Here is a 41,534-nt window from a genome sequence, read left to right as displayed (position 1 = left end):
AGCAGATTTGTTAAATTATACTCAAGAAGACCTATTAGAAATTAAAGACTTTGATAAAAAGTTAGTAGAAGAGGTAGTAGAAGTTTTACAGAGTCGTTTTGGGATTTCTCTACCGCAAGAAGGGTTGTATATTCCAGCTAGTTCAATAAAAGAAAAATTGAGGGATTTTCTACAGGAAGTTGATGAAACTTCAACTAAATCAATTGAAGAAAAAGACGACCTAACAGCCCAAACTCCAATTGAACTGTTACAACTTTCTGTGCGAGCTTATAATCGTCTTAAACAGATGCAGATTAACACATTAGCAGATTTGTTAAATTATACTCAAGAAGACCTATTAGAAATTAAAGACTTTGATAAAAAGTTAGTAGAAGAGGTAGCAGAAGCTTTACAGAGTCGCTTTGGGATTTCTCTACCGCAAGAAAGGTTATATATTCCAGCTAGTTCAATAAAAGGAAAATTGAGGGATTTTCTAAAAGAAGCTGATGAAACTTTAACTAAATCAATTAAAGAAAAAGACGCTCTAACAGCTCAAATTCCAATTGAAGAATTACAACTTTCTGTGCGAACTTATAACTGCCTTAAACGGGTACAAGTTAACTCAATAGCAGATTTGTTGGATTATACTCAAGAAGACCTGTTAGAAATAAGAAACTTTGGGAGGAAGTCAGTAGAAGATGTAGTTGAAGCCTTACAACGACGATTAGGCATTACCCTAACCCCAAAAAGGTCTTCTTAGCATCTTTAACTAAGTGTCAAACTAATTAAATTAAATTCAAATCTGAAGTATGGGGAGGTAAAAAATCAAGTTGTATATTTAGCATCTCTAATTTTATTATTTGAAGAGTTTCTTTCAATTTTTGGAAGAGATACACCAGTATAATTGGAGTTTAATCAAGTATAGAAACAGAGCTAATCATAATCGCGAAAAATTTTATTACAGAATTTGTACGTATCAGCACCTAAATTTTTCGCTCTTTTTTTATTTTTTCATCTCTAAGGCAGCGAAATACTCTAAAAGGAAATCATGAATAAAGCGGTACGAACCACCCACCCTTTGTAAAAACATTCGCTCAGGAGATTTGCTAGCTAAAGCGATTTTACAGCTAGTTAAGGGGTCTCGCTATTCAGACATGGCAATGGTTTATAGCGTGTTTAGACTGCCCAATTTAGCAAAGCGCATCGACTTTGCCGTGCAATCTCGCGCTATGGACGAGTGGATAGCCACCAGTTTTAATCAGTTCCTGAGTGCTAAGGAAGCAGAAAAGACAATTTCCGGTATTTTGACGACGGCGGCTGGAACATTTAGTAGTTTTATTCAGGCTGATTTGTTGAGGGCTTTTATCGGCAAGTCTCCCACAAAGATTGAAGGTCGGGAAATGATTGTCTTTAAGCTAGATGATGAGCGTCAAAGCGTAGTGGGACCACTGTTAGCAGCAGCAATTCATTTGATGGTTGTTTCTAACCTTAGTCGTCCACGAAAAGACCCTTTAATCATTTCCCTTGACGAGTTTCCTTCAATCCGATTGGATCGGATGCCTCAATGGATTAACGAATACCGTTCTAATGGCGCTTGTTTTATTCTGGGAATTCAAAGTTTGGAGCAGCTGTACGAGGGCTATGGTGAAAAATTAGGGGCTGCGATAAGCCGGGTACGGCTTGCGCCAAGGGCGAGCGCCAGTGCTTGTAGTACCCATGTTCTCTTCAACCCTGGCAACCCCGACACCGCCAAAAAATATTCCGAGCGGTATGGTGAAAAAGAAATTACACTCAAAAACAAGTCTACCACTCGCTCTAACGGAAACCAGTCGATTAGTTGGAACGAATCTCTTCAGAAAATGCCACTGTTTTCAGTGGATGAAATTTTGCGTTTTCCTCCAGGGAAGTGTGTCATCACCAATCCCGGTTACAGTTCTGGGGGAGAAGGCTCAATCCCTTACCCACTGACCATACCAATTCCCAAATCAGATTTAAAGCGCAAAGACGAAAGCGAGGAACTTTGGGACACGCAGGTGAGGAAGCGTTTGGAAAGTCGCGTCCAACTCGCCAGCCTTGACCAACTGACAGCAGCCCTTTACGAGCGGATTGAGGAAGCAGAAAGAATGTTACCGTTGCCAGATGAAGCTGGTAATGTTCCACCGACCAGTCCACCAAAGGGAGAAAGTGGCACTCTCGATGCTTTAGACTCCGTTGTTCCTAAGAGAAATAATGTGACTCGTCGCGTTTTTGCACCTCTGCAGATTGGCAGCCGTTGACCGCTGTATGCGCCACCAGAACGATACAAAGACCCCCGGATGATTACTAATGGCACACTAGCTTTGTGATTAGAAAAAGTTATCATTATATATACGGGAGAGCCAATCTTTCTAAAGATAAAGTTTTTCTAATCACCTAAACAAGTATAACTTTGATATTATTTATTACACTAAAACTAAAAGACTCTATAAATGCCAAGAAAAAAGCGACCAAGAGAGCATATAATAGCAGATTTAAGTGTTAACTATGTTGAACGATATGTGTTATTATGCGGTTACTCTGTAGAACGTGTTAAATATGATTATGGTTATGACCTACTAATCTTTACTTATAATGCTGAAGGTGAAATTGAAAATGGTCAAATCTATATACAATTAAAAGCTACAGATTCACTCTCTACGTTGGCAGACCAAAAAACTATTACTTTTACTCTTGTGCGTTCCGACTTGGAACTATGGTTATTTGAGCCTATGCCATGCATCTTAATTATATATGATGCAAGAGACAGTCAAGCTTATTGGCTATATTTACAAGCATACTTTGAAAGCTTAGAAAAATTTGATTTATCCAAGATTGGTGAAAGTGTAACTGTTCGCTTATCTAAAGACAATATATTAGATCGACAGGCCATCAAAAAATTTGCTACATTTAAAAATGATGTTCTCAACCAGCTAAAAGGAGTGATTCGTCATAATGGTTAGAGAAATTAAGTTTACTGAACTAGAGCAATTCCTATTAAGTATAGGATTTGTAACAATGCCAACATCAGGTAGGCAGAAAGTTTACCAGTACCCATCATCTGGTACATTAGTTGTTTTACCTGGTTATGAGCAACAAGCGTATGTACGAACAGTGCATTTAGTAGCTGTACGTCGAATATTGTCAGAAAATGGCTTGATGGATAGTGATAAATTCAACCGTTTTTTGAACCTGGTAGCTTCCTAACCGTAACAATAAATTAATCAGCGCCCATAAACTACGCACCATACACTCAAAAAGCATCCAAAATTCTAGGTAGGGTGTGTGATAGTAAAAATTAATCACAAACACAACCATAAAATATAATCCTATCACGCACCATCAATCTGAGCACAAAAACGGTAAAAGAATTATTTGTGGTACCTGGTTCCCTATCTATCTTAACGTAATCGCCTAGCGAGATGCAGTTCATTTAATTAGGTAATCTTCGAGCGGGATAGGAGTATTTAAATTGTTGGGTGCTGGACAGAACTCATATAAAGGGAATTCTGTTCAGGAGAATCTTCTTGATGTTCCCCTTATCTGATAATCAACGTCGTAGCCAATATCGACGACAAAAGAAAATCGACGAACAAAATCAAAGATTTGCTTAATCTCTTCCAGTGTTAAGTCTCTTAGAATTATTTTACTATTTACCTTAAGTCACAAATTCCTACCGCTCCACCTCAACACCAAGTGCTTTTAAGTAAATCGGTATTGTGTGATTGTCAGAAATATTACCAGTTTGTGCTGTAAAGTGAATTGGTATCCCGATATGCTGATAGTTACTAAATTTTCCAAGTAACCCTGTTGCAAGCGAGGCGGTTCCACTTTTACCTGGAACGCGACCAGAAACAAGTAGCAAGCTGGGTATGGGTATTTTGGGAACAACGTCTTCGCTATTGGCGATGCGGTAGCATTCAAGTGTTTCAAAATGTTTTGCAAAGGTTTGGTCACCAACACGCGGGCTGGCAAATGTGTATAGAATAGGGTTTTCAACCTGAATTGTTTGGCTTAGGTGAATATGAAACGCACATAGTGTTGCGATCGCGAAGCGCAAGCCGAAAGAGTGCTTATCGCACTCTAGGGCGCAGTGAAGCCAAGCGCACCCAAGAGAGTTGGACTCTCGCTCGCTACACCTCCATTGCTATTAAAAACCCAGCCGTCAGAAAAAGTCAGTTTCCGTCGGTATCCGTAATAAATAGTATTTAATTTATACAAATACCTTCCCAAATTACGTAATCGTCCGTGACAAGTTGAATCCTAAATCATGAGACAAACAACAAAGGGGATAAAACAATGGACGCTAACATGATTAAAGAACAATGCCAACTCATCAACAACCAATCCGAGAAAAAGCACATCACAATCTTAGGAGCAGGAATTGCTGGTTTGGTAGCAGCCTACGAACTAGAACGCTTGGGTCACACAGTTGAGATCTTAGAAGGTAGCCCCCGCATCGGCGGACGGGTATGGACGCACCGCTTTGGTAATGAACCCGATGCTCCTTACGCCGAACTTGGCGCTATGCGTATTCCTAGCAACCACTCTCTGACACTGCATTACGTTCAAGAAATGGGACTGAGTGATAAACTATGTAAGTTTATGACCGTGTTTGAGGAATTTATGCCAAAATGAACATTAACGGTCAAGTACTGAAGATGAAAGATGCACCCCGCACACTGCAACAAACAGAAGGCGGTTTGTTAACTGACACGCGCTACAGCGAACAAACTCGCAATTTTGCCGCTTGGCTCAAAACCATCATTAATACCATCGCACCAGGTAATCTCCGTTCTGATTTTGAGCGCGATTTACAATCTCACTTAATGGATGAGTTGGAGCGCTTGGATTTAGATCCTTATTTCAGTGAAGATGGCGAAACCATTGACTTGCACTCATTCCTGACTCAAAACCCCAGCTTCCGCGCCAAGTGTTCTCTTGGATTGGATATCTTCCTTGGCGACATCATGACCGAAACCAGCCACGACTTGTTGCAACTCAAAGGTGGAATGGATCAATTAATCCAACGCTTGGCAACTTCAATCATTGCTGATATCAAGTGTAATGCTGAAGTTGTTGCTTTGCGGGTAGAAAAAGATTATACCCAGATCGCTTGGAAGCAAAACGGTCAAATCCACATTAAGAAATGCGATTACGTACTATGCACCATTCCATTCTCCATACTCCGCAAAATGGAATTGAGCGGTTTTGACGAGCAGAAGTTAGACTCCATCCATAACACCGTTTACTGTCCCGGAACAAAAGTGGCGTTTCATACCAAGGAAGCTTTCTGGGCTAAAGAAGGTATCAAAGGCGGTGCTTCCTTCAGTGGTGAAGGCGTGCGTCAAACCTACTACCCAAGTGTGAAGTTCAATCCAGAGCATGGCAGCGTGATGTTGGCGAGCTACACTATCGGTGATGATGCCTTACGCATGGGCAAGATGTCCGAAATTGAACGCTTTGACTACGTGCAGAACACAGTGAGCAAACTTCACCCCGAACTGAATGCTCCAAACATGATTGTGGACAAAGCATCTATTGCTTGGGGTAACTACAAGTGGAGTGCAGGCGGATGCACCATTCATTGGGATGATAGCGAATCCAATTACTTGGCAGCACAAAGACCCCAAAACGCCCTGTTCTTTGCTGGCGAACACTGCTCTAGATTCCCTGCTTGGTTGCAAGGTTCTATCGAGTCTGCTCTTGATGCTGTTGGCGACATTGTGAAGCACAAGCCAGTGACAAAATCCACTGCAGCCAACACCATTTCTCGAACCAATCGTCAGTTGGTAACAGTTTAAGCAGTGACCAGTAACCACTCCCCACTCCCTACTCCCTACTCCCTACTCCCTATTTTCAAGATGGAGGTAAGCCGACACGAAAATTTAACACTTTGTCCGTATTTTATACCCTTTAGTTTGTACCCGCCACAAGCGGGTTTTTTAACATCAATATTTATGTTATGAACAAATCCATGATACAAAATTTTATAATTTTCTAACTGAAAATCAAAATCCTCCGTCATCTGTCTAAGGTTAGCATTAACTTCTATCTGGGGTTGAACTTTATTTTCCTGTAAATATTCTTTTGTAAAATTAGAGAAAATTATAATATTGGGCAAAAAGCTAACTACTCCAAAATCTAACATTGTTCGTCTTGCCAAAGTAATAATAGCTCTTTTCTAGTCAATTTATAAAGATATAAATTGTAAGTCCTACTGATTTAGAAATTTGGATTCGAGCTAAAATCTATATTAATACAATTTTCAAAAATTGAATTTCTCAAACAAATCTCATACTTGTTCTAACATTAAATAAACTTTTAGATAGAGGTCTCGCATGAAAGCAGCAGTTATCTACCAATACGGTTCTCCTGAAGTTTTGCGGTATGAAGAAGTAGAACTACCAAAGATTCAACCTAATGAAGTGCTCGTTAAAGTCCGCGCTTCTTGCGTCAATCCCGTTGATTGGAAAATCCGCAAGGGTATGTTGAAGTTTATCACAGGAAATAAATTCCCCATGATTTTGGGATTTGATTTGTCAGGAGATGTTGTAGAAGTTGGTTCCCAAGTTAAACTCTTTAAGCCGGGAGATGCAATTTACGGCAATGTTGGCTTGAAAGGAGGGGCTTACGCGGAATTTACAGTTGTTCCTGAAACAAGTGCTGCACTCAAACCTACCAAGATGACATATGAGGAAGCTGCTTCAGTACCTGTTGCGGGGCTGACAGCTTTGCAATCGTTAAGAGACTTGGGCAATATCCAAGCAAGGCAAACTGTTCTCATCAATGGTGCTTCTGGTGGTGTCGGAACTTATGCAGTACAAATTGCTAAAGCTTTAGGTGCAGAAGTTACAGGTGTTTGCAGTGCAAAAAATGTGGATTTGGTAAAGTCTTTGGGAGCAGACCGAGTTATTGACTATACACAACAGGATTTTACTCAGGAGATCGCGACACAGTACGATATTATTTTAGACGCGGTTGCTAAGCAGTCATTTTCTAGCTGTCAAAAAGTTCTCAAACCACATGGAACTTATGTCACCACGCTTCCTAGTTTTGAAAGTGTAGTACAGAATGTGTTGACTGCTATCTTTCCCGGTCAAAAAGCTAGGAATGTTTTGGCAATACCTAGAACTCAAGATTTAAATTACCTCAAAGAATTAAGCGAGGCGGGTAAATTAAAAACTGTTATTGACCGCACATATCCTTTACAAGAAATAGTCGCGGCTCATACATATAGTGAAAGCGATCGCGTTGTAGGCAAAATTGCCATCGCGATACGGCTTTAGCCGTTAGCGCTTACGCTATCGCATAGCACATTCTTACACTATGGTTAGTTGTCTTTTTACCAACAACTAACTATTATCTATTTGCTATAATACAAGTCCTAGTCTTATCATATGTTCATCCAACTACAATTTTTAGTCTTTCAAACCGTATCGGCACCTACAGACAAATCACTATTAAATAAATAGAGAGAGGCTTGTATTTTTTCATAGAAAAGAATACAATAAGAAAAAGTAATAAGGTATACAGATCTATATTTAATTGGACTCATCTCTCATCTGAGTACAACCAAGTTCCTATTAACTTATGCAAACTTATCTTGCCTCAAGGCAATGTGAGCCTACAGGTAAGAAGATTTATATCGAGTACAGAAATACTTATTCCCCCGCCCCATAAATACTAGTCCCCCTGCCCTAAAAATACTAGTCCCCCTACCCCAACAAAAATTTTTAGAGTGCATGGATAGGGCATTTGAAGTGGGTGAGTACAACCTTAATCAATCCAATAAATACAATCAGCATCGACGGGACAAGCTTTTTTAAAGTCATCTGGTATAAGCAGAAAACATAACCGCATACGGCTCTTTTCGCTAAACAGTACCGATGCAACAGTCCCTCGACCATATCCCAAATTCCAAATCTACAAAAATGCCAGTATTTGCCACCGTCAACTTATTGAGAGCAATACTGACTGGTGTTTTTTTTGAACCGCTTTCAACAGATTTTCGTATCATATTTGAGCGAGATCCGGCTGCACGTAATTGGTTAGAAGTGCTTTTTTGCTACCCAGGGTTCCATGCACTTTGCTTGCATCGCATTGCTCACTGGTTACATCGGCAGAAAGTGGCTTTTCTTCCCCGCTTTATTTCTTACTTGGGACGGTTTTTCACTGGAATTGAAATTCATCCGGCTGCAGAAATAGGCAAAGGTGTCTTTATCGACCATGGTATGGGAGTTGTTATTGGAGAAACCGCCATAGTCGGAGACTACAGTTTGATTTACCAAGGCGTCACCCTTGGTGGAACTGGTAAAGAAAGCGGTAAGCGCCATCCTACCTTGGGTAAAAACGTTGTTGTGGGTGCAGGCGCAAAAGTCTTAGGCAATATTCTCATCGAAGATTGCGTTCGTATAGGAGCGGGTTCGGTGGTTTTGAGAGATGTACCTTCAGATTCCACTGTAGTGGGCATTCCTGGACGGATTATTTCCCACAAGCAAGAGGAACGGCTTTCTCCCTTGGAACATGGAAAGCTACCCGATCCTGAAGCTCGTATGATTCGCTCTTTGGTGGAGCGTATCGAGCAACTCGAACAAAGGCTGGAAAGATTTCACTCGTCAGCAAAGGAAAAAGAATTGGTAACTAAGGAACATTAATTATGTTGCAACCCTGTAGAGAGCAAAATTCAAGCGAGCATATTCTTCAGATTCCTGTATGCGATCGCTGGCGAATATATCACCGCTTACAAGAATTGATGATTCCCTGTTGGTGTCTTCCCGATGGTTCTCTGCGGGTACAAATTGAGGGATGTCTAGCAGCATTTCTCGTTCGCAGTACTGTCTTGCAATTGAAAGCAACTCGCCAAGAATTGATTGATTGGTTAGAGCAATGCTGGCAAGCTTAAATGATGGGGTATACGTGTGTTGCTGATAACTAACAAGTGTGTGAGAGATTGATTTATGAATTATTACAGTAATACACAATTCATCAACTTTTTACAAAAGGAGCTTTCACTCACTGCTGGAGATATTGCGATCGCACTGAAAAAACATCAGTTACATAACGAACCATTAGCGATGCTGCTCTGGCAGTATGGATTAGTTGATATAGAACAGTTAGAACGTATTTTGGATTGGTTGGAGAATCACCTGACCAGTGACCAGTGACCAATGACAAATGACCAATGACAAATGACCAATGACCAATAAATGATTTCTCGTTGCAAATTGTAGTGAGAATAACTGCAAGTGAATCACCAAAACGATTAAAAAGAGAGAGGTACATCATGATTACGAGTTTAATTGCTGGATTAAGCTTATTAATTCTATCAGGAGTTGCTAATACCTATATTAGTTATTTGCTGTTTGGTGAAGAAAAAGTACCAACAGATAAAAAAAATGTGTAATTGATTATGCTTATACGTTACATATTTATGAAGGTTGTTAGTAGTTAGTAGTTAGTAATTAGTAGCTACTAACAACTGTAAGGGCGCGGCGATCTTGCACCCCTACTAACCACTAACCACCAACATTTATAGGTTTTCAACTCATGAATCAAATTCTAATTAATGACACTACATTACGAGATGGCGAACAAGCAGCCGGAGTCGCCTTTAACTTACACGAGAAAGTCGCGATCGCAAAATTTCTTGATGCCATTGGCGTTCACGAGATAGAAGTTGGCATTCCTGCAATGGGAGAGGAAGAAATACGAGCGATATCAGCAATTCGTAACTTAGATCTGCAAGCCAAACTGTTAGGTTGGAACCGCGCTGTTATATCAGATATTGAAGCATCCATAGCGTGTGGATTGAAGAGAGTGCATATTTCCGTACCTGTATCGGGAATTCATATTACTGCAAAATTTCAAGGTCAGTGGCGAGTTACACTACAACAACTTAGAGACAGCATTAACTTCGCCGTTGATAAAGGGCTTTGGGTAGCTGTTGGAGGAGAAGACTCTTCGAGATCTAATGAGAGTTTTCTTCTAGATGTAGCCAACTATGCCCAAGAATGGGGTGCATCGCGATTTCGGTTTTGTGACACTGTTGGCATTCTCGACCCCTTCACCACTTACTACAAAGTGAAGCGATTGGTGTCAGCATTATTCATTCCTGTAGAAATACACACCCACAATGACTTTGGGTTGGCAACCGCCAATGCTCTTGCAGGAATTAAAGCTGGAGCCACATCTGTCAACACAACAGTCAATGGACTTGGTGAAAGGGCTGGAAATGCCGCATTAGAAGAAGTTGTCATGTCTTTGAAACGCATTTACGGCGTTAATTTAGGTATTGACACTCCTCGTTTATTAGAACTATCCCGACTTGTTGCCCAAGCATCAGGTTCTACCGTACCGCCTTGGAAAGCAATTGTTGGTGAAAATACCTTTGCTCATGAAGCAGGTATCCATGCTCACGGCGTTTTGCAAAACCCCTTAACTTACGAGCCTTTTGCTCCAGAAGAGGTAGGGTGGGAACGGCGATTGGTTGTGGGTAAACATTCCGGCAGACACATAGTATCGAACGTATTGCAGCAACACGGTATCTTCTTAAACTCGGAAGAAACCAAATCTGTATTAGAAGCAGTGCGGCAAGAGTCGGTAGAGAAAAAACGCAGCTTAACCGTGCAAGAACTGTTGAATTTAGCAAAAGAGCAACAGAGGTACTCTCATGCAATTGGATGAACTAGAACTTGGTCTAGAACCAGTCTTTGATATAGGAGATAAAGTCCGACTTCGCAAATTAATCAAAAACGATGGCACTTTTCCCGGACTAGAAATAGGAACAATCCTCGCCAAGAAAGGAGATGTTGGCTATGTCGTCAGTGTAGGCACTTTTTTACAAAGATCCTACATTTACGCAGTTCATTTTCTTGAAACTACAGGATACGTCGTAGGTTGTCGCAAAGGTGAACTGGAACTTGTTGAGGAAAGCCAAGAAAACGCCTCTCCTGACGGGGAATGAGGACGATTTATCGTAGTACATCCATAATACCACTAGAAAGCGGGAAAATTTCATGAAAGTCATGCTGCGTCAAAATACTGCTGGAAATTTAGTTGTTTACGTTGCTAAGAAAGATTTAGAGGAAGAAGTTGTCAAGCAAACAGAAGGAGCAGACGGCAAGATTTTCACTCTCGCTAATGGTTGGGAACTTTCTTTTCCCAATTTGCCAGATCCATTAAAGTTACCTCAAACTGTTGAAGCTAAGCGGATCGCGTAAACTTTCATTTGTCATTTGTCATTTGTCATGACAAATGACCTAGAACAAGCTTTACGATAACAAGTTAAGTAGATATAGCAATTCTAAATCATTTATCATTTATAAACAATTTTAAGTACTGTAGTACTGTAGAGTGGGGATTGCCCACCACTGAAGCTTTTGTACGGCATAGCCCTACCTACGTGTATTTACAAATCAAATAAAATTGCTATAGATGGAAATAAACAAAACTTTATTACAAAATTTAACACCTCCCTGAAACTCTTCTGACAGGGCAAAAAAAGAGCTAGGATGCAGTTAAAATATGCGACCTAGCTCTTAGACTTTGTTAAAAATACTTCCATTTATTGGCTGAAGTTCGATCGCTTCGTCACGATTATGCTATGCCATTTACACACCTCTTCGTAAAGTTTTGTAATACGCTCTAGTTTTACTTTAGTTGCTAAAATAAACTCATAACGACTATGATTTAGTAAAAAGAGTAGCAAAAGCTAGCATCAACATTTTGTTGGTAGGACTTGAATATGGCTAGATTAGAAGGAAAATATGTCTTAATTACAGGAGCGTCACAGGGATTGGGACGGCAACTAGCGATCGCTTATGCTCAGCAGGGAGCCTCTGGGATAGCGATTGTGGCTCGAAGAGAAGAAGCTCTTAACGAGGTACGCGATCGTGTCTTAGAAGTTGCTCCGAAAACAAATAAAACAACTGTTGTGGTTGTCAGTGCAGATCTCACTCAACCAGGAGAAGTTGAGCGTGTGACAAATGAAGTACGCAAGCGCATTTTAGCTGAAGCTACCTCTCAAACAAAAGTCTTGACGATCGCAGCCGATCTAGCTCGACCCGAAGACATTGAGCGCGTGGTTGCCACAACTTTAAATGAATTTAACGGAAAACTCGACGTACTAGTCAACAATGCTTCAACAATTGGTCCAGCCCCAATGCCATTTCTATTGGATTATCCCTTAGAAAACTTCCACAGCGTCATCAACACCAATTTGATTGCTCCGTTTCTCTTAATTAAAAAAGCCTTACCAGCAATGATCGAAAGGGGTGGCTCGATTATTAACGTAACGAGTGATGCTGGAGTGAGAGGATATCCGGGCTGGGGAGCCTATGGAATCTCGAAGTTTGGTATAGAAGGGATGTCCGAAACCTGGGCTGCTGAATTAGAAGGTAGTGGCGTACGAGTGAATTGGGTCGATCCAGGAGACATGAATACTGCAATGCATCGTGCTGCAGAACCAGATGAAGATCCAACTCAGTGGACCGATCCAGCAGAAGTTACAGATGTGTTTGTTTACTTGGCTTCGGATGAATCTCAAGACGTAAACGGACGGAGATTTCAAGCTCAAGAAGAAAACTGGGGACAGAATAATTCATAATTCCTAATTTAAGAAGTAACAACTTATGGCAACTCCTTTTACCTTTACTCTTCCTATTGAACTCTTAGCCAAAGAGCCACCAGAACGGCGGGGGATTGGACGCGATCGCGTGCGGCTGATGGCAATCGATCGCACCATCAACAAGGTTGAACATACACGATTTGACCGGATCGGTGAATTCCTTCGTCCTGGCGATTTGCTTGTTTTTAATTCTAGTCGCACGCTTCCGGCTTGCCTTAATGGTTGTGAAGTGCCAAGAGGCGACTGTATGGAAATTCGTTTAGCACAGCATCTCCCAGATGATTCCTGGTTAGTACTACTGCTGTGCCAACAAGGCGATCCTTTTTCCTGTGGACTTCGCAGTGGGATGCAAATTGACTTTGAGCAAGGGTTAACAGGTACAGTTTACGATCGCGATGTTAATATTCCCAGACTTTGGAAACTCCGTTTCTCCAAATCAGGTACGGAGTTAATGGATTTACTTTATCGTTTGGGGCGTCCGGTTCGCTATGAGTATGTTTCTGCCCCTTGGGAGCTAGATTATTACCAGACAGTCTATGCTAAAGAACCAGGGAGTGCGGAAATGCCCTCAGCAGGTCGTGCTTTTACCTGGAAACTGCTTTTCGATCTCAAGCATCAGGGTGTCCAAACAGCTTATATTGTACTTCATACCGGGCTTTCTTCTTATATGGACGATGCTCTTGATGCTCAACACCCTGCCTCAGAAGAAGAATACTTTATTAGCGAGGTAGCAGCTCAAAAGATTAACCAAACACACCTCAATGGTGGACGAGTCATTGCCGTAGGAACTACAGTCGTAAGGGCGTTAGAATCAATAGCAGACGACACGGGAAAAGTGAAAGCCGAACACGGATACACGCGACTGCATATTACAGCCAATCACAGGCTGAAAACCGTGGATGGTTTGCTAACTGGAATGCACGAACCAGAGGCTAGCCATCTCGACTTGTTGACTGCTTTCTTAAGTGCCGAGAAAATTCGGGATTCATATGAAGAAGCGGTACAAAAACAGTATCTCTGGCATGAATTTGGAGATTTAAATCTGATCGTTTAATCCGAGTGCGGGAGTAAATTGGTTTATGGCAGGTTTAACCGCTTGCGAGCACCAAATCGAAACAGCTTATCGGGTAGTATTGCTTTGAGGCGAGGTAACCATTGCGCCTCATTGCCAACACGATATCGCAATTGCGGTGACTGGCTTTGTGCTACAGAGACAATGGTTTGTGCAACTTTTTCAGGATTGTCACCTTGTGCAATTGCCTTTTGGACTGATGAACGAATAACATCACGTACATTGTCGTAGTCAGCATAAGTCAAGGTGGGTTGCAACATGGCACTGTTGAAGTTGGTCTTGAAATAACCAGGCTCAATTAAAGAGACTTTGATATTGAACGGATCTAGTTCCACGCTAAGTGCTTCACTATAACCTTCGAGACTAAATTTACTGGCTGAATAAAAACCTTGACCGGGTGCGCCTATCAATCCTGCTACCGAACTCATATTGATAATATGCCCGCTACGCTGCTGTCTCATGATTGGCAAAACGGCATTAGTGACACGGACAACTCCCCAAAAGTTTGTTTCAAAAATCTCCTTGGCTTGTTCTAAAGAAGTTTCTTCAAGCATGCTGGCATGTATTTGTCCGGCATTATTAACAAGCAAATCAATACGGTTGGTCTGTGCGAGCAACTGTTTTATGCACGATTGTACTGAGGAGTCAGATTTAACATCCAATATCAGCATTTCTACTCCCGATATGGCTGAATGCTCTTTGCGACTGGTGCCGAAGACAAGATATCCCTTTTGAGCCAGTAATTGAGCACTTAACTGTCCAAACCCAGATGATGCTCCTGTAACTAGTGCAACCTTTTTGTTATTCATAAGATTTTACTTTGGAGTTTTATATTTTATTTAATTAAAAGTAGAGCGTGACATTCTCTCTATATTCATCTGCTTTTTAGGTGAGAAATTTGGGGTGGAATTGGAAGAGCGGTGCGGTGGGGGGGAAGCACTTTATGTCATCAGATATATGTAAGCGAACCGCAGTAGCGATTAACTTAAGCATTAGAAAAATGCGCTATTCGGTCTTGGAAAGTCTTAATATGGGAGATAGGGCTTTATGCTAGTTCACATCATTGCTGATTACGGTTTTGGCGACCTCGCTTTTGCAGAAGTCGTGCAGCGCCTCAAACTCTATCTACCGGATGCCGAACCGATACTCACACCGGTGCCAGCTTTTGCCACCCTAGCGGCAGGATTTTGTGTCGCCCAGTTGGGCTTGAATAAAGCCCCCGCTGGGACAATCATTTATCACAACGTAGCGCCTCGTGAAGATGATGAACAGGCGCGTGCTGGTAACGCGGGCGAACGTCTTGCTTTCGCCCGCTTATCAACGGGTGTGCGGGTTATAGGCGTCAATGCTGGTTATGCCTTTTCGTTCGTGCGCGATCTCGCAGTTGAGTTACGGTGGGCTGCGGTAGCCGCTTCTGGTTCGCAGTTTCGGTCTCGCGACCTGTTTCCAGAGGCGGCTGGAGCGATCGCACTGGGTCAACCCGATGCTCTAGGTGAGGAGATTTCTTTTTCTGATATACCGGAGATACCCCTCAACTGTATTGCTTATATTGACGGCTATGGCAACTTGAAAACCACGATTCAACATGATGCTACCAAGGGAAGCTCCGGTCAAAAGGTTCGTTTGCAAATTGGAGAGAAGGAACGGGAAGCGACGAAGAGCGATGGCAGCTTTGCGGTAGAATCCGGAGAGTTAGCTTTTGCCCCAGGTAGCAGTGGCTGGATCGATGCCCAAGGCGAACATACCCGTTGGATGGAAGTTTTTCTACGCGGTGGTAATGCTTGGGAATCATTTAATTGTCCATCAATCGGTACCCACATACAAATCAGTTAAAAGATTTACAGAGCAAGAAACATAGATCGAGTTATCATTTTTTTCGCAAATAAAGCAAAGCTTTGCCTAGTTTTATTGATTCACTACAACAATGTCTGAGCCATTAATTATTGTTGATATACAATCCGCTTTTATCAACGAATTCACTCATCACATCGGGCAACGAGTAGCCAGTTTAATCCAACGAGATGAGTATGCACCCGTTTTATTCACTCGGTTCATCAATACATCTGATGGACCGTACCAGAAATTCCTTGATTGGCACAGCTGTAGTCATGAACCAGAAATTGATATTGTCCCAGAATTACAACCCTGGGTTCAACCAGAACTCGTTTTTTCTAAGCTGGGTGTGTGCGGGATACCGGATGACCTGACAGACTACTTTCACAAGCAGTGTTTTGAGCGGGTTTTTATAGTCGGTATTGACACTGATATGTGTGTGTTGAAAATTGCAATGGATTTTTTCGACATTGGCATTGAACCAATCGTACTCACTGATTGTTGCGCTAGTACGGCTGGCTTACAGGCACATCTAGCAGGGTTAGCGGTACTCAGTCGAAATATCGGTGCTTTTCGTCTGCGTGAAGCTGGTCTTTCTGAAGGTATGCTAGCCGCGCCAGTAAAACACAATAAGGATAGGTGTTCCTAACTACAGCAAGGTACTCTCCCCTCCCCTACCTCCCCTACTTCCCCTACCTCCCCTGATTCAATAACAATTCTCAACCAGATTTTTTGAAACCTCTTAAGATTTGATACATTAAAGTGTTATTTCTACCGACTCAGCAGCTTGACAAATTAATTTCCAAGCTTGCTCCACATGAATTCTTTCAGTGGTTGCTTGCCCAATCGACATTCGTAAAGTAAGTTTTTGGTTAAGCTGAGTTGAAGTTAGGTAAAGTTGTCCGGAGGAATTAAGACTATTGAGGATTACCTCATTAACCCGAGCGCTACCTTTATGACGAAAACAGACTAGGTTGAGGGGAGGATTTACAACTAGCTCAAAGCTTGAGTGCGATTTTACCCATTCCGCAAATTCTTGTGCTAAAGCTATATGCTTGCGAACGTAATTTTGTAAACCTTCAATGCCGTAATATCGAATCACAAACCAAAGTTTGAGACTTCTAAATCTTCGCCCGAGAGGAATTTGCCAGTCCCGGTAGTCAATGACTTTGCCGGATTCGGTAGCCTGATTTTTTAGATAATCTGGCACGATTGAAAGAGCCTGAGTCAGTTTTGCTCTGTCTCGAACGTAAAAGCAAGTACAGTCAAAATTGGTCATCATCCATTTATGAGGGTTAAAACAGTAGCTGTCGGCTAGCTCCAACCCCTGATGAATCCATCGAAACTCAGGACATATAGCGGCTGTACCACTCATAGCTGCATCTATATGTAGCCAGATATTGTATTTCCGCGTAATTTCTCCTAACTCTGGAATGGGATCGATGGCATGAGATGAGGTAGTTCCTATAGTAGCTGCCAAATAACAAGGGGTTAAACCGGCATTTATATCTGCTTCAATGCACTGCTGTAGTAAATCTGTACGCATAGCATAGGTAGAATCAACTTCTATCAAGCGCAAGTTTTCCAGGCGCAGCCCTGCTATTTTAACCCCTTTTTCAATTGATGAGTGTGTCTGAGTAGAAATGTAAACAACCAATTTGCTAATATCTGCTTTTGCCTGTTCTCTGGCGGCTAGTAAAGCGACTAGAGAAGCGCTACTAGCTGAATCTTGGATAACTCCTCCCCCAGTCCCAGAAGATAGGAATTGTTTTGGTAGTTCCAGCATATCTACCAGCCAGTCTAAAACATGGGTCTCTAATTCAGTACAAGCAGGAGAAGTTGCCCATAACATTCCCTGTACTCCCAAACCAGCACTGATTAACTCTCCTAAAACTGAGGGTGCAGAAGTACCTGTGGGAAAGAAGGCGAAGAAGTTGGGAGATTGCCAATGAGTGAGACCGGGCAGAATAATTTCATTCAGGTCTTTTAATATTGCCTCGAAAGACTCGCCCTTTTGGGGTGCAGTTTCCTGTAGCTTACCTTTGATACCTCCAGGTTCAACTTGAGACATAACAGGTAGCTTCTCTACATTCTCCCAGTAATTAGTTATCCAATCAATAACTTGATATCCCCAATGGCGAAATTCTTCTGGAGACATATGGTAATTTTGTTGTGGTGCCATTAGAAGCCTCTAATACAGTAAAATTTTCTGTGAAATCTCTAACCTAAAATGGTAGTAACGTTCATCCTTTTTATCAACTTGCCTTAAACTTAAGTGATATCATGTCCGCTTATATATCTTGAATAAAACTCACGCAAAGACGAGGCAGCGCGTTGCAGTGAATCCATCCCTGTAGGTGGTGAGACCAGTGCTGATAGTGAAGCGTGGCACGAAAGTGCCATAGGAGGGTTTCCCGACCTAGGCAACTGGCGTATAGCTCAATACGGTTCAGTTAAGACTCGATCCTCATTGCAAAAATCAAAGCCCAAAAAACTGATTATTTTATAGGGTGGGCACTGCCCACCACCCCTTATTGAGAAGGTACAAGATGTCAGACAGCTTACTCATGAATACTGCCATCTGGCATGATAGCACCAGTAAATTTTGGATCGACGAGGTTAGCGCTAGTAAGATTAGCATCTTTCAAGTTGGCTTTTTCTAGGTTTGCGTTTTCCAAATTTGCACCCCGCAAGTCGGCTGACGAAAGGTTCGCCCCACTTAACTTTCCTAAACTTATATCTTGCACCTGGAAATTTGAATGTCAATTCCGTGACTAAGTGCAATCGGACGCATTCGTTCAAGGTCAAGTAAAAAGCAACACAGAAGTAATTGTGGAAATATTGTTTGAAATGCGATTCGTGCAGCTTCTCCCCAATCAGGTAGATCTGTAGTGGCGAGCGATAAATAAGCCCAATGCGCCAAAACATAAGAGATAAGCGACAGTACCAACCAACGATCAACTCATTCGAGTGTTCCTTGCCCAAAACGATGCAAGCCAAAACGGTGCTTTGCAGTTTTAAACCAACCAACTAGGCTGCCATCGTCGTTTACCCCACCCTTCGGGTTCGCCAGTCGCTACAACGGGGGGAACCCCCGCAACGCGCTGGCTCACCAGGAAATGGTGCTAGCTTTGAGGGCTTTTGTAGACACGAGAAATCGTTTTTCATACTTCCCATCATCACGTTTAAAATAGTACCAGGATACAGAGACAAGAAACTTTAAGCCCACCAGACGTAGTTGTTGTCCTCGCTTATGTAATTGAGAGACACAGCGTCCATCCGCCAACTTACGGGTACAAGCACTTGCGAGCAATTACGTGGTACTTCAGCTTTCGGACATCGTGTAGAAATTCTACACTGCCAAAGGCTGTATCCACAAGAACCATCACCTTAAAGTGTTTGGTTAGTTTTTTAGGCAAACATTTGACCAGCCTTAATCCCAACTGTGCTGGGGAAGGAGTTCCTTTTCCTCTCCATACACGGAAACTCCACAGCTGCCACCGACCAACAACCAAATACATCACAACCAGAGGCAAGCCTCGTTTTCCGTTGTAGACGCGAATTAAATTTTCAAATCCCTTAAATTTTCCGAATTTCACGCCTAGTTGTCAGGTCAATAATCACTTGTAGAAATGGTTGACGCCCCAATGGACGCTCGGACAACATCTCCTTGTTACACTTTTGCCTCTTTATTCGCCGCTCTGCGGGTTACCCTTACAGGTACAAGATATAAGCCTCTCACTAGCAGCTTTCAGCGCTAGTAACATATGAAAGAAACACATTTTACCTAAATTTCTAAAACCCTTGCTATATCTTGCTTTCAAAATGTGTTTCTTAGGAGGTAAGAAAAGGTAGGTGTTTGTACAACCCTATGTTTAACTTGCCCAAAAAGACGCCCATAGTAACAGCAGCGCACAATTAAATGCGTTGTACTACCTGACTCTAAGCAAAGATTTTTGTAGGTGAGCAGTTTCCACAGCTCTAAACACTGTAACCTTAACGATCGCATACGATTGAAATATCGAGCTTATGGGAATCCAATACGGCAATCTCAGTTTATACGGAGTACATAGGGATGAGTTGATTAACTACCTATCGGAAGTTAGTCGAGAGGCTTATGTATCAACAAATATCAATGATTTCATAACTATATACGATCGGGTTGTAGATGGGCCAAATAGGAAAGATGTAGCTAATTTAACCAAGCTAGATTCAAGAGCTAGAGCGATCGTAAATCAATACCGTTATGGGTCGTACTTCACTTTAGTTTGTTTAGCACGTCACTTGTCGAGAATATTTTCTTGTTCCGCTTTGGCTGTTCATGTTTATGATGGGAGCATTTTTTGGTATCACCTGAGTAAAGACGGGGAAATGTTGGATGAGTATACAACTTATGGAGATGAGAACTGGAGACCAGGAAAAGTTTCTAATAAACTTCCTACTCGCCCTCAAATTAAAGGAGGAAATCCAAATAAGTTGTGTATTGCTTTTGGCAAAGAAATAATGCTTGACCAAATAGAAATCATTCTTCGCAAACCTGATAAACTCAGTGATGAAACTTCGTTGGTTAACTTACCTCGCAATGAAGCTTTACTTAGAGTTGAAAGCTATTCGTCACCCATAATTCGACATGAAGCGTTAGCAAGATATCTAGGAATGTGTGCTGGTGAGTGTTGTAGGCATAAACTATCTTGCAATTGATACTGGAGAATTTCCAGAACTTTGGGAAGATTTTTGTTATTGGGAAGGTGATGATGTCCCTACACTTGAAGAAGTTGAACCACTGCTTATAAAAACAAGTTATTCAAATTTCTAAGTGCCAAACATATAGTAATCCTATCTGATTAAAAAAAAAATCTCAAGACTGTAGGTAGTTGCTCTGTCAAACAAAAGTATCATGTGGTGGGCAGTACCCACCCTACGTGCATTTCAAACATCAAATAGGAGTCCTAAACAGAAGTATCATGTGGTAGGCAGTGCTCACCCTACTACCGCGTCCACCTCAAAATGTTGGGTTGAGACTGCAGGGGAGCAGGGGCGCAGGGGGGAAAGAAAAGAAACTAATTAACCGATTAATTTCTACCCAACAAATTAACCTAGATGCGCTACTACGTGCATTTCAAACATCAAATAGGAGTCCTAAACAGAAGTATCATGTGGTAGGCAGTGCTCACCCTACGTGCATTTCAAAAATCAAATAGAAAGCAATGACTTCTAGGAGGCGGTGAGTGTCAATATCCGTCTCAAAACTTCCGCCAAAATACTCGGTTGGAACAATGCAGTTGGTGGCTTGAGCAAATGCAACACTTCTACAAGAACTTTGTACACGTTGGCACTCTGAGTTGCACTTAACATGACTCGATCGAGATACCAATGCATGAATCGGAACGTGAGGCTTGGTTGACCTCCCTCAGTTGTAGGCCAGCGGAAATCATCGCCAGTTGCCATTAACCACGGTACTGTGTTTACTTTGCTGAGTTGTTTTTGAAAACGCTTTTGTAAACCTGTGAGATTTCCATTGGAGGTTTGTAAATTTTGTTGCTTCAAGCACCAATCTAGAGTTAAAGCACCAAGTGTTGCTGCGGTCATGCCTTGACCGTAAACGGGATTAAAGGCGCAGACAGCATCACCCACTATCAAGAAGTTTTCTGGTAACCGTGACATTCGTTCGTAATGACGCAGGCGGTTTTCGGTACGCTGGTAACCATAGATGGGAGAGATTGGTTGGGCATTTTGAATAGCTTCAGAAATCTCTGGGCTTCGCAAACTCCGGGCAAAGTCGAAAAAACCAGCTTCATCAGTGGGGGGATAGTCTTTTCCTACACCAATGAGACTAACTATCCAGCGATTTCCTTCAACTTGATAAAGCACGCCTCCCCTTGTATTGTTTGGAGCGGAGGGTATTATATACAACACCTTATAATCCAATGGTTCTCCAGTTAGGGACTGATACCAGCGAGTCGAGTAGCCCAAAAAAGAGTCGATCGCTGTCTCAATTGGCAGATCGTACCCCAAAGCTTGCAACCACTTAGGCGCTTTGGAATTGCGTCCACTAGCATCTACAACTAACTGAGCAGATAACTCTGTTTCTGTACTGTTGCCATTTCTGATTCGCACGCCTGTCACTGCTGTTTTGCTAGGACTACTTAACAAGTTTGTTACAACAGTTGCTTCTAAAAATTCCACATGACTTTTAGAAGTTAAGCGCTTTCTGATAATAAGTTCGAGTAAATTTCGGGAGCAACTACGGGTAGTTATCTCAGAGGAAAAGCGAGGTGCCCAACCTCCCGGCAATAACCATCGGTAATCTGCTGTCCAATCTATGATGGGAGCTTCGTAAAAAGCCAGTTCATCTTTAAATCCCGGAAAAAGTTGCTCTAAAATCTGTAGTCCCTGAGCTAACAGTACGTGGAGTTGGTAAGACTGAGGAACGCCAGGGCGAGGCACTGGTTCAGAGGGAAAGCGATCGCGCTCAACAACGGTCACCCGGCCAAAGTAGTCTGCCAGCACCCGCGCTACTAACAATCCAGCAATACTGCCACCAATAACGACAGCTTGTCTACAGTCAGGCTTCTGTGGAACAGCGTTGGTAGCTATTTCGGAGTGCAACATTTAACTTTTCCTTTAAGATTAACCTAGAGTCAATATAGGCGATCGCAAATTAAGATTCCCACTGCCACCGGAAGTATCTGCCCGAATTTTACCCTGGTTGTTGAGAAAGATGCGATCGGCATCCACAAACAAATTGCCAGCACTGCCTGTGTCTGAACTACTGAGTGTCACTTGGCAGGCGGTGTGTTGAAAACCCCCCTAGCGGCGCACAATCGGGCTGTTTCATCGTTGGCTTTTAGCCCTGATGGAAAGCAGCTTGCTAGTGGTAGTGATGACGAAACAATTAAGGTGTGGAATCCGCAGGGGCAGTTGCAGCATATTCTAACCGGACATAATAATGCAGTTTGCTCTGTGGCTTTTAGCCCCAATGGGCAGCAACTCGCTAGTGGTAGTTACGATCGGACAATTAAATTGTGGAATCCCAAAACAGGGCAGTTGTTGGGCACTTTCACCGGACATAATAAAGCAGTTTGGTCTGTGGCTTTCAATCCGCAAGGTAATACCGTTGTTAGCGGCAGTGCAGATAAGACTATCAAGATTTGGCAGATCGCGAAAGCGCCTTTAAAGCCACTGTCGCATAAGCGATTTTAATTACTAGGGATCGCCTATCTCCCTGTTATCTTCAATGAGGTGATTTTAATGCAAGCTCAAATTATCAACCAGTTTGGTAGTCCTGATGTTTTTGAGGGAGCAGACATTCCAGTTCCTCAAGTTATACCCAAACACGTATTGATCCGGGTGATGGCAACCAGCGTGAATCCTGTAGACCTCAAAATTCGCCAGGGCGTACCCGCATACGCAAACGTTGCTCCCGATCTTCCTGCAGTGTTGCATGGAGATGTTGCTGGGGTGGTGGAAGCGATCGGCGACGGAGTGAGCACTTTTCGACCCGGAGATGAAGTGTATGCCTGTCCTGGTGGAGTCAAAGGATTTGGGGGTGCTTTGGCTGAATATATGTTGGTAGATGTAGACCTAGTGGCTCATAAGCCCAAGTCCCTCGCCATGACAGCCGCCGCCGCCCTGCCCCTAATCTCGATTACCGCATGGGAAGCAATCATCGAGCGTGCGAAAGTGCAACCGGGACAACGGGTGTTAGTTTACGGTGCAACGGGAGGCGTGGGGCATATCGGGTTGCAACTGGCAAAGTGGGCTGGGGCGAAGGTTTATGCCCTGGTATCGAGCGAGGAGAAGGAGGCGATCGCCCGTAAACTGGGAGCCGATTTCACGATTAACTACCGCCTGCAGACTGTCGAGGATTTTGTGGCAGAACACACAGATGGACAGGGGTTTGATGTGGTGTTTGACACGGTGGGAAATGACAATTTGCAAAATGCCTTTAAAGCAGCAAAGCTGAATGGAACCGTGGTTTCAATTGTTTCCACCTCTAAGCAAGATCTTACCCTACTTCATACCAAAGGACTCACCTTGCATCTGGTTTACAGGCTAATTCCCATAATATATGGTGTGGGTCGAGTGCGGCAGGGAGAGATCTTGACACAAGTGGCTCAACTGGTAGATGCAGGGCAAGTGCATCCCCTATTGGATACCAGAGTCTTCAATTTTTCTGAAGTAGCTCAGGCACACCAACGGGCTGAATCAGGTCAGGCATTAGGCAAAGTTGTACTCCAACAGGGATAAATGAACGCATCAAACCGAAGAATTGTTAGTTTGTAGAAGGATTAGTACTCAGGTTTGAATTTAAATTCCAACTTTAGCTGGAGCCAAGCTTCGATTTTGAGATGGACTCATTCATCAATCACTTTATTGAACAAAAGTTTCAACTCTAAGTGGACGACAAATTTAGAGTCAATTGTATATATTGAACTCATACAAATCTATTTACTGTTAGTGCTTGTGGGTGAAGCACGAATTGTTATGAGGCGACACACGATCGCGCAAGCAATTGCTGGTCCATTGTTGGGCATTGTTCTGACCGCAATTCAACTGCTGTTTTTCAAACTCGCATAAGTGAAAGGCAGGAAAATATAATGACTCAATATAATTATGTTGTCATTGGTGCTGGCTCGGCAGGATGTGTCGTTGCCATTAGTGAGCTGGAACGATCGCAATATTACGGTTGCTGATATCACTCAACTTTATACCCGTAAGAAGAACAATCCAGAATTACTTCACCAAACTGCTCAACTAGAAGCTCTACTGTGAAAGTTGGCGCGACTACTTCCAGAAGCAAAAAAGAGAGCAAGAGTATGTCTGGCAAACACCATAACAATTTCACCACCTATAAACTTACAAGGAGTAAAGTCATGACCACATATCGCACGATTAAGATCGATGGTTTAGATATCTTTTATCGAGAAGCTGGCTCTCGCGATAATCCGACGATTCTGCTGTTGCACGGCTTCCCGACTTCATCTCATATGTTTCGCAACCTAATTCCTGCCTTAGCCGATCGCTTCCATCTGGTTGCACCCGATTATCCTGGCTACGGCAATAGTTCTATGCCAACAGTGGATGAGTTTGACTACTCGTTCGATCGTCTGGCACAGATCGTAGAGAAATTTATTACCGCGATCGATCTCAAAAAATACAGCCTTTACGTAATGGATTATGGTGCCCCTGTTGGCTACCGCATTGCAGCTAAATATCCAGAGCGAGTGGAAGCCTTAATTGTGCAGAACGGGAATGCCTACGAAGAAGGTCTGCGTGAATTTTGGGACCCGCTCAAGGCATATTGGCATTCCCGTTCTCCTGAAAATGCGGACAAGCTCAAACACCTTTTCACTCTAGAAGCAACGAAGTGGCAATATACCAATGGTGTTCGTAATCTGGAAGCAATTAGTCCCGATACCTGGACGGTGGATCAACATTTCCTCGATCGTCCCGGAAACGAAGAGATTCAACTGGCGCTGTTTTATAGCTATGGCACCAACCCACCGTTATATCCACAATGGCAAGAGTATTTTCGTAACTATCAGCCACCGACCCTGATTGTTTGGGGCAAGAATGACGACATCTTCCCTGCTGACGGTGCTTATCCTTACCAGCGCGACCTGAAAGACGTTGAGTTTCATCTACTCGATACCGGACATTTTGCCCTGGAAGAAGACGGGGAGGCGATCGCAAACCACATCACGCAATTTCTCACGTCACGGCTGCAACCCATTCCTGTCTGACTGGCAAGTTAACTTGAAGGACAAGAGAACCACGAACATTAATAATTAAGAAAAACCATGAATATCAATAAAAATGATACTGCAGTAGTCGTCATCGATCCGCAAAACGATGTCTTGAGCGAAAAAGGTATTTCCTGGGACTTGGTGGGTGAAAGTGTTAAGGAGAACAAGACCGTCGAGAACATCGAGCGAATCTTCAAAGCCGCGAAGCAGAATGCATTTGAGGTTTTCATCTCCCCCCACTATTACTATCCCACCGACTATAGCTGGAAATTTGCTGGAACCCTAGAGCAGATGGTGCTTAAGTCCAAAGAATTTTTTCGCAGTGGTGCATTAAGCCTCGACGGTTTTTCTGATTCAGGTGCGGACTGGCTCGATCGCTTTAAACCTTTCATTGAGGATGGCAAGACGGTCGTAGTTAGTCCCCATAAGGTCTTCGGTCCACAGAACAACGACCTCGTTTTGCAAATACGTAGGCGCTCCATGAGCAAAGTCATTCTCCTTGGAATGCTGGCAAATCTCTGTGTCGAATCTCACCTGCGCGAATTGGTCGAGCAGGGATTCGAGGTCGTCGTCGTTAAAGATGCAACAGCTGCCCCTCGACACCCAGAGTTGGGAGATGGCTACAAGGCAGCACTAATCAACTATGGGTATATCGCTAACGCAGTTCTGTCTACGGATGAAGTTGTAAGCCTACTCCAGGCTGGGGACTGACTTCCGATCTAAAGAGCGCAAGATCCGGGTGAATGCCGTTAGTCCGGGAGTGATTCCGACTCCTAGTACCGAGCACTTGGGAGTGGGATTTGTGGACAGCCAAGTCAGCGCTATCCCACTCTTGAGAGTCGGCACACCCGATGAGATTGCCAAAGCCATCCCCATCGATCGCTATTGAAAACGAAGCACCAGCCAAGCTGATTGTCGATCCACCACTTCCCGAACCGCTGTCCCAGGGTCGCGTCTTTATCCAGTATCGAACCGAGAACCTGCGTATGTTGCCAGTGTTCGGCAAAGGTGCTCTTGACGTATCACCACGCCTTGGTCATGTCCATATCACTGTTGACGACGCATCGTGGCACTTTGTTGACACCAGTGGCGAAACGTCGCTCCTGGTCGGACTGGAACCAGGTTCACACAAGGTGTCGATCGAACTAGCCGATCCCATGCACAACGTAATCACCAGCGCAACAGTAATGTTCACGGTGCCATCAATCCGGCATTAATGTCGAAGTAATTCGATGTGAATATTTCAGTCTAATTAGTTTTACAATACTTTTGAAAACAATGAAAACACTACTGAAAAGATCCGCGTTACTTTTTGCTTTGTCAATCAGTGTCTTAGTTAATTTTTCCTTAAGAGCCTCTGCTGATTCTACTGCTAGCATCATCCTAAGTACAAAATGCCAGGGTGGTTACAACATAAATATTTGGCGGAATTACACTTCCGGTGAACTGCTCTATCGCGCAACCAGTCCCAATGGGAATTTGAGTTTAGCTGGAGGAACTAAGCAAGCGACAGAAGGTGTTAAAGTATACAAATTTCGGAATAGAAATTATGAATATTGGGTGTGGGATGGCACGTTGGATAACCCGCAGTCTGGAACTTTAGAGGTGTATAAAAACAACCGTATCCTATTGCACCAGGCTTGTACAAAAAGTTGAATCCTCCTAGAGAGAACGTCCGGTAATCTGCTTGTAGCTACGCCAATTCAGTTTCGTCGAATTAATTCTATCCCTGAAGCTTCGCCTATCTTGGGGCTTTTAGCTTTTGGCGTAGTAGGTCTTGGTTCGGTACACAGAAGGAAATTGAAAGGCTTGTTTGATAGGGAGTTGAACCTGCCGAGCGATTAGAAAAAATTAGGAGGAGCCGAGCGCATGATATGAAATTGATGGGAACGTTCGCTCCACATACTCGTATAATACCGCACAGATCTTTGTGAAGTTTTGTAATACGTCAAGCAAACTTAAAACGTGCAACTTAATCACTATCAACATCAACGTTTGCATGAATTCAATATAGGTAATCGGCTCGCGCTTGTCGTCCACTCAAAGTTGTCACTTTTATGTCATCGAGTGATGGATGAAGCAGTCCATCTCATGGTGGAAGACTGGCTCCAACTTTAGTTGGAATTTGGATTCCAACTTTAGTACACCCTACAAATTGACAAGTCCACGCTTAACGGCAACAATCACCGCTTGCGTGCGATCGCTCACGCCAAATTTGCTCAAAAGTCGATTCACATGAGATTTGACGGTACTTTCGCCAATTCTTAAAGCCGCCGCAATGTCTACATTACTTATCCCCTTGGCTGCCAAACGACCTCTTAAAGACATTGGCACTAGTACATGAAGGCAGAAGTACGTAGGCAGAGGGCAGAAGGCGCAAACGCTTATTCCCAAAGCTTTTACCTCAATCCTAATGGTATAGTTATTTCCGCCAACCCGTACTAGTCTATTGAGGTACAGATTTATCAGCGTCCATCTGCTACAGGCTGCGGTTAATTATTTCTTCTGTATCTGACGAGACTGGGAATTGATATATTAATGTTCGTAGTCAGGTTTGAATTTGGATTCCAACTAAAGTTGGAGATCGGCTTCGATTTTGAGATGGACTCATTCATCAATCGCTTTATTGAACAAAAGTTTCAACCCTAAGTGGACGACAAGTTGAGAGTGAATTGTATATGTTGAACTTATGCAAAAACTAATATAGCAATCCTAGAGCGTGAAAAATGAGTCAATGTTGATTCAAAAACTTAGTATGTGCGAAGAATTCATCGCCGGAGATGGCACACTTTTGCGAGAGCTTTTGCATCCCAATAAACAACCTTTGGAATTACGGTATAGTTTAGCTCATGCAGTAGTGCCAATTGGAAAAACGTCAATTTCCCACTCCTTGACCACTTCCGAAGTCTATTACATCCTCACTGGGAAAGGAGAGATGCATATAGATAATGAACTTCAGATAGTAGAACCAGGAGATGCGGTGTACATTCCACCAAATGCTAGGCAATTTATTCGTAATTCTGGGGAAGAGCCGTTGATATTTATTAGCATAGTCGATCCCGCATGGCGTAAGGAAGATGAGACGATATGGTCACGATAGATTCTATTGGTACTTATTTAATTAAAAGACTTTACGAGCATGGTGTTCACCATATCTTTGGTGTACCCGGTGATTATGTTCTAGGCTTCGACAAGTTGTTAGAAAATAGTCCAATCCAATTCATCAATACCTGTGATGAACAAGGAGAAATTAATGGCGACATCTGCAAAGCGGCTGAAACGTTTAGAACAACGCGAATGGTTGCTCTGGATTCTGACCGCAGCAACGTTCTTAATCTTTTTTCAAGCATACATGGTTGCGCCGCTCATCCCGCATCTTGCCTCTGTGTTTAAAGTTTCCAACCAAACGATTGGTTTGATTGTCCCGGCGTATATGATTCCTTACGGCGTCACTTCCCTCATCTTCGGGTTAGTTGCAGATCGGATTGGACGAAAGCCAGTAATGCTGACTTCGCTCTTTGCAATTATTTTCCTGCCAATGCTAACTGCAACTGCTCAATCCGCATGGCAACTGATCCTCTGGCGGTTCTTGACTGGACTGAGCGCTAGTGGGACAATTCCACAAGTATTGACCTTAATTGGAGAACTTTTCCCTTACGAGCAAAGAGGTCGTCCTTTGGGTTGGGTATTTGGTGCGATGGCTGGCGGTATGGCTTTTGGCTCTGTGTTTGGAGCATTACTCGAATCAACGATCGGTTGGCGTGGACTGTTTATTGCGATAGGGCTTTTGGCTGTTGTAGTATTTCGCCTACTGTGGGCACAACGACAACTGCTAGGAAGCGCTCGACCTTCATCCCCCTTTAATTTGAATGACCTGCTAGCTGGCTATAAGAGCTTGTTGGAATCTAATCGCGGACGGCGTACCTATGGATATGTTCTTTTCAATGGAATATTTCACTCAGGGGTTTATACCTGGCTGGGACTATACTTTACACAGCGCTACGGATTTGACGAAGTTCGGATTGGTCTTGCTTTGCTAGGATACGGCATTCCAGGTACTTTGCTCGGTCCAGTAATTGGACGAGCCGCAGACCGTTGGGGACGCAACTGGTTACTTCCTATTGGCTTTACGATAGCTGGGCTTGCCTCTGCTGCTTTGATTTTTGATATCCCTCCTATTGTTGCCACCATCGCAGCAACTAGTCTATCGCTCGGTTACGACATGACACAGCCTCTACTGGCTGGAATTGTCACCGACTTAGGTGCAGAGCGACGCGGTCAGGCAATGGGGTTGAATGTCTTTACTCTATTTATTGGCTTTGGGGTAGGTGGTTTCCTTTTTGGTGAAGCGTTGCGATTTAGTTTTACTACCGCATTAACCATCTTCACAATCTTTATGTTAGCTGCTAGCTTGATTGCGATTGCCCTGTTCCGTTCTGAAGGGAAAGGGCGCAAACTTCTGTCTAAGTCTCACTAAAGCTACAAACAGACACTTAAACTTACGACCAATCAACGAGTCTTAGACCTGTTTTCATCACCAAGAACAACGTCCATCCATTCATAGGTTATCTCCAGCCTGACTTTGAGGAAACCTTTCTCCCACTGATATTCCGGCTCGTACTCGACTGTTTCCTGAAATATTGATGTTCCGGGCATTCATTGCAATACTTCCACGATCGCTTTAGTGTTTATGATACCAATTCTTTATGAAACAGCGCTATAAAAGCATCGATCTGATTGACGACTTGTGCTGCAACGAGATTTGCTTCTTGCTCGTATTTATCTCCAGGCTGTCCAATCGTCAACTTAGTTTGAATTTGTTCTCTTTGTGTGCCAAACAAGCTTTTTCTAATAGTATTTTACGTTTAATTAGGTTGAGCTACTAAGCGCTCAAGTTCCAGTAAATTAAGGAGAATATTTTTGTTTTTGCTCTTCTATGAATGGCTGATACCTGCTTTCTAGTGGAACATCATTATTGAGCCTTCTTACTTCGATGTCCCCCTCATTGCTCAATATCTCTTCGAGGTGTAACCTATGCACATCACCTATTCCGGCAAGTAAATAGCCTTTTTGTTGAGCTTCTTTCATCTTTTTGTACATATAATACTCCCTCATACGTTCAAATTCTTTTGCATCCGGTTCTTGTGTGCTTCCTTGTAAGTCTTCTCTGTTTGTTTTAAATTGATTAAACTCCTCTCGATCTCCACTAGTCTGGATCTCGGATTTGGCTGCATCCTTAAACGAATCTATAAAATTATTGTATGTGAACTTCTTCTGATAGATGGCTTTTATGAATGCAGTGTTTGCCAGTTTTACCCCCTTCGTTAGTTCTTTAGCCGTTGTATTAAATACATCTTGGTGTTTTTGCCATAACTCTTGCACATTCGGTTGATATTTTGCTGACTTTGCTGCTATTAACATCGCTCGCAATAAATACTTTAATTGAGCTTGTTTTAAGTTATATCCTTCAGCAATCTGTCGCTCAGTTTGTTGTGTTGAACTTCCTACTTCTATCACTGCTTTTTCTACGTTTTCTCGCAGTCCATCAATGCTACGACAATCTTTGGCAGTATTTTTTCTGCAGTATGAGACGTGCGTTTATTATCATGTTGATATCCAAATTTTTCCTTCAAATCCTTGCTATCTTGGCTACTAACTTGCCGAACTCTTTTTGATTTTTTTAGTAGTGTTTCTGGAATTTATGTATATTGCTCGTATATGTATTTTTTAGTTCCAAGCGCTTTTACTACATCGACTAAAGTCGTGCCCGAATGCTTTTCACCAAGCACAAGCAACTTATCATTAGGGATACGTATCCAAGTATTTTCTTTTTTTAGATAGCCCATTGTTTCGGTTTTTCCACTAGCATAGTTGAACATTTCTTGTTCATTTTGGAAGAAAAAACCTTTATCCTCAGCTTGGATCATTGCCCCTATGTTCCGAACCCCGCTTCCCTTTTTAAAGTCGTTCTTCGTTAACAACTTCGAGTCTAATGGTTTCTTGTCGGCACCTATATAGACAGTCCGTTGTATGAGCCGATCCGCGCTCTTCTGCTGTACGTGTTTGTTAGTCGATATCGCTCCTTGTTGAAGCGTATGAGTCAGTTCATGAGCTATCAATTCTTGCCCCCCTGGGCTTGTGGGGTCATATGCCCCTTGGCGAAAGAAAATATCCTTCCCCGTGGTAAACGCTTTAGCCTGAATTAACTGATTCAACTGGTCAGACTGTGCATCTGCGTGTACTCTCACCCCACTAAAATCCGCTCCAAAAGACTGCTCCATCGGTACTCTTACGGTTTCAGCAAGAGGCTGTCCCCTACCCCTTGCCTGGTTGATAGACGCTTCCAAATCTGGTGTTGCTGCCATCCCACCATTAAGCTGACGCTGTGCTATTGCTTTCATCTGCAATTGCTCTTCTTCGGGCATTGCTTCACGCTGAATACTCTGGTTTTGGTCTGGCTGCGATGACATAGGAGCATTGATCTGATTGACGACTTGTGCTGCAACGAGATCTGCTTGTTGTTCGTATTTATCTCCAGGCTGTCCAATTGTCAGCTTAGTTTGAATTTGTTCTCCTTGTATGTCAAACAAGCTTTTTCTAATAGCATCTCTTTCTGCTCGGCTGGGAATACTAAATGTTGTTGCTTGAAGTAGTGGTGAATTGGTTTGTACGTGGCGATCGTCAATTGCAAATGGAGGCATTTGAGATTGTTTTCTCTGAAGCAACGAATACCCAACAGATTTTTTTAGTTTTTGGTAAGTCATAAAGAAAATTTTCAGGTGGATAACCTATTTATTATTTCATCTGCTATGACTGCTAATGATTAGACTAAAGTCCAATTTTTCAATGAAGTGCTACACCCCACACCCTTCTTGTTGACAAACCCTTCAACTTTATTAACACTAGCTTGAGCGTTCCTCAGATATCAAGCCATAAGCGTCTACACACTCAAGCTACGATTGTTGTGAGAGCTGAAGAATTGTCAGATTGTAGAAGGATTAGTACTTAGGTTTGAATTTGGATTCCAACTTTAGTTGGAGCCAAGCTTCGATTTTGAGATGGACTCATTCATCAATCACTTTATCGAACAAAAGTTTCAACTCTAAGTGGACGACAAGTTTAGAGTCAATTCTATATATTGACTTATACAAAAACTAATGTAGCAATTCTAAATCATCTATGAAAAGTTTGGAAATTTTCAAGCACTATTGCTTGTTGAAAAATTGTTCGTGACCATCAGAGTCACAGATGCTTTTAAAATGATGAATAAAATTAATGCACAAACTCGTTCTTGATTCAATTGGGAGAAATTCAGTTTCAAATTGATGGACAAACCCTTGTCGCAACGCCTGAAACCTTTATTTACTCTCCTAAAGGACAAACTCACTTGTTTATTAACGTCAGCGATCGACCTGCTTGGATGTTGTGCTGGGTAACGCCAGCCGGATTAGAACAGTTTTTCATGGAGATTGGTATTCCAGCCGACGATCCAACAGCACCGCCACCTCCTGTTACAGACGCAGATATCCAAAAGACGATGGCTCTGGCTCCCCAGTACGGCTTGACCATTCTTCCTCCAGAATCCGCTCATTAAATAATTTCGACAGTACAGATGGTGATACAAGCTCAGATGCCCTACACCGTCCTGCGAGATGGAGTTTTGACTCATCCCACGATGACCGAAGGTTAAATGCGCTATTCTCAAAGTTGTAGGAAGCAAAAGACAGTGTTGCAATATGTTATCATAGAAGACTAGATTTCAAAATAACGCGATACTATTGAAGGTCAACCAGGAAAGAAAACAGAAATTGTTGCGATTGTTAATCAAGGGTAAAAAGAATGATGAGTCAATCGACTACAATTCGGGTTTTGATAGCTGACGACCATGCCATAGTTAGGCAAGGATTGGCAACCATCATTAATCGTGACCCAGAAATGACAGTAATTGCTCAAGCAGAAGATGGACAACAGGCAATCGACCTATTCCGGGAACACCAACCAGATGTGACCTTGATGGATTTGCGAATGCCGCAAGTCGGAGGAGTTGAAGCCATTGCTGCTATTTGTACTGAATTTAAATTTGCCCGAATTATTGTACTAACAACCTACGATAGCGATGAAGATATCTATCGCGGATTGCACGCTGGGGCTAAAGGATATTTGCTTAAGGATGCTAAAACCAATGAGCTTCTCAATGCAATTCGCACAGTTTATTGCGATCGGCAGTATATTCCGCCAGACGTGGGGGCAAAACTGGTGCAGCGCATGAGCCATCAAGAACTGAGCGAGCGAGAGCTAGAGGTACTCCGTTTGATGACACGGGGAATGAGTAATCTAGACATTAGCACCGCTTTAAATATCAGTGAAAGTACTGTTAAATCTCACGTTAATCGAATTTTAAGTAAGTTAGGAGTCAACGATCGCACTCAAGCCGTGATTGTTGCTGTGAAACGCGGGATTGCGAGTTTGTAAGTCATACTTCAGTTGGAATTTGGATTCCAACTTAAGTTTGAGCCAGCCTTCGATTTTGAGATGGATTGAGTCATCGATCGCATAGCGTATCCGGAGGACAATCGCGTCACTTGTTTACAAAACAATTCAGAAACGACTTCAGAAGGAGAACAAACGGGCAAGCCAACATTACCAGTCGAAATGATGCTGGTCTGTGGCTATCCTGGAGTTGGCAAATCAGCACTAGTGCAGGAACTCTACAAGCCAATCACGGCAAAGCGTGGTTACTTTATCTCTGGTAAGTTTGACCAATTAGGGCGCAATATTCCCTACAGCGCTATTGTGGATGCCCTGCGAAAATTGGTGCAGCAATTGCTTGGTGAACCTGACGAACAGGTGCAGCAGTGGCGATCGCGCCTTCTAACGGCTTTGGGAAGCAACGGACAACTCATCATTGATGCGATCCCAGAAGTTGAGTTAATTATTGGTAAGCAACCGCCGGTACCGTCCGTTGAGGCAACCCAAGCTCAAAATCGCTTTAATCGAATCTTTCAGAATTTTGTGCGAGTATTTTGTTCTCCCGAACATCCCCTTACGATCTTCTTAGACGATCTACAGTGGATAGACTCAGCAACACTCAAGTTAATCGAGCTGATGCTGCTTGATGAGCAAACCCAATTCTTATTTTTGATTGGCGCGTATCGAGATAATGAAGTAACTCTCGGTATTCCAAAAATATCTTGCATTGCACTCTGCACCATTCGTTGACTGTGGCGGTACAGTTCGCTTAACACCGCGACTTGAGCTACTGATAGCGTTGAAGACATAGTATTTAAGCTTAAAAACATAATTCTCTAGTAATTTTAAACCATTCACAAGAATCAAGACCCCCGACTTCTTAAAGAAGTCGGGGGTCTGAGTAATTATGGTGAAATACGTCGGAAAGATGAAACATTGTTACTCAACTTTCCTAGTCTCGTAAATGTGTCACTTGAGACAGTAACAGAATCACCTTGGAAATTTGGTTTTGACCAAAACTTCCATGTTCCACTTTGGACACTAACAGATGTGGCTTTCTTACCAAATTTCCCCAAATTTGAGACATTATTATCACTGCAGAACACTTTATTTTGACGCCCGTCTTGTAATTCAATAGTTTTTACTATATTCGTGCATCCATCAGATTCAGTCGATGATGCCTTTGTCACAGTCAGTATAGTTCCAGCAATTGAAGTTACTGTAATAAGTGATAAAGCTGTGAGTTTTTGATTGAATTTCAACATGGTTTTCTCCTGAAAATATCTGTAAAGCAAACTCAACCCTTGCAACTAAATTGCTATCTATGTTTGCATGAATTCAATATATACAATTGACTTTAACTTGTCGTCCACTCAGAGTTGAAACTTTTGCCCAATAAAGCGATCGATCGATCAGTCCATCTCAAAATGGAAGGTTGCCTCAAACTAAAGTTGAAATTTGGATTCCAACTTTAATACAACTTACTTACAAATTGACAATCCCTCTTTTAACAGCAATAATCGTAGAAGCTATATACATGATTTGCTTTGGGCAAGTCAAAGGCGTTACCATACCAAAGGGGATATTTTAGCGCAAGCAGAATTCGTATCTCAAATTTTTGGAGTTGTTGCTTGAGCGAGTCTTAGTCAAGTCAATCGCTTGTCCTTAAGTAGTTTTTGCAACACAGCCCATGATATTCATCAGGAGAGAGTTCAATGATTGCCCTAGCCGGAGTTGCCATCCAAAGCAAAATCTATGAGAGTTCAGCATCTCTGGTGTATCGGGGTATCAGAGAGCAAGATCGGCAAGCGATCGTCGTAAAAATGCTCAAGCAAGATTATCCCTCACCTCAAGAGTTGACCCGCTATAGACAGGAATATGAAATTACCCGTTCTCTCAACCTCCAAGGAGTGGTCAAGGCATACAACCAGCAGGACTATCAACGCACTCTCGTCATTCTCTTAGAAGACTTTGGCGGCGAATCACTAAAGCGATGGATGCAGCAGCGACCAGAATCCTTCTGCCCCATGCCCATACCTGCTTTTTTGCAGCTTGCGCTCGACCTGACAGACATTCTGGGCAGAATCCATGCCGCCAATGTCATTCACAAGGATATTAACCCTGGAAACATCGTTTTCAATCCGGATACTGGCGTTGTTAAAATTATTGACTTCGGAATTGCCACCCAATTTAACCGCACGAATCCAACGTTCAAAAGCCCTCATGTTTTAGAAGGGACACTTGCCTACCTGTCTCCAGAGCAAACAGGGCGGATGAACCGTTCGCTTGATTACCGCACCGATTTTTACTCGCTCGGTGTGACGTTCTACGAACTTCTCACCGGACAGTTGCCATTTCCCACAACGGACATCCTTGAGCTAGTCCATAGTCATATTGCCAAACAACCAGTACCGCCGCATGAGGTGAATGCAACGATTCCCAAAGCAGTTTCAGATATGATTCTAAAACTGATGGCGAAGAATGCAGAGGATCGCTATCAAAATGCTTGGGGAATCAAAACGGATTTAGAAATCTGTGCTCAGCAATTAGATACCATCGGTCAGATTGATAGCATTCAACTGGGAATGCAAGACGTTTGTGACCAGTTTCAAATTCCTCAAAAGCTGTATGGACGGGATCGGGAAGTTGCCATGTTAGTGGCAGCGTTCGATCGCATAGCGTATCCGGAGGACAATCGCGTCGCTTGTTTACAAAACAATTCAGAAACGACTTCAGAAGGAGAACAAACGGGCAAGCCAACATTACCAGTCGAAATGATGCTGGTCTGTGGCTATCCTGGAGTTGGCAAATCAGCACTAGTGCAGGAACTCTACAAGCCAATCACGGCAAAGCGTGGTTACTTTATCTCTGGTAAGTTTGACCAATTAGGGCGTAATATTCCCTACAGCGCTATTGTGGACGCCCTGCGAAAATTGGTGCAGCAATTGCTTGGTGAACCTGACGAACAGGTGCAGCAGTGGCGATCGCGCCTTCTAACGGCTTTGGGAAGCAACGGACAACTCATCATTGATGCGATCCCAGAAGTTGAGTTAATTATTGGTAAGCAACCGCCAGTACCGTCCGTTGAGGCAACCCAAGCTCAAAATCGCTTTAATCGAACCTTTCAGAATTTTGTGCGGGTATTTTGTTCTCCCGAACATCCCCTTACGATCTTCTTAGACGATCTACAGTGGATAGACTCAGCAACACTCAAGTTAATCGAGCTGATGCTGCTTGATGAGCAAACCCAATTCTTATTTTTGATTGGCGCGTATCGAGATAATGAAGTAACTCCAACCCATCCACTAGTATTAATGCTGGAGGGATTGCGAAAAGGGGGGGCAGTGCTTGGGGAGATTGTCCTGGCACCCTTAACGCTCTTGCCATTGAGCCAGTTGATTGCCGAGACGCTGCATCGGGATATAGACACCGTTCGTTCCTTAGCCCAGTTAGTACTGTGTAAAACTGAGGGCAATCCTTTCTTTGTCAACGAATTTTTGCGAATGCTGCATAGCGAAAATCTATTGACATTTAATGCACAACACTATCGCTGGGAGTGGGACATTGCTCAGATTCAAGCGCAAGCTATCACCGATAATGTGGTAGAGTTGATGGTCCTCAAGTTAAAGAAACTGCCAGAGAACACACTGCAAATTCTCCGCTATGCTGCTTGTATTGGGGCTGAATTTGATTTAGATACGTTATCAATTGTTTGTGAGAAATCTCCTAAAACAGTTTCTTTAGATTTACTGGCAGCAATACAAGGTGGATTAATTCAACCCCTCTCTGAATTAGACGAGGATTTGTTAGTTCAACAGTATAAGTTTTTGCACGATCGCGTCCAGCAAGCAGCTTATGCCTTGATTGATGAGTCGCACAAACAAGTGATTCATTTGCAGATCGGACGCAATTTACTTCAAAAAACTTCGCCAGAGCAACTCGCAACCGGGCTGTTTGAAATCGTGGATCAGCTCGATCGGGGAATTGAGCTTCTCCGCGCTCAAGCAGAACGAACTGAAATTGCCAGATTGAATTTAATGGCAGGTCAGAAAGCCAAGGCAGCAACGGCTTATGGAGCAGCCCTTCAGTATTTCAAAATAGGGATTCAACTTCTCAACGCAGAGAATTGGCAGAATGAGTACGACCTCACCTTAGCACTGTACTCAGAAGCAGCAAGGGCAGCGTACCTTGAGGGTCGCTTTGATGAGATGGAACAATGCGTAGAAGTGGTACTGTCCCACGCGAAAACAGTGGTTGACAAAGTGCAAGTTTACAATAGCCGAATTCAAAGATACTTGTCGCAGGGCAACCTGAAAGAAGCACTTAAAATTGGACTGGAAGTGTTGGGGCTACTGGGAGTCATCTTAATTGAAACTCCAAGTCAGTTAGATGTTCAAAGAGGATTGGAAGAAACGACTACACTACTCGCTGGACGAGAAATTGAAGACTTAATTAATCTCCCAAAGATGACCACACCAGAAGTTTTGGCAGCAATGTATATCCTGGCGAGTATCGAAGTTGCTGCAAACATGGTGTCACCAACACTGATGATACTGATTGTGTGCAAAATGGTGAACTTATCAATCACTTACGGCAATGCTACTTGGTCACCACTCAGTTATGCTTCCTACGGTCTTGTTCTAGGTGAAGTTGTTAGAGACATTCAACGCGGTTACCAATTTGGTCAATTAGCTCTCAGCTTGGCAGAACGATTAGATACCAAAAAAGGAAATGTTAAAGCATTAACGATATTTAGTGCCAACGTTATGCACTGGAGGGCACATTTTAGGGAAACAGTATTAATTTTGGGTGAGGCTTATCAAAACGGAGTGGAAACCGGAGACCTTGAATTTGCTGGTTATGCTGCCTGTATTGCATGTTGTCGCGCGTTTTGTGCTGGTGAGGAACTCAACCAACTCGAACAAAGAACGGCAACCTACAGCAAAGCAATTAGACAAATCAGACGGGAAAATCCCTCGAATTGGACGTCAGTGCTGTGGCAGACAGTGCTTAATTTGTTAGGTAGGTCTAACAATCCCAGCGATTTAACTGGTAGCGTGTACGACGAAGGGACAGCGATCGCGTGTGCGATCGCTGTTCAAGACGGACAGGAAGTTTATTACTTCTATTTATGCAAAGTTATACTGTGCTATCTTTTTGAAGAGTATCATCAAGCTGCACAAGCTGGTATTGTAGCAAGGCAGTATTCAGAAGAGCAGAGAGCAATAACGGTTGCAGCTTTATTCCGTTTCTACCATTCCCTAGTGCTTTTGAGCCGATTGGTTGAGGGTTCAAGCTCTGAAAAAGCAGCTTGGCTAAGTTGTGTTAATACCAACCAAGAAAAGTTGCAAGAATGGGCAGATTATGCTCCCATGAATTATCTACATAAATTTCATTTAGTTGAGGCAGAGAAAGCGCGAGTCTTTGGGCAATTTCTTGAGGCTGAAGAGTTTTATGAACAAGCGATCGCAGGTGCTGCTGAGCATGAGTTTATCCAAGAAGAAGCATTAGCTTATGAATTAGCGGCTAAACATTATCTGGCACGAGGTCGGAAAAAGATTGCTCAAACCTACATGAAGGAAGCTCACTACTGCTATGAACGCTGGGGAGCAACGGCAAAGGTTAAAGATTTAGAAACTCGTTATCCTCAACTATTTCCTCAGTCATCCAACGTAGTTTCTACACCAGTCCGCACCACTACTGGAACTACCTCGAATACCACACATGTCGCTCTCGATTTAGCGACGGTGATGAAAGCAGCTCAAGCAATTTCAAGTGAAATTGAATTGGAGCAGTTGCTCAGTTCTATAATGCAGATTTTAATTGAAAATGCTGGGGCACAAACTGGATGCCTGCTTTTGGAAAACTCAGGAGAATGGGCGATCGAAGCTGCTTGTGAACTCAATGAAGGCGAGCAGGTCTGTGCGACACAAGTACTGCGATCGATTCCAATTACAAATCGCTTACCCGAATCGATTGTTCACTATGCGCTCCGGACTCATGAATCTGTGATTTTAAGTGATGCAACTCGTGAAGGAAATTTTATCAACGATCCATATATTCAACAAAACCAAACTCAATCATTGCTCTGTTTGCCACTGCTGAATCAAAGTAAGTTGGTTGGCGTGTTGTATCTAGAAAATCAATTAGCGGCTGGGGCATTTACACCAGAGCGAACGCAAGTTTTACATCTGTTATCAACTCAAGCAGCCATTGCGATCGAAAATGCGCGTCTCTATTCTAATTTAGAAACTAAAGTAGAGGAACGAACGCAAGAACTCTCACAAGCCCTCAAGCATCTTAAATCTACTCAGGAAGAACTGATTCAATCAGAAAAAATGGCAGCACTGGGACAACTGGTGGCTGGGGTGGCTCATGAAATCAATACCCCGCTAGGAGCTATTCGCTCCTCGATAGAGAATATTGCCAATTTCTTAATTGAAAACTTAGAACAGTTACCTACATTTTTCCAACAGCTTACAAAACAGCGCCAGCAGGATTTCTTCGCTCTACTGCAAAAATCAACTCAACAAACGACTTCCTTATCTAGTAAAGAAAAACGTCAATTAAAAAAAGATTTGAAGCGTCAACTAGAGTCCCAGTCAATTGACAATGCCGATAGTCTTGCCAGTACCTTGGTAAATATCGGCGTGTGCGATGATATTGAACCCTTTTTGCCATTGTTAAATGCTCCAGATGCCCAAAAGTTTTTGAAAACCACTTATGATTTTGCTAGCGTTTGGAAAAGCACCAAAACTATTACTACTGCCACAGAGCGTGCCGCAAAAGTCGTGTTTGCCTTGAAAACCTATGCTCATTACGACCAATCTGGGGAAAAAGTACAAGTAAATATCACTGAGGGAATTGAGACTGTACTTACCCTCTATCACAACCGACTCAAACACGGCGTAAAAGCGATCAGAAACTATAGTGAAGTACCCCCCATTTTGTGCTATCCTGATGATTTAAATCAAGTTTGGGTAAATTTGATTCATAATGCCTTGCAAGCGATGGACTACAAGGGAACCTTGAGGATTGATGTGATGTGGCAAGAGCTTTATGTACTGGTCAGCATTACTGATAGTGGTAAGGGTATACCTCCTGAGATTATACCAAAAATCTTTGAGCCATTCTTTACCACTAAACCTGCTGGTGAAGGCAGTGGCTTGGGACTAAATATAGTCAAAAGAATTATGGAAAAACATCAAGGAAAAATTTCGGTAGAGTCGAGAACCGGTGAAACTAGATTTACTGTGTCCTTGCCTGTATGTAGTAAGGTTTTACAGAGATAGAGCTAGGACTTACGTTATAGTTATGATTTCCATACCTCACATTACGGTTACTGCCAAAATCTACGAAAGCGCCAATTCCGTTGTTTATCGGGGCATTCAAGAGCAGGATAACACAGCCGTCATCCTCAAAATGCTCAAGGAAGACTATCCCACTCCATCAAAGATCGCACGCTACAAGCAGGAATATGAAATTACCCGTTCCCTGAACCTCACTGGGGCGATTAAGGCTTACAATTTACAAGAATATCAAAGAACCCTAGTCATTATCCTAGAGGATTTTGGCGGGGAGTCCTTAGAGAAATTCATCCAGGAGTCGCCATTCGGGTATGCTCCAATGCCCTTACCAGAATTTCTGGGCATTGCCCTCAAAATTACAGAGATTTTGGGTCAGGTTCACGCCGCCAATATTATCCACAAAGACATTAACCCAAGCAACATCGTCAGCAATCCAGAAACAGGGGTTGTCAAAATCATTGACTTTGGCATTTCTACCCAAT

General features: G+C 42.9%; 47 protein-coding genes and 3 pseudogenes. 36 read left to right on the top strand and 14 right to left on the bottom strand.

What is annotated here, in order from left to right; genetic code table 11:
* The 4 genes from ACKTT2_RS13360 to ACKTT2_RS13345 form a co-directional block, all read left to right on the top strand.
* A partial coding sequence (locus ACKTT2_RS13360; protein WP_407887537.1) for a DNA-directed RNA polymerase subunit alpha C-terminal domain-containing protein occupies positions 1-739 on the top strand: 739 nt, incomplete at its 5' end.
* Positions 740-1,082: 343 nt separating this feature from the next.
* Complete coding sequence (locus ACKTT2_RS13355) at positions 1,083-2,255, top strand: type IV secretory system conjugative DNA transfer family protein (protein WP_407887535.1); 1,173 nt, start codon at positions 1,083-1,085, stop codon at positions 2,253-2,255.
* Positions 2,256-2,447: 192 nt separating this feature from the next.
* Positions 2,448-2,957, top strand: coding sequence for a DUF4365 domain-containing protein (locus tag ACKTT2_RS13350; RefSeq protein WP_407887533.1), 510 nt, complete (start codon positions 2,448-2,450; stop codon positions 2,955-2,957).
* A complete protein-coding gene (locus tag ACKTT2_RS13345) occupies positions 2,950-3,201 on the top strand; it encodes a type II toxin-antitoxin system HicA family toxin (protein ID WP_407887531.1) in 252 nt (83 codons plus the stop codon). The genes ACKTT2_RS13350 and ACKTT2_RS13345 overlap by 8 nt, the downstream gene beginning before the upstream one ends.
* A 466-nt stretch (positions 3,202-3,667) precedes the next feature.
* Here the strand turns inward: ACKTT2_RS13345 and ACKTT2_RS13340 are convergent, their stop codons facing one another.
* On the bottom strand, positions 3,668-4,054 hold the full coding sequence (locus tag ACKTT2_RS13340; RefSeq protein ID WP_407887529.1) for a lipase family protein: 387 nt from the start codon (positions 4,052-4,054) through the stop codon (positions 3,668-3,670).
* Positions 4,055-4,293: 239 nt separating this feature from the next.
* On the opposite strand from ACKTT2_RS13340, the pseudogene ACKTT2_RS13335 reads away from it, so the two are divergent.
* A pseudogene (locus ACKTT2_RS13335) lies at positions 4,294-5,798 on the top strand (flavin monoamine oxidase family protein).
* 35 nt (positions 5,799-5,833) lie between these two features.
* Here the strand turns inward: ACKTT2_RS13335 and ACKTT2_RS13330 are convergent.
* Positions 5,834-6,145: a hypothetical protein gene (locus tag ACKTT2_RS13330; protein WP_407887527.1), complete on the bottom strand. Its 312-nt coding sequence runs from the start codon at positions 6,143-6,145 to the stop codon at positions 5,834-5,836.
* A 190-nt stretch (positions 6,146-6,335) separates the two neighbouring features.
* Here ACKTT2_RS13330 and ACKTT2_RS13325 point away from each other — a divergent pair, with 190 nt between their 5' ends.
* The 9 genes from ACKTT2_RS13325 (at position 6,336) to ACKTT2_RS13285 (ending at position 13,676) form a co-directional block, all read left to right on the top strand.
* Complete coding sequence (locus tag ACKTT2_RS13325; RefSeq protein ID WP_407887525.1) at positions 6,336-7,283, top strand: NAD(P)-dependent alcohol dehydrogenase; 948 nt, start codon at positions 6,336-6,338, stop codon at positions 7,281-7,283.
* Between the two features lie 600 nt (positions 7,284-7,883).
* Positions 7,884-8,651: a serine O-acetyltransferase gene (gene cysE / locus ACKTT2_RS13320; RefSeq protein ID WP_407887523.1), complete on the top strand. Its 768-nt coding sequence runs from the start codon at positions 7,884-7,886 to the stop codon at positions 8,649-8,651.
* Positions 8,652-8,653: 2 nt separating this feature from the next.
* Positions 8,654-8,899 (top strand): Asr1405/Asl0597 family protein, encoded by a 246-nt coding sequence (locus ACKTT2_RS13315; protein WP_407887521.1) that lies wholly within the window; start codon positions 8,654-8,656, stop codon positions 8,897-8,899.
* A gap of 55 nt (positions 8,900-8,954) precedes the next feature.
* Positions 8,955-9,161 (top strand): DUF2949 domain-containing protein, encoded by a 207-nt coding sequence (locus ACKTT2_RS13310; RefSeq protein ID WP_407887519.1) that lies wholly within the window; start codon positions 8,955-8,957, stop codon positions 9,159-9,161.
* 382 nt (positions 9,162-9,543) lie between these two features.
* Positions 9,544-10,680 carry a homocitrate synthase gene (gene nifV, locus ACKTT2_RS13305; protein WP_407887517.1) on the top strand — a complete coding sequence of 379 codons (1,137 nt, stop codon included), beginning with the start codon at positions 9,544-9,546 and terminating at the stop codon, positions 10,678-10,680.
* On the top strand, positions 10,667-10,960 hold the full coding sequence (locus ACKTT2_RS13300; protein ID WP_407887515.1) for a nitrogen fixation protein NifZ: 294 nt from the start codon (positions 10,667-10,669) through the stop codon (positions 10,958-10,960). Before nifV ends, ACKTT2_RS13300 begins: the two co-directional genes overlap by 14 nt.
* Positions 10,961-11,012: 52 nt before the next feature.
* A complete protein-coding gene (gene nifT / locus ACKTT2_RS13295; protein WP_038078986.1) occupies positions 11,013-11,216 on the top strand; it encodes a putative nitrogen fixation protein NifT in 204 nt (67 codons plus the stop codon).
* 524 nt (positions 11,217-11,740) lie between these two features.
* The gene (locus ACKTT2_RS13290; RefSeq protein ID WP_407887512.1) at positions 11,741-12,601 is read left to right on the top strand and encodes an SDR family NAD(P)-dependent oxidoreductase; all 861 of its coding nucleotides are present in this window, start codon (positions 11,741-11,743) and stop codon (positions 12,599-12,601) included.
* A gap of 25 nt (positions 12,602-12,626) precedes the next feature.
* Positions 12,627-13,676 (top strand): S-adenosylmethionine:tRNA ribosyltransferase-isomerase, encoded by a 1,050-nt coding sequence (locus tag ACKTT2_RS13285; RefSeq protein ID WP_407887510.1) that lies wholly within the window; start codon positions 12,627-12,629, stop codon positions 13,674-13,676.
* A gap of 23 nt (positions 13,677-13,699) precedes the next feature.
* Here the strand turns inward: ACKTT2_RS13285 and ACKTT2_RS13280 are convergent, their stop codons facing one another.
* Complete coding sequence (locus ACKTT2_RS13280; protein ID WP_407887508.1) at positions 13,700-14,503, bottom strand: oxidoreductase; 804 nt, start codon at positions 14,501-14,503, stop codon at positions 13,700-13,702.
* Between the two features lie 238 nt (positions 14,504-14,741).
* Between ACKTT2_RS13280 and ACKTT2_RS13275 the strand changes: the two genes are divergently transcribed.
* Both ACKTT2_RS13275 and ACKTT2_RS13270 read left to right on the top strand, forming a co-directional pair.
* A complete protein-coding gene (locus tag ACKTT2_RS13275; RefSeq protein WP_407887506.1) occupies positions 14,742-15,527 on the top strand; it encodes an SAM hydrolase/SAM-dependent halogenase family protein in 786 nt (261 codons plus the stop codon).
* A 91-nt stretch (positions 15,528-15,618) separates the two neighbouring features.
* The gene (locus tag ACKTT2_RS13270) at positions 15,619-16,176 is read left to right on the top strand and encodes a cysteine hydrolase family protein (RefSeq protein WP_407887504.1); all 558 of its coding nucleotides are present in this window, start codon (positions 15,619-15,621) and stop codon (positions 16,174-16,176) included.
* A 108-nt stretch (positions 16,177-16,284) separates the two neighbouring features.
* Here ACKTT2_RS13270 and ACKTT2_RS13265 read toward each other — a convergent pair whose 3' ends face one another.
* The 3 genes from ACKTT2_RS13265 to ACKTT2_RS13255 all read right to left on the bottom strand — a co-directional run bounded on the left by ACKTT2_RS13265 (position 16,285) and on the right by ACKTT2_RS13255 (position 19,126).
* Positions 16,285-17,709 (bottom strand): pyridoxal-dependent decarboxylase, encoded by a 1,425-nt coding sequence (locus ACKTT2_RS13265; RefSeq protein WP_407887502.1) that lies wholly within the window; start codon positions 17,707-17,709, stop codon positions 16,285-16,287.
* A gap of 379 nt (positions 17,710-18,088) precedes the next feature.
* A complete protein-coding gene (locus tag ACKTT2_RS13260; protein ID WP_407887500.1) occupies positions 18,089-18,274 on the bottom strand; it encodes a pentapeptide repeat-containing protein in 186 nt (61 codons plus the stop codon).
* Positions 18,275-18,814: 540 nt separating this feature from the next.
* Positions 18,815-19,126, bottom strand: coding sequence for a hypothetical protein (locus tag ACKTT2_RS13255; RefSeq protein ID WP_407887498.1), 312 nt, complete (start codon positions 19,124-19,126; stop codon positions 18,815-18,817).
* Positions 19,127-19,556: 430 nt separating this feature from the next.
* On the opposite strand from ACKTT2_RS13255, the gene ACKTT2_RS13250 reads away from it, so the two are divergent.
* Positions 19,557-20,228: a hypothetical protein gene (locus ACKTT2_RS13250; protein ID WP_407887496.1), complete on the top strand. Its 672-nt coding sequence runs from the start codon at positions 19,557-19,559 to the stop codon at positions 20,226-20,228.
* A 513-nt stretch (positions 20,229-20,741) separates the two neighbouring features.
* Here the strand turns inward: ACKTT2_RS13250 and ACKTT2_RS13245 are convergent.
* Complete coding sequence (locus ACKTT2_RS13245; protein WP_407887494.1) at positions 20,742-22,139, bottom strand: FAD-dependent oxidoreductase; 1,398 nt, start codon at positions 22,137-22,139, stop codon at positions 20,742-20,744.
* 18 nt (positions 22,140-22,157) lie between these two features.
* Positions 22,158-22,310 carry a hypothetical protein gene (locus ACKTT2_RS13240; protein WP_407887491.1) on the bottom strand — a complete coding sequence of 51 codons (153 nt, stop codon included), beginning with the start codon at positions 22,308-22,310 and terminating at the stop codon, positions 22,158-22,160.
* Between the two features lie 12 nt (positions 22,311-22,322).
* Between ACKTT2_RS13240 and ACKTT2_RS13235 the strand changes: the two genes are divergently transcribed.
* The 10 genes from ACKTT2_RS13235 to ACKTT2_RS13190 all read left to right on the top strand — a co-directional run bounded on the left by ACKTT2_RS13235 (position 22,323) and on the right by ACKTT2_RS13190 (position 27,394).
* Entirely contained in the window at positions 22,323-22,730 is a 408-nt protein-coding gene (locus ACKTT2_RS13235) for a WD40 repeat domain-containing protein (protein ID WP_407887489.1), read from the top strand.
* 48 nt (positions 22,731-22,778) lie between these two features.
* On the top strand, positions 22,779-23,777 hold the full coding sequence (locus tag ACKTT2_RS13230) for a zinc-dependent alcohol dehydrogenase family protein (RefSeq protein ID WP_407887487.1): 999 nt from the start codon (positions 22,779-22,781) through the stop codon (positions 23,775-23,777).
* 54 nt (positions 23,778-23,831) lie between these two features.
* Positions 23,832-24,107, top strand: a complete 276-nt coding sequence (locus tag ACKTT2_RS13225) for a phosphatase PAP2 family protein (RefSeq protein WP_407887485.1) — start codon at positions 23,832-23,834, stop codon at positions 24,105-24,107.
* 36 nt (positions 24,108-24,143) lie between these two features.
* Positions 24,144-24,302: a hypothetical protein gene (locus ACKTT2_RS13220; protein ID WP_407887483.1), complete on the top strand. Its 159-nt coding sequence runs from the start codon at positions 24,144-24,146 to the stop codon at positions 24,300-24,302.
* 101 nt (positions 24,303-24,403) lie between these two features.
* Entirely contained in the window at positions 24,404-25,273 is an 870-nt protein-coding gene (locus ACKTT2_RS13215) for an alpha/beta fold hydrolase (RefSeq protein WP_407887481.1), read from the top strand.
* A 57-nt stretch (positions 25,274-25,330) separates the two neighbouring features.
* On the top strand, positions 25,331-25,987 hold the full coding sequence (locus ACKTT2_RS13210) for a cysteine hydrolase family protein (protein ID WP_407887479.1): 657 nt from the start codon (positions 25,331-25,333) through the stop codon (positions 25,985-25,987).
* Positions 25,988-26,015: 28 nt separating this feature from the next.
* Positions 26,016-26,165, top strand: coding sequence for a hypothetical protein (locus ACKTT2_RS13205; RefSeq protein WP_407887477.1), 150 nt, complete (start codon positions 26,016-26,018; stop codon positions 26,163-26,165).
* On the top strand, positions 26,134-26,493 hold the full coding sequence (locus tag ACKTT2_RS13200; RefSeq protein ID WP_407887475.1) for a DUF6130 family protein: 360 nt from the start codon (positions 26,134-26,136) through the stop codon (positions 26,491-26,493). Before ACKTT2_RS13205 ends, ACKTT2_RS13200 begins: the two co-directional genes overlap by 32 nt.
* Before the next feature lie 61 nt (positions 26,494-26,554).
* Positions 26,555-26,932, top strand: coding sequence for a hypothetical protein (locus ACKTT2_RS13195; protein ID WP_407887473.1), 378 nt, complete (start codon positions 26,555-26,557; stop codon positions 26,930-26,932).
* Between the two features lie 309 nt (positions 26,933-27,241).
* Positions 27,242-27,394 carry a hypothetical protein gene (locus tag ACKTT2_RS13190; protein ID WP_407887471.1) on the top strand — a complete coding sequence of 51 codons (153 nt, stop codon included), beginning with the start codon at positions 27,242-27,244 and terminating at the stop codon, positions 27,392-27,394.
* A gap of 30 nt (positions 27,395-27,424) precedes the next feature.
* Here ACKTT2_RS13190 and ACKTT2_RS13185 read toward each other — a convergent pair.
* Positions 27,425-27,589: pseudogene (locus ACKTT2_RS13185) on the bottom strand (response regulator transcription factor); the annotation flags it as partial.
* A 421-nt stretch (positions 27,590-28,010) separates the two neighbouring features.
* On the opposite strand from ACKTT2_RS13185, the gene ACKTT2_RS13180 reads away from it, so the two are divergent.
* Genes ACKTT2_RS13180 through ACKTT2_RS13170 form a run of 3 tightly spaced genes read left to right on the top strand, consistent with a single transcriptional unit; the run spans position 28,011 to position 29,753 of the window.
* A complete protein-coding gene (locus ACKTT2_RS13180) occupies positions 28,011-28,376 on the top strand; it encodes a cupin domain-containing protein (RefSeq protein ID WP_407887469.1) in 366 nt (121 codons plus the stop codon).
* Positions 28,364-28,669, top strand: a complete 306-nt coding sequence (locus ACKTT2_RS13175) for a thiamine pyrophosphate-binding protein (RefSeq protein WP_407887467.1) — start codon at positions 28,364-28,366, stop codon at positions 28,667-28,669. The genes ACKTT2_RS13180 and ACKTT2_RS13175 overlap by 13 nt, the downstream gene beginning before the upstream one ends.
* Positions 28,578-29,753 (top strand): MFS transporter, encoded by a 1,176-nt coding sequence (locus ACKTT2_RS13170; RefSeq protein ID WP_407887541.1) that lies wholly within the window; start codon positions 28,578-28,580, stop codon positions 29,751-29,753. The genes ACKTT2_RS13175 and ACKTT2_RS13170 overlap by 92 nt, the downstream gene beginning before the upstream one ends.
* A gap of 32 nt (positions 29,754-29,785) precedes the next feature.
* On the opposite strand, the gene ACKTT2_RS13165 is transcribed toward ACKTT2_RS13170, so the two are convergent.
* The 4 genes from ACKTT2_RS13165 to ACKTT2_RS13150 all read right to left on the bottom strand — a co-directional run bounded on the left by ACKTT2_RS13165 (position 29,786) and on the right by ACKTT2_RS13150 (position 32,040).
* Entirely contained in the window at positions 29,786-29,932 is a 147-nt protein-coding gene (locus tag ACKTT2_RS13165; protein ID WP_407887465.1) for a hypothetical protein, read from the bottom strand.
* Between the two features lie 32 nt (positions 29,933-29,964).
* The gene (locus tag ACKTT2_RS13160; protein ID WP_407887463.1) at positions 29,965-30,117 is read right to left on the bottom strand and encodes a hypothetical protein; all 153 of its coding nucleotides are present in this window, start codon (positions 30,115-30,117) and stop codon (positions 29,965-29,967) included.
* Positions 30,118-30,181: 64 nt separating this feature from the next.
* Positions 30,182-30,793, bottom strand: a complete 612-nt coding sequence (locus tag ACKTT2_RS13155; protein ID WP_407887461.1) for a hypothetical protein — start codon at positions 30,791-30,793, stop codon at positions 30,182-30,184.
* 182 nt (positions 30,794-30,975) lie between these two features.
* The gene (locus tag ACKTT2_RS13150) at positions 30,976-32,040 is read right to left on the bottom strand and encodes an eCIS core domain-containing protein (protein ID WP_407887459.1); all 1,065 of its coding nucleotides are present in this window, start codon (positions 32,038-32,040) and stop codon (positions 30,976-30,978) included.
* 527 nt (positions 32,041-32,567) lie between these two features.
* Here ACKTT2_RS13150 and ACKTT2_RS13145 point away from each other — a divergent pair.
* The 3 genes and pseudogenes from ACKTT2_RS13145 to ACKTT2_RS13135 all read left to right on the top strand — a co-directional run.
* Positions 32,568-32,870 (top strand): cupin domain-containing protein, encoded by a 303-nt coding sequence (locus ACKTT2_RS13145; protein ID WP_407887456.1) that lies wholly within the window; start codon positions 32,568-32,570, stop codon positions 32,868-32,870.
* 248 nt (positions 32,871-33,118) lie between these two features.
* Positions 33,119-33,748 carry a response regulator transcription factor gene (locus tag ACKTT2_RS13140; protein ID WP_407887539.1) on the top strand — a complete coding sequence of 210 codons (630 nt, stop codon included), beginning with the start codon at positions 33,119-33,121 and terminating at the stop codon, positions 33,746-33,748.
* A 171-nt stretch (positions 33,749-33,919) separates the two neighbouring features.
* Positions 33,920-34,495, top strand: a pseudogene (locus ACKTT2_RS13135) (ATP-binding protein); the annotation flags it as partial.
* Positions 34,496-34,650: 155 nt separating this feature from the next.
* On the opposite strand, the gene ACKTT2_RS13130 reads toward ACKTT2_RS13135, so the two are convergent.
* Positions 34,651-35,010 (bottom strand): beta/gamma crystallin-related protein, encoded by a 360-nt coding sequence (locus ACKTT2_RS13130; RefSeq protein WP_407887455.1) that lies wholly within the window; start codon positions 35,008-35,010, stop codon positions 34,651-34,653.
* 193 nt (positions 35,011-35,203) lie between these two features.
* Here ACKTT2_RS13130 and ACKTT2_RS13125 point away from each other — a divergent pair, with 193 nt between their 5' ends.
* From ACKTT2_RS13125 to ACKTT2_RS13115, 3 genes are all read left to right on the top strand, one after another.
* Positions 35,204-35,380, top strand: a complete 177-nt coding sequence (locus ACKTT2_RS13125) for a hypothetical protein (protein WP_407887453.1) — start codon at positions 35,204-35,206, stop codon at positions 35,378-35,380.
* An 80-nt stretch (positions 35,381-35,460) separates the two neighbouring features.
* Positions 35,461-41,037, top strand: a complete 5,577-nt coding sequence (locus ACKTT2_RS13120; RefSeq protein WP_407887451.1) for an AAA family ATPase — start codon at positions 35,461-35,463, stop codon at positions 41,035-41,037.
* 22 nt (positions 41,038-41,059) lie between these two features.
* On the top strand, positions 41,060-41,534 hold a 475-nt coding region (locus ACKTT2_RS13115), incomplete at its 3' end, for a serine/threonine protein kinase (RefSeq protein WP_407887449.1).

The sequence above is a fragment of the Scytonema hankhaensis NUACC26 genome, from assembly GCF_045865695.1.
Taxonomy (GTDB): domain Bacteria; phylum Cyanobacteriota; class Cyanobacteriia; order Cyanobacteriales; family Nostocaceae; genus Scytonema.
This window is presented reverse-complemented; position numbering and strand designations above follow the sequence as displayed.

Bases quoted from the DNA above. Each gene is read 5' to 3' on its own strand.
- ACKTT2_RS13350 (WP_407887533.1), top strand. From the start codon at position 2,448: ATGCCAAGAAAAAAGCGACCAAGAGAGCATATAATAGCAGATTTAAGT.
- ACKTT2_RS13345 (WP_407887531.1), top strand. From the start codon at position 2,950: ATGGTTAGAGAAATTAAGTTTACTGAACTAGAGCAATTCCTATTAAGT.
- ACKTT2_RS13330 (WP_407887527.1), bottom strand. From the start codon at position 6,145: ATGTTAGATTTTGGAGTAGTTAGCTTTTTGCCCAATATTATAATTTTC.
- ACKTT2_RS13325 (WP_407887525.1), top strand. From the start codon at position 6,336: ATGAAAGCAGCAGTTATCTACCAATACGGTTCTCCTGAAGTTTTGCGG.
- cysE (WP_407887523.1), top strand. From the start codon at position 7,884: ATGCAACAGTCCCTCGACCATATCCCAAATTCCAAATCTACAAAAATG.
- ACKTT2_RS13315 (WP_407887521.1), top strand. From the start codon at position 8,654: ATGTTGCAACCCTGTAGAGAGCAAAATTCAAGCGAGCATATTCTTCAG.
- ACKTT2_RS13310 (WP_407887519.1), top strand. From the start codon at position 8,955: ATGAATTATTACAGTAATACACAATTCATCAACTTTTTACAAAAGGAG.
- nifV (WP_407887517.1), top strand. From the start codon at position 9,544: ATGAATCAAATTCTAATTAATGACACTACATTACGAGATGGCGAACAA.
- ACKTT2_RS13300 (WP_407887515.1), top strand. From the start codon at position 10,667: ATGCAATTGGATGAACTAGAACTTGGTCTAGAACCAGTCTTTGATATA.
- nifT (WP_038078986.1), top strand. From the start codon at position 11,013: ATGAAAGTCATGCTGCGTCAAAATACTGCTGGAAATTTAGTTGTTTAC.
- ACKTT2_RS13290 (WP_407887512.1), top strand. From the start codon at position 11,741: ATGGCTAGATTAGAAGGAAAATATGTCTTAATTACAGGAGCGTCACAG.
- ACKTT2_RS13285 (WP_407887510.1), top strand. From the start codon at position 12,627: ATGGCAACTCCTTTTACCTTTACTCTTCCTATTGAACTCTTAGCCAAA.
- ACKTT2_RS13280 (WP_407887508.1), bottom strand. From the start codon at position 14,503: ATGAATAACAAAAAGGTTGCACTAGTTACAGGAGCATCATCTGGGTTT.
- ACKTT2_RS13275 (WP_407887506.1), top strand. From the start codon at position 14,742: ATGCTAGTTCACATCATTGCTGATTACGGTTTTGGCGACCTCGCTTTT.
- ACKTT2_RS13270 (WP_407887504.1), top strand. From the start codon at position 15,619: ATGTCTGAGCCATTAATTATTGTTGATATACAATCCGCTTTTATCAAC.
- ACKTT2_RS13265 (WP_407887502.1), bottom strand. From the start codon at position 17,709: ATGGCACCACAACAAAATTACCATATGTCTCCAGAAGAATTTCGCCAT.
- ACKTT2_RS13250 (WP_407887496.1), top strand. From the start codon at position 19,557: ATGGGAATCCAATACGGCAATCTCAGTTTATACGGAGTACATAGGGAT.
- ACKTT2_RS13245 (WP_407887494.1), bottom strand. From the start codon at position 22,139: ATGTTGCACTCCGAAATAGCTACCAACGCTGTTCCACAGAAGCCTGAC.
- ACKTT2_RS13230 (WP_407887487.1), top strand. From the start codon at position 22,779: ATGCAAGCTCAAATTATCAACCAGTTTGGTAGTCCTGATGTTTTTGAG.
- ACKTT2_RS13220 (WP_407887483.1), top strand. From the start codon at position 24,144: ATGTTGTCATTGGTGCTGGCTCGGCAGGATGTGTCGTTGCCATTAGTG.
- ACKTT2_RS13215 (WP_407887481.1), top strand. From the start codon at position 24,404: ATGACCACATATCGCACGATTAAGATCGATGGTTTAGATATCTTTTAT.
- ACKTT2_RS13210 (WP_407887479.1), top strand. From the start codon at position 25,331: ATGAATATCAATAAAAATGATACTGCAGTAGTCGTCATCGATCCGCAA.
- ACKTT2_RS13195 (WP_407887473.1), top strand. From the start codon at position 26,555: ATGAAAACACTACTGAAAAGATCCGCGTTACTTTTTGCTTTGTCAATC.
- ACKTT2_RS13180 (WP_407887469.1), top strand. From the start codon at position 28,011: ATGTTGATTCAAAAACTTAGTATGTGCGAAGAATTCATCGCCGGAGAT.
- ACKTT2_RS13175 (WP_407887467.1), top strand. From the start codon at position 28,364: ATGGTCACGATAGATTCTATTGGTACTTATTTAATTAAAAGACTTTAC.
- ACKTT2_RS13165 (WP_407887465.1), bottom strand. From the start codon at position 29,932: ATGCCCGGAACATCAATATTTCAGGAAACAGTCGAGTACGAGCCGGAA.
- ACKTT2_RS13150 (WP_407887459.1), bottom strand. From the start codon at position 32,040: ATGACTTACCAAAAACTAAAAAAATCTGTTGGGTATTCGTTGCTTCAG.
- ACKTT2_RS13140 (WP_407887539.1), top strand. From the start codon at position 33,119: ATGAGTCAATCGACTACAATTCGGGTTTTGATAGCTGACGACCATGCC.
- ACKTT2_RS13130 (WP_407887455.1), bottom strand. From the start codon at position 35,010: ATGTTGAAATTCAATCAAAAACTCACAGCTTTATCACTTATTACAGTA.
- ACKTT2_RS13120 (WP_407887451.1), top strand. From the start codon at position 35,461: ATGATTGCCCTAGCCGGAGTTGCCATCCAAAGCAAAATCTATGAGAGT.